This is a genomic window from Streptosporangium nondiastaticum (assembly GCF_003011965.1).
Lineage (GTDB): Bacteria > Actinomycetota > Actinomycetes > Streptomycetales > Streptomycetaceae > Streptomyces > Streptomyces nondiastaticus.
On the sequence record NZ_PXWG01000039.1, the window covers coordinates 1 to 52,443 of the forward strand.

The 52,443-nt window shown below is 72.7% G+C and carries 47 protein-coding genes, 1 tRNA gene and 1 other RNA gene; 16 read left to right on the top strand and 33 right to left on the bottom strand.

Going from position 1 to position 52,443, the window contains the following annotated elements; genetic code table 11:
• On the bottom strand, positions 1-221 hold a 221-nt coding region (locus tag B7P34_RS39725), incomplete at its 3' end, for a DUF2510 domain-containing protein (RefSeq protein ID WP_146166835.1).
• Positions 222-562: 341 nt separating this feature from the next.
• Here B7P34_RS39725 and B7P34_RS16615 point away from each other — a divergent pair.
• Positions 563-973 (top strand): SsgA family sporulation/cell division regulator, encoded by a 411-nt coding sequence (locus B7P34_RS16615; RefSeq protein WP_106677289.1) that lies wholly within the window; start codon positions 563-565, stop codon positions 971-973.
• A gap of 39 nt (positions 974-1,012) precedes the next feature.
• Here the strand turns inward: B7P34_RS16615 and B7P34_RS16620 are convergent, their stop codons facing one another.
• Positions 1,013-2,386 carry an FAD-binding oxidoreductase gene (locus B7P34_RS16620; protein WP_106677291.1) on the bottom strand — a complete coding sequence of 458 codons (1,374 nt, stop codon included), beginning with the start codon at positions 2,384-2,386 and terminating at the stop codon, positions 1,013-1,015.
• A gap of 84 nt (positions 2,387-2,470) precedes the next feature.
• Complete coding sequence (gene hppD / locus B7P34_RS16625) at positions 2,471-3,613, bottom strand: 4-hydroxyphenylpyruvate dioxygenase (RefSeq protein WP_106677293.1); 1,143 nt, start codon at positions 3,611-3,613, stop codon at positions 2,471-2,473.
• 121 nt (positions 3,614-3,734) lie between these two features.
• On the opposite strand from hppD, the gene B7P34_RS16630 reads away from it, so the two are divergent.
• The 5 genes from B7P34_RS16630 to B7P34_RS16650 are packed head-to-tail and all read left to right on the top strand — an operon-like array spanning position 3,735 to position 8,001.
• The gene (locus tag B7P34_RS16630; protein ID WP_106677295.1) at positions 3,735-4,220 is read left to right on the top strand and encodes an Lrp/AsnC family transcriptional regulator; all 486 of its coding nucleotides are present in this window, start codon (positions 3,735-3,737) and stop codon (positions 4,218-4,220) included.
• Positions 4,221-4,256: 36 nt separating this feature from the next.
• On the top strand, positions 4,257-4,904 hold the full coding sequence (locus tag B7P34_RS16635) for an ABC transporter permease (RefSeq protein WP_106677297.1): 648 nt from the start codon (positions 4,257-4,259) through the stop codon (positions 4,902-4,904).
• Positions 4,897-6,168: a betaine/proline/choline family ABC transporter ATP-binding protein gene (locus tag B7P34_RS16640; protein ID WP_106677299.1), complete on the top strand. Its 1,272-nt coding sequence runs from the start codon at positions 4,897-4,899 to the stop codon at positions 6,166-6,168. Before B7P34_RS16635 ends, B7P34_RS16640 begins: the two co-directional genes overlap by 8 nt.
• The gene (locus tag B7P34_RS16645) at positions 6,165-7,016 is read left to right on the top strand and encodes an ABC transporter permease (RefSeq protein WP_106677301.1); all 852 of its coding nucleotides are present in this window, start codon (positions 6,165-6,167) and stop codon (positions 7,014-7,016) included. Before B7P34_RS16640 ends, B7P34_RS16645 begins: the two co-directional genes overlap by 4 nt.
• A 1-nt stretch (position 7,017) precedes the next feature.
• The gene (locus B7P34_RS16650) at positions 7,018-8,001 is read left to right on the top strand and encodes a glycine betaine ABC transporter substrate-binding protein (protein WP_106677303.1); all 984 of its coding nucleotides are present in this window, start codon (positions 7,018-7,020) and stop codon (positions 7,999-8,001) included.
• A gap of 20 nt (positions 8,002-8,021) precedes the next feature.
• On the opposite strand, the gene B7P34_RS16655 is transcribed toward B7P34_RS16650, so the two are convergent.
• From B7P34_RS16655 to B7P34_RS16685, 7 genes are all read right to left on the bottom strand, one after another.
• Positions 8,022-8,864, bottom strand: coding sequence for a hypothetical protein (locus B7P34_RS16655; protein ID WP_106677312.1), 843 nt, complete (start codon positions 8,862-8,864; stop codon positions 8,022-8,024).
• A gap of 92 nt (positions 8,865-8,956) precedes the next feature.
• Entirely contained in the window at positions 8,957-9,598 is a 642-nt protein-coding gene (locus tag B7P34_RS16660; RefSeq protein WP_106677314.1) for an IclR family transcriptional regulator, read from the bottom strand.
• A 303-nt stretch (positions 9,599-9,901) separates the two neighbouring features.
• A complete protein-coding gene (locus B7P34_RS16665; protein ID WP_106677316.1) occupies positions 9,902-11,692 on the bottom strand; it encodes a DEAD/DEAH box helicase in 1,791 nt (596 codons plus the stop codon).
• A gap of 70 nt (positions 11,693-11,762) precedes the next feature.
• On the bottom strand, positions 11,763-13,235 hold the full coding sequence (locus B7P34_RS16670) for an MFS transporter (protein WP_106677318.1): 1,473 nt from the start codon (positions 13,233-13,235) through the stop codon (positions 11,763-11,765).
• 272 nt (positions 13,236-13,507) lie between these two features.
• Positions 13,508-14,593, bottom strand: a complete 1,086-nt coding sequence (locus B7P34_RS16675) for a YeiH family protein (protein WP_106677320.1) — start codon at positions 14,591-14,593, stop codon at positions 13,508-13,510.
• Positions 14,593-15,147 carry a cysteine dioxygenase family protein gene (locus B7P34_RS16680; RefSeq protein ID WP_106677322.1) on the bottom strand — a complete coding sequence of 185 codons (555 nt, stop codon included), beginning with the start codon at positions 15,145-15,147 and terminating at the stop codon, positions 14,593-14,595. The genes B7P34_RS16675 and B7P34_RS16680 overlap by 1 nt, the downstream gene beginning before the upstream one ends.
• 110 nt (positions 15,148-15,257) lie before the next feature.
• Positions 15,258-16,163 (bottom strand): LysR family transcriptional regulator, encoded by a 906-nt coding sequence (locus tag B7P34_RS16685; RefSeq protein WP_030369419.1) that lies wholly within the window; start codon positions 16,161-16,163, stop codon positions 15,258-15,260.
• A gap of 100 nt (positions 16,164-16,263) precedes the next feature.
• Between B7P34_RS16685 and B7P34_RS16690 the strand changes: the two genes are divergently transcribed.
• The 7 genes from B7P34_RS16690 (at position 16,264) to B7P34_RS16720 (ending at position 21,073) form a co-directional block, all read left to right on the top strand.
• Positions 16,264-17,133, top strand: coding sequence for an alpha/beta fold hydrolase (locus tag B7P34_RS16690; protein ID WP_223267918.1), 870 nt, complete (start codon positions 16,264-16,266; stop codon positions 17,131-17,133).
• A gap of 88 nt (positions 17,134-17,221) precedes the next feature.
• Positions 17,222-17,293, top strand: a tRNA-Cys gene (locus B7P34_RS16695).
• 86 nt (positions 17,294-17,379) lie between these two features.
• Positions 17,380-18,126, top strand: coding sequence for a hypothetical protein (locus tag B7P34_RS16700; RefSeq protein WP_106677326.1), 747 nt, complete (start codon positions 17,380-17,382; stop codon positions 18,124-18,126).
• Between the two features lie 132 nt (positions 18,127-18,258).
• The gene (locus B7P34_RS16705) at positions 18,259-18,747 is read left to right on the top strand and encodes a hypothetical protein (RefSeq protein WP_223267919.1); all 489 of its coding nucleotides are present in this window, start codon (positions 18,259-18,261) and stop codon (positions 18,745-18,747) included.
• An 18-nt stretch (positions 18,748-18,765) separates the two neighbouring features.
• A complete protein-coding gene (locus B7P34_RS16710; RefSeq protein ID WP_106677328.1) occupies positions 18,766-20,055 on the top strand; it encodes a hypothetical protein in 1,290 nt (429 codons plus the stop codon).
• 29 nt (positions 20,056-20,084) lie between these two features.
• Positions 20,085-20,582, top strand: a complete 498-nt coding sequence (locus tag B7P34_RS16715; protein WP_106677330.1) for a hypothetical protein — start codon at positions 20,085-20,087, stop codon at positions 20,580-20,582.
• A 2-nt stretch (positions 20,583-20,584) separates the two neighbouring features.
• On the top strand, positions 20,585-21,073 hold the full coding sequence (locus B7P34_RS16720) for a hypothetical protein (protein ID WP_106677372.1): 489 nt from the start codon (positions 20,585-20,587) through the stop codon (positions 21,071-21,073).
• Between the two features lie 5 nt (positions 21,074-21,078).
• Here B7P34_RS16720 and mycP read toward each other — a convergent pair whose 3' ends face one another.
• The 12 genes from mycP to B7P34_RS16780 form a co-directional block, all read right to left on the bottom strand.
• A complete protein-coding gene (gene mycP / locus B7P34_RS16725) occupies positions 21,079-22,257 on the bottom strand; it encodes a type VII secretion-associated serine protease mycosin (protein ID WP_106677332.1) in 1,179 nt (392 codons plus the stop codon).
• Positions 22,258-22,270: 13 nt separating this feature from the next.
• Complete coding sequence (locus B7P34_RS36765; RefSeq protein WP_146166836.1) at positions 22,271-23,869, bottom strand: hypothetical protein; 1,599 nt, start codon at positions 23,867-23,869, stop codon at positions 22,271-22,273.
• Between the two features lie 24 nt (positions 23,870-23,893).
• Positions 23,894-24,373: a hypothetical protein gene (locus tag B7P34_RS16735; protein WP_106677336.1), complete on the bottom strand. Its 480-nt coding sequence runs from the start codon at positions 24,371-24,373 to the stop codon at positions 23,894-23,896.
• 109 nt (positions 24,374-24,482) lie between these two features.
• Entirely contained in the window at positions 24,483-26,822 is a 2,340-nt protein-coding gene (locus B7P34_RS16740; protein WP_223267920.1) for a xanthine dehydrogenase family protein molybdopterin-binding subunit, read from the bottom strand.
• Between the two features lie 23 nt (positions 26,823-26,845).
• Positions 26,846-29,119, bottom strand: a complete 2,274-nt coding sequence (locus tag B7P34_RS39730) for a 2Fe-2S iron-sulfur cluster-binding protein (protein ID WP_106677338.1) — start codon at positions 29,117-29,119, stop codon at positions 26,846-26,848.
• Positions 29,116-30,012, bottom strand: a complete 897-nt coding sequence (locus tag B7P34_RS16750) for an FAD binding domain-containing protein (RefSeq protein WP_106677340.1) — start codon at positions 30,010-30,012, stop codon at positions 29,116-29,118. The genes B7P34_RS39730 and B7P34_RS16750 overlap by 4 nt, the downstream gene beginning before the upstream one ends.
• Before the next feature lie 298 nt (positions 30,013-30,310).
• Positions 30,311-31,957, bottom strand: a complete 1,647-nt coding sequence (locus tag B7P34_RS16755) for a beta-N-acetylhexosaminidase (RefSeq protein ID WP_106677342.1) — start codon at positions 31,955-31,957, stop codon at positions 30,311-30,313.
• Positions 31,958-31,960: 3 nt separating this feature from the next.
• Complete coding sequence (locus B7P34_RS16760; protein ID WP_106677344.1) at positions 31,961-32,824, bottom strand: carbohydrate ABC transporter permease; 864 nt, start codon at positions 32,822-32,824, stop codon at positions 31,961-31,963.
• Positions 32,821-33,720, bottom strand: a complete 900-nt coding sequence (locus B7P34_RS16765) for a carbohydrate ABC transporter permease (protein WP_106677346.1) — start codon at positions 33,718-33,720, stop codon at positions 32,821-32,823. The genes B7P34_RS16760 and B7P34_RS16765 overlap by 4 nt, the downstream gene beginning before the upstream one ends.
• Positions 33,721-33,737: 17 nt before the next feature.
• Positions 33,738-35,054 carry an extracellular solute-binding protein gene (locus B7P34_RS16770; protein ID WP_106677348.1) on the bottom strand — a complete coding sequence of 439 codons (1,317 nt, stop codon included), beginning with the start codon at positions 35,052-35,054 and terminating at the stop codon, positions 33,738-33,740.
• Between the two features lie 256 nt (positions 35,055-35,310).
• Complete coding sequence (locus tag B7P34_RS16775) at positions 35,311-35,604, bottom strand: DUF3039 domain-containing protein (protein ID WP_078660579.1); 294 nt, start codon at positions 35,602-35,604, stop codon at positions 35,311-35,313.
• Between the two features lie 132 nt (positions 35,605-35,736).
• Entirely contained in the window at positions 35,737-36,333 is a 597-nt protein-coding gene (locus B7P34_RS16780) for a YqgE/AlgH family protein (protein WP_106677349.1), read from the bottom strand.
• 229 nt (positions 36,334-36,562) lie between these two features.
• Here B7P34_RS16780 and murA point away from each other — a divergent pair, with 229 nt between their 5' ends.
• Positions 36,563-37,903 carry a UDP-N-acetylglucosamine 1-carboxyvinyltransferase gene (gene murA, locus B7P34_RS16785; RefSeq protein WP_106677351.1) on the top strand — a complete coding sequence of 447 codons (1,341 nt, stop codon included), beginning with the start codon at positions 36,563-36,565 and terminating at the stop codon, positions 37,901-37,903.
• A 236-nt stretch (positions 37,904-38,139) separates the two neighbouring features.
• On the opposite strand, the gene B7P34_RS16790 is transcribed toward murA, so the two are convergent.
• The 5 genes from B7P34_RS16790 to B7P34_RS16815 all read right to left on the bottom strand — a co-directional run bounded on the left by B7P34_RS16790 (position 38,140) and on the right by B7P34_RS16815 (position 44,363).
• Complete coding sequence (locus B7P34_RS16790) at positions 38,140-38,421, bottom strand: HU family DNA-binding protein (RefSeq protein ID WP_004951951.1); 282 nt, start codon at positions 38,419-38,421, stop codon at positions 38,140-38,142.
• A 273-nt stretch (positions 38,422-38,694) separates the two neighbouring features.
• A complete protein-coding gene (locus B7P34_RS16800; protein ID WP_106677353.1) occupies positions 38,695-40,128 on the bottom strand; it encodes an NAD-dependent malic enzyme in 1,434 nt (477 codons plus the stop codon).
• A 351-nt stretch (positions 40,129-40,479) separates the two neighbouring features.
• The gene (locus tag B7P34_RS16805; RefSeq protein ID WP_223267921.1) at positions 40,480-42,930 is read right to left on the bottom strand and encodes a HelD family protein; all 2,451 of its coding nucleotides are present in this window, start codon (positions 42,928-42,930) and stop codon (positions 40,480-40,482) included.
• Positions 42,931-43,047: 117 nt separating this feature from the next.
• On the bottom strand, positions 43,048-43,845 hold the full coding sequence (locus B7P34_RS16810; RefSeq protein ID WP_106677355.1) for a zf-HC2 domain-containing protein: 798 nt from the start codon (positions 43,843-43,845) through the stop codon (positions 43,048-43,050).
• The gene (locus B7P34_RS16815) at positions 43,842-44,363 is read right to left on the bottom strand and encodes a sigma-70 family RNA polymerase sigma factor (RefSeq protein WP_223267922.1); all 522 of its coding nucleotides are present in this window, start codon (positions 44,361-44,363) and stop codon (positions 43,842-43,844) included. Before B7P34_RS16815 ends, B7P34_RS16810 begins: the two co-directional genes overlap by 4 nt.
• A gap of 326 nt (positions 44,364-44,689) precedes the next feature.
• On the opposite strand from B7P34_RS16815, the gene B7P34_RS16820 reads away from it, so the two are divergent.
• Positions 44,690-45,748 (top strand): CHRD domain-containing protein, encoded by a 1,059-nt coding sequence (locus B7P34_RS16820; RefSeq protein ID WP_223267923.1) that lies wholly within the window; start codon positions 44,690-44,692, stop codon positions 45,746-45,748.
• A gap of 68 nt (positions 45,749-45,816) precedes the next feature.
• Here B7P34_RS16820 and B7P34_RS16825 read toward each other — a convergent pair whose 3' ends face one another.
• Positions 45,817-46,410 (bottom strand): CGNR zinc finger domain-containing protein, encoded by a 594-nt coding sequence (locus B7P34_RS16825; RefSeq protein ID WP_106677359.1) that lies wholly within the window; start codon positions 46,408-46,410, stop codon positions 45,817-45,819.
• Between the two features lie 362 nt (positions 46,411-46,772).
• Positions 46,773-47,732 carry a LysR family transcriptional regulator gene (locus B7P34_RS16830; RefSeq protein ID WP_106677361.1) on the bottom strand — a complete coding sequence of 320 codons (960 nt, stop codon included), beginning with the start codon at positions 47,730-47,732 and terminating at the stop codon, positions 46,773-46,775.
• A 107-nt stretch (positions 47,733-47,839) separates the two neighbouring features.
• On the opposite strand from B7P34_RS16830, the gene B7P34_RS16835 reads away from it, so the two are divergent.
• Complete coding sequence (locus tag B7P34_RS16835) at positions 47,840-49,054, top strand: MFS transporter (RefSeq protein ID WP_106677363.1); 1,215 nt, start codon at positions 47,840-47,842, stop codon at positions 49,052-49,054.
• On the opposite strand, the gene B7P34_RS16840 is transcribed toward B7P34_RS16835, so the two are convergent.
• The 4 genes from B7P34_RS16840 to B7P34_RS16855 form a co-directional block, all read right to left on the bottom strand.
• Positions 49,005-50,276, bottom strand: a complete 1,272-nt coding sequence (locus B7P34_RS16840; protein ID WP_146166837.1) for a hypothetical protein — start codon at positions 50,274-50,276, stop codon at positions 49,005-49,007. The two genes, B7P34_RS16835 and B7P34_RS16840, sit on opposite strands and share 50 nt — an antisense overlap.
• A 134-nt stretch (positions 50,277-50,410) precedes the next feature.
• Positions 50,411-50,780, bottom strand: a transfer-messenger RNA (tmRNA) gene (gene ssrA, locus B7P34_RS16845).
• A gap of 88 nt (positions 50,781-50,868) precedes the next feature.
• Positions 50,869-51,381, bottom strand: a complete 513-nt coding sequence (gene smpB / locus B7P34_RS16850; protein ID WP_106677366.1) for an SsrA-binding protein SmpB — start codon at positions 51,379-51,381, stop codon at positions 50,869-50,871.
• A gap of 18 nt (positions 51,382-51,399) precedes the next feature.
• Positions 51,400-52,443: S41 family peptidase (locus B7P34_RS16855; RefSeq protein WP_106677368.1), on the bottom strand; the 1,044-nt coding region annotated here is incomplete at its 5' end.

Sequence of the window (52,443 nt, forward strand, 5' to 3'; positions counted from 1 at the left end):
CGCGGGACCGGCGGCACGGGCGAAGCGAGCGCGGGCGCCGCGGGCTTGGCGAGACCGGCGGGCGGCGCGGGCATCGGCTCGCCCTCGGCGGGCGCCGGCCGGCTCGTGCCGGGCACCCAGGCGGTGCCGCTCCAGTAACGGATATAGCCAGGAATGGAAGGGTCCGGATAAAACCCTTCCACGGGGCTGTTGTCGGCGGATCCTGAGGAAGGGGCGCTCATGGTCTCCGATGTCCCGTATCTGCTCGGCCGTACTGCGGTGTCGGTGCTCGGTGGGGCGGGCGACGACAAGCAGTCTGCCGCACTCGAGCGACGTGGGGCGCGCTGCTCCCCTGCCTCATGACCTCTATGCACAAAAGGCAACCGGGCGCGCTGCACACAGGTCTACCAGACGGCTCTCCACTCTGCGGCCGTCCCGCGGGCGGGACCACTCACACGTGCGACCGGCGCACCGGTTCGGCGAAGTCGCGTAATGGTGTGGGGGTCGTTGCGCTCTCTGTCGGTGCGGGTCCGTTCGCGAGGGGCCACGGACCGAGAGAAGCAGAGCAGAGAGGGCGCACTTCATGCACACCGTGGTGGAAAGAGAGCTGGAGATCGACCTGGTGCTGTCGCCCGAGCGCAGCATCCCCGTGCCGTCGCGGCTGAGCTACCGGACGGCCGACCCGTACGCGGTGCACATCGCCTTCCACGTCACCTCGGAGGCCCCGGTGCACTGGACGTTCGCGCGCGAGCTGCTGGTCGAGGGGGTGTTCCGGCCGTGCGGCAGCGGGGACGTGCGGGTGTGGCCGACGCGGACGGACGGGCGCAGCGTGGTGTGCATGGCGCTGTCCTCGCCGGACGGCGCCGCGCTGCTGGAGGCCCCGGCGCCGGCGGTGTCGGCGTGGCTGGAGCGGACGCTGCGGGTGGTGGCGCCGGGGTCGGAGCGGGAGCGGCTGGAGCTGGACGCGGCGCTGAAGGAGATTCTCGGCGCGTGACGCGCCGGTGCGGGTGCCGGCACCGGCGCGTCAAGTGCCTTACGCGTCCAGCACTTTGCCCGGGTTCAGGATATTGAGGGGGTCGAAGGCCCTTTTGATCCCCCGCTGGATCTCCAGGCCCACGGGGCCCAGCTCCCTCGCGAGCCACTCCTTCTTCAGGACGCCCACGCCGTGCTCGCCGGTGATCGTGCCGCCCAGCTCCAGCCCGAGGGCCATGATCGCGTCGAAGGACTCGCGGGCGCGGCGCGCCTCGTCGGCGTCGGCGGGGTCGAAGCAGACGACGGGGTGGGTGTTGCCGTCGCCGGCGTGGGCGCAGACGCCGATGGTGAGCCCGTACTTGCGGGCGATCTCCGCGGTGCCCTCCAGCATGTCGGCGAGGCGGGAGCGGGGCACGCAGACGTCGTCGATCATGGTGGCGGGCCGGAGTGCCTCCAGGGCGGTGAGGGAGAGCCGGCGGGCCTGCAGGAGCAGGTCGGACTCGGCGGCGTCCTCGGCGGGGACGACCTGGTCGGCGCCGGCGGCCGTGCACAGCTCGGCGACGGCGGCGAGGTCCGCGGCCGGGTCGGGGGTGTCGAAGGCGGCGAGGAGGAGGGCTTCGGTGCTCTCCGGGAGGCCCATCCTCGCCATGGCGTTGACGGCGCGGACGGTCGTGCGGTCCATGAGCTCCAGCAGCGAGGGGGCGTGGCCGCGGGCCATGATCTGCCGGACGGCCTCGCCGGCCGCGGCGACGGACGGGAACTCGGCGGCGAGCGCGAGCTGTTGGGGCGGGGCGGGCCGCAGCGCGAGGACGGCCCGGACGACGATCCCGAGGCTGCCCTCGGAGCCGGTGAACAGGCGGGTGAGGTCGTAGCCCGCGACGCCCTTGGCGGTGCGGCGGCCCGTCTTCAGCAGCCGGCCGTCGGCGAGGACCACGTCGAGGCCGAGGACGTACTCGGCGGTGACGCCGTACTTCACGCAGCACAGGCCGCCCGAGGCGGTGCCGATGTTGCCGCCGATGGTGCACTGCTCCCAGCTGGACGGGTCGGGCGGGTAGTAGAGGCCCTGTTCGGCGACGGCGCGGGAGAGGACGGCGTTGACGACGCCCGGTTCGACGACGGCGACGCGGTCGACGGGGTCGATCTCCAGGATGCGGTCCATCTTGACGAGGGAGAGCACGATGCAGCCGTCGGCGGCGTTGGCCGCGCCGGACAGGCCCGTGCGGGCGCCCTGCGGGACGACGGGGACCCGCAGGGCGGTGGCGGTGCGCATGACGTGCTGCACCTGCTCCACGGTGCGGGGGAGCGTGACGACGGCGGGGGCGCCTGCGGTGCAGAAGCTCGCCATGTCGTTGGCGTAGCTCCGGGTGACGTCCGGGTCGGTGAGGATCGCCTCGGCGGGTAGGCCTTCGCGCAGGTGCTCGATCAGTTCGCCCATGCGGGGGTCCTTCCCCTACCCGCCCCTTCCCGAACCGGGGCTCCGCCCCGGACCCCGGTCCTCAAACGCCGGACGGCTTATTTTTTAGAGATTGCCCCGCTTCTCCTGCTCCCGCTCGATGGCCTCGAAGAGCGCCTTGAAGTTGCCCTTGCCGAAGCCCATCGACCCGTGCCGCTCGATCATCTCGAAGAAGACGGTGGGCCGGTCCTGCACCGGCTTGGTGAAGATCTGGAGCAGGTAGCCGTCCTCGTCGCGGTCGGCGAGGATCTTCAGTTCGCGCAGGGTGTCGACGGGGACGCGGGTCTCGCCGACCCACTCCCCCAGCGTGTCGTAGTACGAGTCGGGGGTGTCGAGGAACTGCACGCCGGCCGCCCGCATGGCGCGCACGGTCGCGACGATGTCGTTCGTCGCGAGGGCGATGTGCTGGACGCCGGGGCCGTTGTAGAACTCCAGGTACTCGTCGATCTGCGACTTCTTCTTGGCGATGGCCGGCTCGTTGAGCGGGAACTTCACCTTGCGGGTGCCGTCCGCGACGACCTTCGACATGAGGGCGGAGTACTCGGTGGCGATGTCGTCGCCGACGAACTCCTTCATGTTCGTGAAGTGCATGACGTTGTTGTAGAACGCCACCCACTCGTTCATCTTGCCGAGCTCGACGTTGCCCACGCAGTGGTCGATCGCCTGGAAGCGGCGGTCGCCGGGCTCGACGAGCGGCTTGGCGGCGACGTAGCCGGGCAGGTACGGGCCGGTGTAGGCGGACCGCTCCACGAGCGTGTGGCGGGTCTGACCGTACGTGGCGATGGCGGCGAGGACGACGGTGCCGTGCTCGTCCGTGACCTCGTGCGGGGCCTCCAGGCCGGTCGCGCCGTGCTCGACGGCGTAGGCGTAGGCGGCGCGGGCGTCCGGCACCTCGATGGCGAGGTCGACGACGCCGTCGCCGTGCTCGGTGACGTGCTCGGCGAGGAAGCGGCCGTGGTCGGTGGCGGCCTTGATGACCGTGGTGAGGACGAAGCGCGCGCCGCCGGACTCCAGGACGTAGGAGGCGGTCTCGCGGCTGCCGTTCTCCGGGCCGCGGTAGGCGACGAGCTTCATGCCGAAGGCGGTGGAGTAGTAGTGGGCGGCCTGCTTGGCGTTGCCGACGGCGAAGACGACCGCGTCCATCCCCTTGACCGGGAACGGGTCCGCCTGCCGTGCGGTGTGCGGGGTGTGATCGGTGGTCTGTGTCATGGCCGCAGCGTCCCGCCGATCCACAAGGTGCGCAATAGTTTGCGTATCTACTGGGCATATTGCAGAGCGAACCGCCGGTAACACCGGACGTTCTGTACATGCTGACCACTGGGAGGACCGTGTGGCGATCGATCGTTTGGACGGGCGGCTGATCGAGCTGCTGGCCGAGGAGCCGCGGATCGGCGTCCTGGAGGCCTCGCGCCGGCTGGGCGTGGCGCGCGGGACCGTCCAGGCGCGGCTGGACCGGCTGCAGGCGCAGGGCGTCATCCGCGGCTTCGGCCCGGACGTGGACCCCGCGGCGCTGGGCTATCCGGTGACGGCCTTCGCGACGCTGGAGATCAAGCAGGGGCAGGGCGGCGACGTGCGGTCGCACCTGGCGACCGTGCCCGAGGTGCTGGAGCTGCACACCACGACCGGGCGCGGCGACATGCTCTGCCGCCTGGTCGCACGCTCGAACGCCGACCTCCAGCGTGTGATCGACCGCGTTGTGGGTTTTGATGGCATCGTGCGGGCCTCCACGGCGATCGTCATGGAGAACGCCGTGCCGCTGCGGATCATCCCGCTGGTGCAGCAGGCGTCGCAGGACCAGGACCCGCACCGGCCCTGACCGTGGCGGCGCCCAGGCGCGGAGGGAGGCGAGCGGGTGAGCTTCTGGCAGTACGTGGCCGGCCGCCGCGCCCAGCTGCTGGCGGACGCCTGGCAGCACGCGAGCGCCGTCTTCCAGTGCATGGTCGTCGCCACCCTCCTGGGCGTGGTGATCGGCGTGCTCACGTACCGCCGGGAGTGGGCCGGGAACCTGGCGGTGACCACGACGGCCACGCTGCTGACCATCCCCTCCCTCGCCCTGCTCGGCCTGCTCGTCCCGCTCACCGGCCTGGGCGTCGCGCCGACGGTCACGGCGCTCGTGCTCTACGGGCTGCTGCCGATCGTCCGCAACGCGGTCGTGGGGCTGCGGGGCGTGGACCCCTCGCTCGTGGACGCCGCGAAGGGGATCGGGATGTCCCGGGCGGCCCGGCTCCTGCGCGTCGAGCTGCCGCTGGCCTGGCCGCCGATCCTCACCGGGATCCGGGTGGCCACCCAGATGCTGATGGGCATCGCGGCCGTCGCCGCGTACGCCTCCGGGCCCGGCCTCGGCAACGAGATCTTCCGCGGCGTCTCGTCGCTGGGCAGCGCCAACGCCCTCAACCAGGTGCTCGCCGGAACGCTCGGGATCATCGTGCTCGCCCTGCTGTTCGACGCGGCGTACGTGCTGATCGGGCGGCTGACGATCCCGGGCGGGATCCGTGGCTGAGTCCGCGCAGCGCCCTCCGGAGGACCGGGCGCGGACCTCCGGCGCCACCATCCACCTGGAGAACCTCACCAAGCGCTACCCCGGCAACCCGGCCCCCGCCGTGGACTGCGTGACCATGGACATCAAGGCCGGGGAGCTGGTGGTCTTCGTCGGCCCGTCCGGCTGCGGCAAGACCACCACCATGAAGATGATCAACCGGCTGATCGAGCCGACGTCGGGCCGGATCCGCATCGACGGCGAGGACGTCACCGGCATCGACCCGGTCCGGCTGCGCCGCAAGATCGGCTACGCGATCCAGGCGTCCGGGCTCTTCCCCCACATGACCGTCGCGCAGAACATCTCCCTCGTCCCGCGCATGACCGGCTGGTCCAAGCGGCGGATCGCCGAGCGGGTGGAGGAGATGCTGGACCTGGTGGGGCTCGACCCCGGCGAGTTCCACGGCCGCTATCCGCGCCAGCTCTCCGGCGGGCAGCAGCAGCGCGTCGGCGTGGCCCGCGCCCTGGCCGCCGACCCGCCGGTGCTGCTGATGGACGAGCCGTTCGGCGCGGTCGACCCGATCACCCGTGACCACCTCCAGGACGAGCTGATCCGGCTGCAGCACGAGCTGCACAAGACGATCGTCTTCGTCACCCACGACTTCGACGAGGCGATCAAGCTCGGCGACCGGATCGCGGTGCTCCGCGAGCGCTCGCACATCGCCCAGTTCGACACCCCGGAAGCCATCCTCACCAACCCCGCCGACGACTTCGTCTCCGGCTTCGTGGGCGCGGGCGCGGCCCTCAAACGGCTCAACCTCACGCGCGTGCGGGACGTGGGCGTCGTCGACTTCCCCACCGCCACCATCGACGACCCCCTGCAGACGATCTTCGACCGGCTGCGCGCGGGCACCACCAACGAGGTGCTGCTGCTGGACCGGCACCACCGCCCGTACAAGTGGCTGCGGCGCGGCGACCTGATGCGGGCCAAGGGCTCCCTCGTGCGCGCCGGCACCCTCGTGCACGACACCGTCACCCGCGACGCGACGCTGCGCGACGCGCTGGAGGCCGTCCTCATCGACAACGCGGGCCGGGTGCCGGTCACCGGGCGGCGCGGCCGGTACGAGGGCGTCGTCGACATGGAGACGCTGATGAACTCCGTGCACGAACTCCTGGAGGAGGACCGGCTGGACGCCGTCGAGCACCAGCACCTGCTGGAGGAGCAGCGGGCCCAGCAGGTGCTGGAGGAGCAGGAGGGCACGACGGACGCGCCGGAGGAGCTGGCGTGAGGGAGCGGCTGGAGACCAGGGACACCGTCGGGCAGCCGGAGGCCGCGGAGGCCGGCGCCCCGCCGGGCAAGGACGCCCCCGAAGGGCCTCCCCCGCGGGCGGCGGCCCCGCCCCGCCGCGTCACCTGGCAGAAGCTCACCATCCTGCCCGCCTTCCTGCTGGCCCTGCTGCTGGCGACCTGGCTGTGGTTCCGCGGCGCCGACCTCGACTCCATCGCCCGGAACTCCATCGCCGACGGCAACGTCTGGCTGCGCCTGCGGCAGCACGTCGTCCTCACCGTCGTCTCCACCTTCTTCGTCCTGGTCATCGCCATCCCGCTGGGCATCCTGCTCACCCGCCGCCGGCTGCGCCCCGCCGCGCCCGCCGTCATCGCCGTCGCGAACGTCGGCCAGGCCACGCCCGCGATCGGCCTGCTGGCGCTCCTGGTGATCTGGCTGGGCATCGGGATGCAGGCCGCGCTCGTCGGCATGGTCGTCTACGCGGTGCTGCCCGTGCTCGCCAACACGATCGCGGGACTGCGGGCCATCGACCCGACGCTGGTGGAGGCCGCGCGCGGCATCGGCATGTCCGCCCTGGGCGTGCTGCGCCGGGTCGAACTGCCCCTGGCCGTGCCGCTGATCCTCGCGGGCGTGCGGACGGCCCTCGTCCTCAACGTGGGGACGGCGACGCTCGCCTACTTCGGCGGGGGCGGCGGGCTCGGCGACCTGATCGCGTCGGGCATCACCAACCAGCGGATGCCGGTGCTGGTGCTGGGGTCGGTCCTGACCGTGGCGCTCGCCCTGCTCGTGGACTGGATGGCGTCCCTGGCCGAGCTGCTGCTGCGGCCGCGCGGGCTGGGGGCGTCCTGACATGGGCGGCCGGAGAGCGCACCGGGCGGCGCCGGCCCTGGCGCTGGCGCTGCTGGCCGCCACGTCCGCCGGCTGCGGCCTGACCAGCGGCTCCCCGCTGGCCGAAAGCGTCCGGCCCGGCTCGGTCGGCCAGGGCCTGCCGCTCAAGGGCGCCTCCCTGACCGTCACCTCGAAGAGCTTCAGCGAGAACATCGTGCTCGGCCAGATCATGGGCCTCGCCTTCAAGGCCGCCGGCGCGAGCGTGCTGGACCGCACCAACATCCAGGGCTCGATCGGGGCGCGCGAGGCCGTCCGGTCCGGCGGCGCGGACGCCATGTACGAGTACACGGGCACCGCCTGGATCACCTACCTCGGCCACGACGAGCCGATCCCCGACCCGCAGCGGCAGTGGCGGGCCGTCCGCGACGCCGACGCCCGCAACGGCCTCACCTGGCTCGCGCCCGCCGCGCTCGACAACACGTACGCCCTGGCCATGAACCGCGCCGGCGCCCGCGCGTACGGCACCCGCACGCTCTCCGAGGTGGCCGCCCTGTCGAGGCGCGACCCGGGGGCCGTGACCCTGTGCGTCGAGACGGAGTTCGCGGCGCGCGACGACGGGCTGCAGGGCATGGCGAAGGCGTACGGCATGAACGTGCCCGCCTCCCGCGTCCAGAAGATGGACGGCGGCATCATCTACACCCAGGTCTCCGGCGGGCGCTCCTGCACCTTCGGCGAGGTGTTCACCACCGACGGCCGCATCGCGGCCATGCACCTCGTCGTCATGCGCGACGACCGGCGCTTCTTCCCCAACTACAACGCGGCACCCGAGATCAACAGCGCCACCCTGCGCCGGTATCCGGCGATCAAGGACGTCCTGGACCCCATCACGGCACGGCTCGACAACGACGTGGCCCGGGAGCTCAACGCCGAGGTGGACGTGGCGGGGAAGGACCCGCGGGAGGTCGCGGAGGAGTGGCTGGTGAGGGAAGGGTTCATCACCCGCTGAGCGCTCGGCGGGCGGGGAAATCAGCAGGTGGGGACGTTGTTCTCGTCGCCGGACGCGAGGGCCCGCAGCGACTTGACCGCGTCCTGCAGCTTCTCCACCGGGACCAGCTGCAGCCCCTTGGGCAGGTTGGCCTTGGCCGCCGAGCACTCGGCCTTCGGGACGAGGAAGACCGTCGCGCCGTCGCGCCGGGCCGCCTGCGTCTTCAGCGGGACGCCGCCGACCTCGCCGACGGTCCCGTCGGCGTCGATGGTGCCCGTGCCGGAGATGACGCGCCCGCCCGTGAGCTCGCCGCCGCGGCCGTCGCCGTCGACCTTGTCGATGATGCCGAGGGTGAAGAGCAGCCCCGCGCTCGGCCCGCCCACGTCGCCGAGACTGAGGCCGATCTTCAGCTCGCCGGGCGAGCGGTGCAGGTAGCGGCGGGCGGCGTCGGTGGCCGAGTCCTGCGACTTCTTCATCTCCGCCTGGTTGTGCGCGTCGACCTCCTCGTCGGAGTCGCCCACGGGGTAGACGGCGTCGTGCGGCATGACGGCCCGGTCCGTACGGGACCAGCCGCTGATCACGTCGCCGAGGTCCACGTCGACGCGCGGGCCCGTCACCACGATCGTGGTCATGCGCAGCTGGCCGGTGGTCTTCCGCGCGGAGGCACCCTCGATCTCGATCACCTGCTTGCCCTCGTGGGAGCCGAGCACGTCCACCGTGGAGCCGGGCTGCGCCACCGAGAACGGCAGCGGCACGAAGGGCACGGAGGCGAGCAGGGCGACGACGGGCACGGCGCAGACGGCGAGGATCCGGGCGCGGCGGGACCGGGCGGGCCGCCCGGCAGGAGCGGGCGCGGCCGGAGCAGGCGTGGTCGGAGCGGGCATGCAGCGAATCTAGTTCACCGGCGTCCCTTCCGTGACATGCGCCCTCGCCGGGCGAGGCGCGGCGAGGGCGTACGGCGTGCAGCACGCCGGGGTCACCTCAGGGCGTCCGCAACCTCCTTCGCCGCTTCCATCACGCGCGGGCCCACACGCTCGGGAATCGTGTCCGTGAGCATCACCACTCCCACGCTGCCCTCGATCCCCAGGACGCCGAGCAGCGGCGCCGCCGCGCCGCTCGCGCCGGCCTCCAGCTCGCCGTGGGTGAGGGCGTAGCCGGGGCTGTCGGCCTCGCCGCGGCGGGCGGCGAGTATGGCGCGGCCGGCCGCCCCCCGGTCCAGGGGATGGCGGAAGCCCGCGCGGTAGGCCACGTGGTAGTCCGTCCACGTCGGCTCGACGACGGCCACCGCGAGCGCCTCGGTGCCGTCGACGAGCGTGAGGTGGGCGGTGGCCCCGATGTCCTCGGCCAGGGAGCGCAGGGCGGGCAGGGCCGCCTCGCGCACCAGCGGGTGCACCTGGCGGCCGAGCCGCAGCACCCCGAGGCCCACCCGGGCGCGGCCGCCGATGTCCCGGCGGACCAGTGCGTGCTGCTCCAGTGTGGCGAGCAGTCGGTAGACGACCGTCCGGTTGACCCCGAGCCGGGTGGACAGCTCGGTGACGGTCAGGCCGTGGTCGGTGTCGGCGAGCAGTTTGAGGACGCGCAGTCCCCGGTCGAGCGTCTGCGAGGTCTCCGCTGTCACGACGCCCCTCCTCCGATGTATGGCGGCTCTCGTCGGGTGGGGTGCGCCGCCGGTCCGCAGCCGGCAGCGCGCGAGGAGAGGCCGCCGGCGGCTTGTCGCTTCTTGCAGCTCTTCTGTACCGGCTGCGCTCCGCGGCGGCGCTGCCACGGGGCGTGTGCGTGACCGGCACCGTAGCGCCGCCGGTCCGCTCAGCGGAAGAGTCTGCCCGCGATCCGGTCAGGCCAGGGCCGAATTACGGATATCGGGGCCGGCGTCCCATCATGCGGACGCCGGCCCCGGCGCCGAAGGGGCGGGGCGGGGGCCCTACTTCATGCGCGTGGCCCACTCCCGCACCTTGCGGATGCGCTCGTTGAGCTGGCCGGCCGTGGCCTCCGCGCTCGGCGGGCCGCCGCAGACGCGGCGGAGTTCGGTGTGGACGACGCCGTGGGGCTTGCCGCTCTGGTGGACGTAGGCGCCGACCAGGGTGTTGAGCTGCTTGCGGAGCTCCAGGAGCTCCTTGTGGGTGACCACCGGGCGCCGCTCGGCGGGCAGTTCGAGGAGGTCCGCCTCGGCGTCCGGCCGCTTGCGGCTGTGCGCGATCTGGCGCGCCTGCCGCTTCTGCAGCAGCAGCTGCACCTGCTCGGGCTCCAGCAGGCCGGGGATGCCGAGGTAGTCCTGCTCCTCCTCGCTGCCCGCGTGCGCCTGCATGCCGAACTCGGCGTTGTTGTAGAGCACCCGGTCGAAGACCGCGTCCGATTCCAGGGCCTCGAAGGAGAGTTGGTCGTCGGTGCCGGTGTCCTCGTCCTGCTGGCGCTCCGCCTCGGCGAGGAGCTTCTCCTCCTCCGCGTACGGGTCCTCCTCGCCGTCGCCCTTCTTCGGCTTGTCGAGGACGTGGTCGCGCTCGACCTCCATCTCGTTGGCGAAGGTCAGCAGGTCGGGGACGGTCGGCAGGAAGACGGACGCCGTCTCGCCGCGGCGCCGGGAGCGCACGAAGCGGCCGACGGCCTGGGCGAAGAACAGCGGCGTGGAGATCGTCGTCGCGTAGACGCCGACCGCGAGCCGGGGCACGTCGACGCCCTCGGACACCATGCGGACGGCGACCATCCAGCGGTCGTCGCCGTGCGAGAAGTCGTCGATGCGCTGGGACGCGCCGCTGTCGTCGGACAGCACGAGCGTGGCGCCCTCGCCGGTGATCTCGCGGATCAGCTTGGCGTAGGCGCGGGCGGACTCCTGGTCGGACGCGATCACGAGGGCGCCCGCGTCCGGGATGGACTTGCGCACCTCGGTCAGCCGGCGGTCGGCCGCGCGCAGCACGTTCGGCATCCACTCGCCGCGCGGGTCGAGCGCGGTGCGCCAGGCCTGGGAGACGGCGTCCTTGGTCATGGGCTCGCCGAGGCGGGCCGCGATCTCGTCGCCCGCCTTGGTGCGCCAGCGCATGTTGCCGCTGTAGGAGAGGAAGATGACCGGGCGGACGACGCCGTCGCCGAGGGCGTTGCCGTATCCGTACGTGTAGTCGGCGGAGGAGCGGCGGATGCCGTCGTTGCCCTCCTCGTACGTCACGAACGGGATCGGGTTCGTGTCCGAGCGGAAGGGCGTGCCGGTCAGGGCGAGCCGGCGGGTGGCGGGCTCGAAGGCCTCCAGGCACGCCTCGCCCCAGGACTTGGAGTCGCCGGCGTGGTGGATCTCGTCGAGGATGACGAGGGTCTTGCGCTGCTCGCAGCGGTTCCGGTGCAGCATCGGGCGCACGCCCACGCCGGCGTAGGTCACGGCGACGCCGTGGTACTCGCGGCCGAGGGGGCCGGCGCTGTACTCCGGGTCGAGCTTGATGCCTATCCGGGCGGCCGCTTCCGCCCACTGCTTCTTCAGGTGCTCGGTCGGGGCGACGACGGTCACCTGCTGGACGACGTGGTGGTGCAGCAGCCAGGAGGCCAGGGTGAGGGCGAAGGTCGTCTTGCCGGCGCCGGGGGTGGCGACGGCGAGGAAGTCGCGCGGCTGCTCCTGGACGTACTTCTCCATGGCGCCCTGCTGCCAGGCGCGGAGCTTGTTGGCGGTACCCCAAGGGGCCCGGCCGGGGAAAGCAGGGGAGAGATGGTGGTTCGTGGTGGTGGTAGTCACGGTCTCCGTCGGCTGGGTCGGCGGTCGGCAACCGCGTCAGCCTACCGGGGCCGGGGTTCACGCTCCGGGGTTACGCCCCGGGGTCACCCGAGGGTGGGACCGAGGTCACACCGCGGCCGGCGGCCTCCCGCGGCGCGAGCCGGGTGGCCACGTACGCGCCCACCAGCGCGAACGCCGCCGCGGCCGCGAAGACCGCCGCGAAGGCGTGCGGCGGGGCGGCGGAACCGGCCGCGGCCGTGGTCACCGAGCCCCCGCCGGACGAGACGAAGAGCACTCCGGCCAGCCCGACCAGGAGGATGCTGCCGAGCGCGTCCGACGTCTGCAGGGAGGCCGCGTTCGTGCCCTCCTCGCCCGGCCGGGACAGCTTCAGCAGGAGCACCGCGCCGCTGGAGATCGTCAGGCCCATGCCGTAGCCGCCGAACACCCAGGACGCCCCGGCCACCCACACCGGCACCCCGTGCACCAGCACCGTCGCCATCAGCACGACGGCGAGCGCCACCAGCCCCATGCCGAGGCTCATCAGCCGCTCGCGGTACGGCTCGGCCCGGCGGCGGCTCTGGGTGTACGAACCGAGCGCCCACGACAGCCCGCCGCCCGTGAGGGAGAAGCCCGCGAGCGTCGCGGACAGGCCGCGCTCCGTGACCAGCATCAGCGGGATGAAGCTCTCCGCGGCCACGAACGAGCCCTGCGCGATGCCGCGCAGCAGCACCACCGAGGGCAGCCCGCGGCGGGCCCGGAAGGTGCCGGCCGGCAGCAGGCGCCGGATGCAGGGCACCAGCAGGGCGAGCCCGGCGGCGGCCGGCAGCAGCGCCCATGGCGTGAGGTCCTGCCCCGCGTACTGCAGCAGCCCCGCGCCCGCCGCGACGGCCAGCGCCAGCAGGATCCGGCGCCGGTCGGCCGTCCCGGCCGGCGGGCCCGGCGGCAGGGCGCGCAGCGCCGGGAGCATCACCACGAGGGGCAGCAGGACCAGCACCGGGATGGCCAGGAACACCCAGCGCCAGCCGAGCTGCTCCGTGACCGCGCCCGCCACCAGCGGGCCGACGATCACCGGCACCACCCAGGCCGCCGAGAACGAGGCCATGACCGAGGCGCGCAGCCGCTCCGGATACGCCCGGCCGACCACCACGTACAGCGCGACGATCACCAGCCCGCCACCGATGCCCTGCACTCCGCGCCCCGCGACGAACATCCACATGCTCCGCGCCGTGCCGGCGACGACGAGTCCGGTGCCGAAGGCCGCGATGCCGGCGAAGAGGGGGGCGAGGGGCCCGGAGCGGTCGCACCACTCCCCCGACAGCGTCATCGCGAAGAGGCTCGCGGTGAAGAAGGCGGAGAAGGCGAAGGCGTAGAGGCCGATGCCGTCGAGGGCGCGGGCGGCGACGGGCATCGCCGTGTTGACCGCGCTCGCCTCGAAGGCGATCAGGGAGACGACCGAGATGATGCCCAGGGTGAGCGCCCGGTGACGGCGCCCGAGTATGCCGTCGCCCGCGTCGTCCTGCGGTGCGGCGGCCTGGGCCGGGGTCATGGATTCGGCGGCGGTCATACCGCGAGCGTACGGAGGGGGCGGGGTCCGGGCACGTGGCGCGAGGAGGAGATGGGGTGGGACTTGGGTCCTAAACACATCGGGGTGGCTGGAATGGGCCCGCCCCCCGCCGCGGCGGCGCGCAACCACCGTGGGGAGGGGCCGGCGGGATCCCGGCGGCCGGGGCTGTGCGGGCGGGCGCCCCGGGGCCGTACGTACGGGCGCTGGGGACCGTACGTAATGGGCGGCCGGGACCGTACGGTACGGGCGCCTGGGACCGTATGCGTACCCGGTCAAGCCGTCAGCAGGACACCCCCGTACGACGCCCCCGCGATCACGACCCACGAGCACAGCCCCAGCGCGGCGACCCGCCCGCCGGTGCGGACCAGCGACGGCAGGTGGACGGCGCTGCCGAGCCCGAAGAGGGCGGCGGCGAGGAGGAGCTCCTGGGCGTGGGCAGCGAGGTCCAGCCCGGCGGCCGGGACCCACCCGGTGGTGCGGACGGCGACCATGGCGAGGAAGCCGAGCACGAAGAGCGGGACGAGCGGGGGCCGCTTCCCGGCCGGCTCGGCGGACGCCTGCGCGGACGCCCCCGCAGACGACTGCGCGGACGCCTGCCGCCGCTTGCGTACGGACACGGCCACCGCCGCGACGAGCGGCGCCAGCAGCGCCACGCGCATCAGCTTGACGAGGACGGCGTCGGTGAGCGCCACGGGCCCGGCGGTCTGGGCCGTGGCCACGACCTGGCCGACGTCGTGGACGCCGGCACCGACCCAGCGGCCGAACTGGGCGTCGTCGAGCCCCAGCGGGTGGTGCAGGAGCGGCAGGACGGCGATGGCGAGGGTGCCGCAGAGGGTGACCAGGGCGACGGAGGTCGCCACGTCCTCCTCGTCGCTGCCGGAGACCTCGCTGACCGCGCCGATCGCCGAGGCGCCGCAGATCGAGTAGCCGGTGGCGATGAGGAGCGGCTGGTCGCCGCGGAGGCCGAGCCGGCGCCCGAGCCAGAGCGTGCCGGCGAAGGTGGCCGCCACGACGGCGACGACCATGGCGACGGTGGCCCAGCCGAGGCCGAGGACGTCGTCGAGGCCGAGCTTGAGCCCGAGCAGGACGACGCCGATCCGCATCAGCCGCTTGCCGGCGAGGGTGAGGCCGGGCCGGGCGCCGCCGCGCACCCAGACCCGTACGCCGGGGGCGTGGGCCGCGGCGATGCCGAGGACGACGGCGGCGGTGAGCATGGGGACGGCGGGGACGAGCAGGTGCACGACCCAGGCCGCGGCCACGCCGCCGGCGGCGGTGGCGAGGCCGGGGAGGGGGCCGGGGGCGGGCCGCGGCGGTGTGCTCGTGCGGACGCGGTCGGTACGGGGGGTGAGGAGTGCCATCAGATTTCGTCGGTCGGGAGGTCGTAGACGCGCCGGACGCTGGAGCCCAGGCGGGAGATGTCGGCGCCGTAGATGTGGAGGGAGATCGCCTTGGCCGTACAGGCGTTGCGGACGCGGTGGATGTCGCCGGGCGGCGCGAAGCCGCACACGTCGCCCTGGTGGTTGACGACGTCCTCGGTGGCGACGAGGCGGGCGGTGGTGCCGTCGGGCACGAGGCGGTAGCGGCGCTCGCTCTCGGTGCCCTCGTGGACGCCGGTGACGCACCACGAGACGTGGTCGTGGATGGCGGTCCGCTGGCCGGGCAGCCACACGAGGGCGACGACGGAGAAGCTGCCGTCGTGCTCGGCGTGCAGGATGTGCTGCCGGTAGCGGTCGGGGTCGCCCTCCTGCTGTTCGGCGGTGAGCAGGTCGTCGGCGCCGAGGTGGGCGGCGAGCCGCTCGCCGACGAGGTAGGCCGTCGTGTCGGGCGGCAGGCCACGGCCTACGGCTTCCCTGACGTCGTCGACGAGTTGGGCGAGGCGCGCGGTCGTCGGGGCTGCGGTGGGAGTGGTCATGAGTGCAGGGTCGAGGCGGTCGGTCCGGCGGGTCCAACGACAGTCTGTTGACCGGAACCCAACGAGCGCTTATGGATCGGCTGACCGGTTTGCGGCCGGCCGCCGGCCGGTCAGCAGCCGACGCGCCGGGCGGCGACCGCCTTGAGCTCGTCCAGGACGAGCGCGGTCGCCGGGATCCGCAGGTGGTCGCGCAGCACGTACGCCGAGACCTGGCGGCGCGAGGCCGGGTCGAGGGCGCGCCCGGTGATCCGGTCGTGGCGCATGAAGGACAGGACGAGGCCGGGCATCATCGCGATGCCGAGGCCCTCGGCGACCAGCGACTGGACGACGAGGTTGTCGTCGGTGGTGAAGGCTATGTCGGGCGCGAAGCCGACCTCGGCGCACTCGTGGAGGAAGTTGGTGCGGCAGCGCAGGCAGCCGGCGATCCAGCGCTCCCCGGCCAGGTCGGCGAGTTTGACGGCGCGGCGGCGGGCGAGGGGGTGCCCTATGGGCATCAGGACGGTGAGCTGGTCCTCCATGAGCGGTATCTCCACCAGCTCCTCGGGGACCTGTTCGTGCAGGCCGGGGTAGGTGAAGGCGAGGGTGATGTCGCACTCGCCGCGCACGAGGCGGCGGATCGAGTCGGGCGGCTCGCCCTCCAGGAGCTCGACGCGGATGCCGGGGTGGTCGGCGGCGAGCCGGGCGAGCGCCTCGGGTATCAGCGTGGCGCTGGCGCTGGGGAAGGCGCAGACCCTGACGCGTCCGGCGCGCAGGCGCGTCAGCGAACTCATCTGCTGCTGGGCGGCGGTGAGACTGTCGAGGATGGTCTCCGCGTGCCGGGCGAGCGCCTCGCCGGCCTCGGTGAGCCGCATGCGGCGGCCGACGCGGGTGAACAGCGGGGTGCCGACGGAGCGTTCCAGCGCCTTCATCTGCTGGGTGATCGCGGGCTGGGTGTAGCCGAGCACGCGGGCGGCCGCGGAGTACGAACCGGCCGTGACCACCGCGTGGAACGTCTTGATGTGCCGCGAGTCGAACACGCGGGAATCATAAGCGGAATTTGGGATAGCGGGGAGAGAGGTGAGGGGTAGCTTCTGGATTACCGGACGGAAGGGATAAGGCAGGCTTATGCCGCATTACGTGTCGTACGACGGAGTGGAACTGAGCTACCGGATGCTGGAGGGGCCGGAGAGCGCAGGTCCTCCCCTGGTGTGCCTGGCGGGCGGCCCGGGGCGGGACGCCGCGTACCTGGGCACCCTGGGCGGCCTGGACGCCCACCGCACCCTGATCATCCCGGACAGCCGCGGCACGGGCGCCTCCCCGCCCTCCCCCGAGCCGTGGGGGTACGCGTTCCCGGCGCTCGCCGAGGACCTGGAGTCCCTCCGCGCGCACCTGGGCCTTGCGTCCTTCGCCCTGCTCGCCCACGACGCGGCCTGCGCGACGGCCCAGGCCTACGCGGCGCAGCACGGCGACCGCCTCACCCGGCTGGTGCTGGTCACCCCCGGCTCGCGGCTCCAGGGCGAACTGCCCGACGACGCCGAGGAGATCTTCGAGTCCCGCGCGGCGGAGGACTGGTGGACGGACGCGTACGTGGCCCTCCACACCCTCCCCACGGCCGCCGACATGGCCGAGGTCCGCAGCCTCCTGCTGCGCGCCGCCCCCATGGGCTACGGCCGCTGGGAAGCCCCCCAGCGCGCCCACGCCGCCACCGAACCCGACCAGCTCGGCCCGGTCCCCCGCGCCGGCTTCTGGCAGGGCGTCGACGACCCGGCCCGCCACGCCCTCCTCGCCCGCCTCCCCGAGGTCGGCTGCCCGGTCCTGGTCATCAGGGGCGACCGGGACGCGCTGGCGGGAATGCGCGCGGGGGAGCTGGTGGCGGCGTCCTTCCGCACGGCGGCGGTCCGCACGCTGCACGGCGTGGGGCACTACCCGTGGGTGGACGAGCCGGACCTCTTCCGGCCGGTGGTGGAGTCCTTCCTGGAACGGGGTTACGACCCGGAGGCGGTGTGAACGCACGATGGCAGTCGCATTGCGGCGGGGGCCGGACCGTTGAACGCCGTGGTGCGCAGCCATAGTGTCCACACCAGGAGCACAACTTGGCCGTGTGCCCGAGTGGTTGAGGGACTCGCCTGCAAAGCGAGTTACGCCGGTTCGATTCCGGTCACGGCCTCTACGCGGATCTGAGTACGCCTACTCAAACCGGATTGAGTGAGCGTGCGCTCCCGCGGAAGGCACACCCCGAGGTGTGATCACCTCATGAAGACAAAGCCGACGCCGGAAGCCCTCCCCGGCCTCCCCGGCCCCACGCCCGAGCGACCCAACGGCGTCGGCATGGCGGCACTGGTGCTGGCCGTCCTGGCAGTACTGGCCGCCGGCACCGTCTGGGGCATTCCACTGGCCGTCCCGCTCGGTCTGGCCGCGACGGTCTGCGGCGCGATCGGCTGGAGAAGGGTGAAGCAGGACAGAGCCGATGAACGCGCCCCGGCGCTCATCGGCCTCTCCCTGGGAGCCACGGCCACGGCTGTCTGCCTGGGCCTGACGATCTGGTTCGTCGACGGCCTGTCCCACCTCGACGAAAGGCCGGAGGACCTGGTCTCCAGGGGCGGCAAGTACGAGACGCCCCTGGACCCCGGCGGAACGGCCCGCTACCGGGACGGCATCCGGGTGACGGTCAGCAAGGCCCGCCGCGTCCCGAACCGCCCCGGTGACGCCGCCCTGGCGAAGGGCGAGGTGACCTACGAGTTCACGGTCACGTACGTCAACGATCAGGGGAAGTCCGTCAGCCTGGCGTCGAGCGGCATCAGAAGCGAACAGAAATTCAAGCCGGACGGCCTCACCTCCACCGGCCCCACGAGCCCGGAATTCCCGAAGGAACTCGCGCCCCACCAGAAGGTGGCGGTGAAAATGCACACCACCGCCCCACCGGACGCAACCGCCTTGGACTTCAGCTGCACCCCGACGGACTACCGGGCCGAAGCCCACTGGCTACTGCCACTCCGCTGACTCCACTGACTCCGATGCCTCCGATGCCTCCGTAGCCCGCTCAACGGAATCTGTAAGGTACACGCCAGGTGCCTGTGCTGCGCCGACCGGCGCCGGACGGGTAGAGGCGCGCGCATAGGGGGGGGGAAGCCTATGAGTTCCGGGAGTTCTGGCGAACAGCAGTCAGCGCAGCAGCCGCAGCCGCAGCCGCAGCCGAACCAAGCGACAGCCGGCGGGGTGGGCGGCGGCCAGGGGATGGCGAGCTCCGCCGGCGACAAGCAGCGGGCGGCGTCGTACATAGAGCAGCATCTGCTGCCGGACACCAGGGCTGCCGGCCGCATCGGCGAAGGCGGCGGCCCGGTTCAGCCACCACTGGTCGCGGGGGCCGCACGGTCGAGCCTGCTGAAGCCGGACACGGGGTTGAAAGGGCTGTCCGCTTGGGCCGCGGACAAAGGGCTGTCGGAGGCGATGGCGGTCTGGCAGGGACAGACGAACGGCCTGTTGAACCGGCTGAACCGCGAGCTGGACGCGCTGCGCGGCACGAACACCCTCTTCCGAGGTCAGGACGTCGCCATCGGGGAGCAATTCGGCTCGACGAGAGGGACGCAGAGCCCGTCCCGCAGCCGAATAAACGAATGGTGACGGGTGGGGAGGGGGAGCATGCCGCTGAGTTATGAAGACGTGACGACAGCCGACTTGGCGCCACTGCTGGGCGCATCCGAGATGTGGCAGAAGATGGGAGAGCGCTTCGGCGAGCTCAAGGGCCATTACGAAGCACACGTCCAACGTGCCCTGGCCAATGGCAACTGGCAGGGGCTGGCCCTAGCCGCACATCAGAGCAGCGCTGCGTTCACCGCCTCCGAGTACGCCGCGGCCAAGGCAGAAGCACTGGCCGTCGCGAGCCTGCTGAAGCAAGCGCATACCGAGCTCTCCCGGCTGCAGAAAGCAGTGAAGGACCTGGTCGCCGACGCCAAGGCGAAGGACTACAAGGTCGACGACTCGGGCAAGGCCGTATACGTCGGCTTCGACAAGCTGTCCGCACAGGAGAAGCAGGCCCTCCAGCACGACCCGGACTATCCCCGGGCGGTGGCCGACGCCCAGCAGAAGGCACAGGAATGGACCGACAGCATCGCGAAGGCGGTCCAGGCCGTTGATGAGGCCGACCAGAGCATCCGCCGGGCGCTGACACGCGCGGCGGGCTTCGGCGGATTCAACGCGGACGCCGAGGGCGACTTGACCAAGGCGGGAGTGCCGGAGGCCCGCGCTACGACAACCGACGGGTGGAAAGTCACGGCGACCGGGCCCGCTGCCGGTTCCTCTGCGACCGGCAGCCCCTCATACGGCAAGGAGAGCAGGTTCAAGGCATACGGCGACCTGGGCCACGTGACCGCGCAGAGATCGCTCACCGACGGGCCTGCGGATGTGTCGGTGACCGCCGACGCCTATGCGGGGTCAAGGGCAACAGCGAACTACGGCTTCAGCGACAAGGGCGTCAGCGCCGCCGCCGAGATGTCCTGGGGAGGGCGGGGCATGATCGAAGTACGCGAAGACAGCGGACATATCCCCCTCTATCTGCGAGCTGACGGATTCGTCGGTGAAGAGGCCGGAGTCAGCGCCAAGGCGACCAAGAAGGAGGGCAGCGTAGGCGCGAAGGCATTCGGGGGAGCGAAGGGTGGCGTGGCCGGTGGCTTCGAGTTCGCCGGCATCGGCATCGGCGGAACGGCCGAGGGGTGGGCCGGCTCCGGCGCGGAGGGCAAGCTCGGCTACCAGAAGGACGACAAGACCGGCAAGTGGAAGATCGGCGGCAAAGCAGGTGTCGCGGCGCCGCTCGGCGGCGCCTTGGGAGTCGAGATCACCGTCGATCCGGACAAGTTCGGCAAAACCGTCGGCCATGCGGCTGAGGCGATCGGTGCCGGCTCCATCAAGAACGCCGTCAGCAACTGGTTCTGATGCGTTCCCCTGTGAAAGGAGGCCGTGAAATGGCCGCAACACTGCCGGTGCCGATCGAATTCCACCTGCCTGAGGGCTGGCTCCCAGTCGATCCGGACACGATCGGGGCCACTGGCGTGGCCTTTGCTGCGGTGCATCCGCAGCCGGACGGCGGGTTCACTGCCAACATCACCATCGATGGTGAGTACCGGCCGGACGCGGCGGCACTGGCCCAGATCGCCGACGAATCGGTACGGCGCTTGGGAGAGTTCGCCGAGTCAGTGACAGTGACCGCTCGGCACGAGGTCGGCTCCCCGGATGCACCCGCCCTGACTCAGCGGCTGACCTTCGCAGCGGAGGCTGGTGCCGCACGCCGCGACCTTGTCCAGTCCCAGGTGTACTTGTCCGTACTGGACGTCGCGGACCCCCGCCGACGGGCGGTGGTCCGGCTGGCCCTGACGGCCACCGCGCTCCAGCACGGCACCGTTCTTGCCGAATTCCAGGACTTCGTACGCACAGTGGGCCTGAGCGCCGGGGCGGAGGCTTAGTGATGGGCCGGCTCCAGGACAAATGGCTCGGCACCAGATACCCCGACAACGACGTCGTACCGCTTTCCGCCGCGGAGGTCCGGAACGCGCTCCTCACCATCAACGGCCCTCGCGTGCCGTTCCGCATACGCGATGCCGGCCCCACGGAGAACGCCGACGTGGTGGCGGAGTGGTGGTTCCGGACGACCGGTCTCGACGACGACATGCCCCGCCGGCAAGAGGAGCACAGACTCAGGATCCGGATGCGCCTGGACCCGTCAGGGCGTGAGGTGCGGTTCATCCAGGAGAAATGGTCTTCCGCCGGTGGCGGGCCGCACATGCAGCACGCGTACCGTCGTGGGCGATCATTCACGGTGGAGTGGAAATACGAGCGGGGGCCCGACGGCCGTCGACGCAAAGTCACGACGTTGGACACGCGCGACGTGAAAAGGGCTCTGCAGAAGGCGACTCTCAGCTCAGGGTGGATCTGGCGCGGAGTGTCCCAGCTGTAACCGGTCTATGGGCGTTTGCGGCGGCGGTTAAGGACAATGGGAGTGGCGATCGCCGCCCCCACCACGACTGCGGCTCCGGCGCCGAGAGCGATCCATTTGGTGGGGGTGCCGCCGCCGTTGTTCGCCGAAGCGTCGGTACCGGAATGCTTCGAAAGGTTGTCGGCGGTGTCCTGACCGTCACCACTCTTCGGACTCTGCGCAGGCGCCGGCCCCGGAAGGGGGTTCACGTCAGCCGGGCCCGGGTCGCCCGGATCCTTGAGGGCGATGCGGGGGCGGACGGCGCCGTAGCCGACGTAGTCGTTGCGCTTTTCGGCTGTGCCGGTGCCGCCGGCGGTGTTGATGAGGACGCGGGTGACTTGGTTGGCGGTCCAGGTGGGGTGGACGGACCAGATCAGGGCGGCGGAGGCGGAGGCGAGGGCCGTGGCATCGCTGGTGCCATTGCCTCGGCAGAGTTCAGTACCGCCCGCGCAGGCCGCGTACATATCTGTGCCTGGTGCAGACAAATCCACCTGGGGGCCGTGCTGCGACCAACTCGCTGCGGCACCTTCCTGATCAACGCCAGCTACGCCGATGACGCCCGGGTATGCGGCGGGGTACTCCACCACGTTGCCCTTGTCACCCGAGTTACCAGCCGCAGCGAAGATCATCTTTCCCTTGCTCAAGGCATAGGAGATGGCCTTCTCCTCTTCCTCATCGCCTGGGCCACCCAGCGAAATATTGATGATCTTTGCATCAGACTCCGCCGCGTAGTGGAGTGCGTCGACCATCGACTTCGTGCCATCCAAAGCGGTCCCTTTCTGCCTCACTCGGATAGGAAGGATCTTCGCCCCAGGAGCCAGGCCGTAGGAGCCTGTAACCCGTCCTCTCTTTCCCGTTCCGGCAATGAGGGCCGCCATCTTGCTGCCGTGGCCTTCGGTATCCGTGCGTGCGTCGTCCGGCTGCCCTGAGAAGTTCTTCCCTTCGAGTACCTGGCCTTGAAGGTCGGGCAGGCTCGCATCGACTCCGGTGTCGATCACAGCCACTGCGATCCCGGCGCCGGTACTCGTCTCCCACATCTCCTCTGCGTGCATCACATCCAGATGCCACTGGCGGGAGCGGACGGTGTCGGCGTGAGCTGGCGAGGCCGCCACCCCAGTCACGATTAGCGTGACGAGCAAAGAAGCAACGACACGAGTACTGCGCATGTGGATGGGCCCTCTACTCAATCACCGGTGGCACAACGCGCTTGTTGTCCTGGTTCCAGGTCTCCTCATCTTCGACCAGGTAGTCGGGGCGTCGACCGCCAGACCGCCCCTCCGGAGCGGCGCCACCTGCCCCTGTCGCAGGCATGAAGCCGCCCATCATCCCGGGCCGACCAGAGGCGTTGTTGCGGTTCTCCCCCGTGCCCGCGCCACGGACCAGACCAGTGCCGCCCGGAGTGAAGGCTGCACTGCCACCTCCAGGACGGCCTCCGACAATTCCACCCGGCTCCGTTGCTCTGGCTCTGCCTGCTCCGGTTCCTGGGCTACTGGCTGCAGGCCCGGGCACACCGCCGAAACCCGTACCGGGGACCATGGGCGGTCGGGTCTGCCCCTGCCGCGGGGAGGGTTCCGTACCGAATACCGGAACCCGTCCCGGGTTCTGGGTCGGCACAGACGATCCACGCGGCGTGCGGCGGCCACCGACGATGCCATCGCGCGGCACGTTCGGCAGCCGAATGTCCGGACGGCGGCTGGTACCAGGCCCGGCCTCTGGAGCCGGAATCCTGGGGGTCGGCCGCCCGCTCCGATCAGGAATTGGCCTTCCCGGGCGGCGGTCCGTATCGGGACGCCCTTCAGACCCAGGCCAGTTGGGTACAGGGATATGCGGCACGGGAATCTGCGTCTTCCCGGCATCCGGCGGTGTGACCAGATGCCGTTCCGGCTGCGGAACTGTCACACGCGGGGGTGCGTCAACGCCGCCGGAGAGATCGAGTTCCGGCCGCCGAACCAGCCGTTCCGCAGGTCCGGACGGCGTCGAGACGCCGCCAGAACCGCTACCAGCTGAAGCAGCGCCCACGTAGCCCGCAGGCGAGACCCTAGCCGTTGAACCCGTCGACGGCGCTCCGGCACCGTCGACAGGGAAGTCGACATACTCACTCGGATCGCTTGGCGACTTCTTGGCCGGCATCACCTTTTCCGGCATAGGCCGAAAATTAGGTCTGGGCGCCCGCAAGATCTGCGTCGCCGACTGATCGTACGACTCCGCCAGCGCCTTCATCAGCCCAGCTGCTGCCTTGTGGTTGTCATCGAGTCGCTTCTGGGCGTCGTACGCCTCCTTCTGCGTAGGGCCGCCACTCACCAGGTTGTTGCCGCCGAGAGGCTCCAGGCCGGGCATGGGGACCTTGCCCAGCGCCAGCGGATGGTTCTTCAGCCAGGCGTCGACCGTGGCCTTGTCCTGCGGCGAGTACTTCGGCATACGTCGCGCGCTGCCCAGGTCCGTGGACGCGAAGTGCATCCACTTGTCGACCTCCTTGGCGTAATCGCTGAGCCGGAGCGTCTCATTGGCCATGGAGTTGCCCCACCTGCGGAAGGCTTCGCCGGCCTCGCCCGACCAGACGACACCCTCGATATGTTTCTTGAGGTCGTCGCCGAGCTCCTTGATGGCCTGGGCCGCGCCCTTGAGGGTGAGGGCGACCGAGGAGACGCGGTGCTGGTCGGCGTTCTCGACCATGGCCTGGAGCTTCTCGTGCGGGATGGCGTAGAAGTTCTGGACAGGCGTGCACATCGGCAACTGTCGCGGGTCCTTGTCACTTCTGGGCAAGGCTTGGTCGGTCACGGGTGCTGTGCTTCCTTCCCTCGTCTAGAAGTGGGTGGGCCTGCCTGATCCGTTGTTGCTGCCATCGGCGGGCAGTTCCGTACGGGGCCCCGTCCTCGACGTGTGCGGCTGCGCCGGCCCGGCATCCGGGTCGAGCTTCGGGTCGTACTGGCGCCGCATCCGCTCATGGATCGCCCAAAGCTTCTCCCGCTCCTCCGCGTCCGCGTTGGCGTAGCCTCCATGGGCTTCCAGCATGGCGTCGCCGAGTGCCTTGATCTGGTCGTTGAGGAGCTGAGAGAGCGTCACCAGGTCGGAGTGAACGGAGTAGTAGACGCCGTAGAGCGCCTCCGCAGCGCTGAATCCCTGGCCCAGGTGGGCCTGCGTCAACCCCGTGTCGGCCATCTTGCTCGGCGCCCCGTCGGATTCGTCGAGCGTCCTCAGCAGCTCATCCACTCGGCCCTTGAACTTCTTCAGCGAGGCCAGTTCGGCTGCGAAGCCCCCCTGGGGCGATGCCTGCTCAGTCACGTGCGCCTCTTCACTGCCTTCCCCACCCCGCGGCCGCCCGTCAACCCTCGGCCGTCACATGTGACTTCACGCTACACACTACTGCCAGGCAGTGACATTCACATAAGGATCAGGAGTTGACGGCCGCCGCCACCGCCGCCTGCGGGCGGATCGGCAGGCGGTTGACCGGGCGGCCCGTTGCCGCTCGTACCGCTGCTGCCACCGCCGCCGGGGACGTCACGACCGGCACCGCGCTGATCGCCTTGGCGCCGAACGGGGCGACCACGTCCCGTTCCTCGACCAGCTTCACGATGTGGATGTCGGGGATGTCCAGGGACGTGGGCAGGGCGTAGCCGGTGAGGTCCGGGCGGCGGACCATTCCGCCCGCGGTGCGGAGGTTCTCCGTCAGGGCTGCGCCCACGCCCTGGGTCACTCCCGCTTCGATGCGGGACCTCGCCTGCGCCGGGTTGAGGACCCGGCCCACGTCCTGGGCCACCGCCATTTCGACGACTCGGACGGATCCCAGTTCCACGTCCACGTCCACGACCGCGCGCACCGCGCAGAAGGCGATGCCCACGAAGGCGTCGCCCTGCCCGTACTCGTCGAGCGGCTCGGTCGGGTGGGGGCGGCACTGGGCCGTGGCCCAGAGTTCCTTGCCGTCCAGGGCCTCGGCGACCGTCGTGCTCAGGACGCCGTCGTACGAGGTGATCTTTCCGTCGGCGATCGTCAGCAGCTCCGCGGACATGCCGAACTGTGCGGCCAGCGGCTGCAGCAGTTGCGTCCGCACCATCCGGGCCGCCCGCTCGACCGCGCCGCCCGAGACCCACGTGTGGCGGCTGTGCGCGCCGGGGCCGGAGGGGGGCTGGTCGGTGTCGACGGGGGCGACGTAGACCTCGTCCAGGCCCAGGACTTCCTGGACGATCTGGCGGGCGAGGGTCGAGAAGCCCTGGCCGGTCTCCACGGCCGCGCAGATGACCGTCGCCGTCGGGCCGGTCACCTTGACCGTCGCCGTCGAGACCTCGTCGGCGCCCTCCGCGCCGAGCATGTGCACCATGCCCAGGCCGTAGCCGACGCCGCGCCGCACCGCGCCGGGCTCGCCCGCGCCGTCGGGGCCGCCGGGCAGCATCCACTCCTCCTCGGGGTCGTCGGAGGGGAGGGCGGGCAGCGGGTAGTCGCGGACGGCGCGCAGGAGTTCGGCGACGGGCGCGGGGCAGGTGACGGTCTGGCCGGTGGGCAGCAGGTCGCCCGTGGCCATCACGTTGCGCAGGCGCAGCTCCGCCGGGTCGAGGCCCAGGCGGGCCGCGAGCTTGTCCATCTGGCCCTCGTACGCGGCGCACACCTGCATGGCGCCCTCGCCGCGCACGTGGCCGGACGGCGGGTTGTTCGTACGGACGGCCCAGCCCTCGACGAAGGCGTGCGGGACCACGTACGGGCCGCAGGCGAAGGCCACGGCTGCGGCCAGGGCGTCGGACGAGGAGTCGGCGTAGGCGCCCGCGTCCAGCAGGATCTGCGCCTCGACCTTCACCAGCTTGCCGTCGGCGTCCGCGTGGTGGCGGTAGCGCAGCAGGGTGGGGTGGCGGTGCGGGTGGCCGAGGAAGGACTCCTCGCGGGTGGCGACGAGCTTGACGGGGTGGCCGGTGCGCAGCGCGAGCAGGCCGAGCGGCAGCTGCATGCCGGGGTCCTCGCGGTCGCCCGTCGCGCCGGGCACGCCGGTGACGACGATCTTCACGCGCTCCGGTGCCAGGCCGAAGCAGGCGGCGGCGAGGTCGCGGTCGGCGTGCGGGTCCGTGGACGCGGTGTAGATCTCGACGCCGCCGTCGGGGCGGGGCACGGCCAGGCCGGCCTCGGCGCCGATGGGCGCGGGGTCCTGGCGGCCGATCCGGTACAGCCCCTCGACGATCACCTCGCCGACGACCTCCGGGTCGCCGAAGCGCAGCGGGATGTGGCGGATCAGATTGCCGTCGGGGTGCAGCGGCTCGGCGGAGAACGCCTGCTCGGGGTCGGTGACCGGCTCCAGCACCTCGTACTCGACGGCGATGGCCGCCGCGGCCAGCCGCGCCGTGTCGGGGTGGTCGGCGGCGACGGCGGCGATCGGCTCGCCATGGTGGCGCACGATGTCGGACGCGAAGACCGGCCGGTCGGCGACCTTGCGGCCGTGGGCGGCGTCGCCCGGCACGTCCGCGTGCGTGACGACGGCGCGGACGCCCGGCATGCGGGCGGCCTCGGAGGTGTCGATCGACAGGATGCGGGCGTGCGGGTGCGGGGAGCGCAGGAGCGCGGCCCACAGCAGGCCCTCCGCCCACAGGTCGGCCGCGTACGGGTAGATGCCCTGGGCCTTGGCCTCCGCGTCGGCCGGGGGGAGGGAGGCGCCGATGCCGTGCGTCGGTTCGGCGGGGCCGCCGGGCGAGGCGAGCGTGGGGACGGTGATGGCCGTGGCGCCGCCGTCGGTCATGCCGGTCGTTCCCGTCATGCCGCCCATTCCGCCGCTTCCCGTCATGCCGTCGCCCTTCCGCTGCCCCCGCCGTGCGGGCCCGCCTGGTGCGGGATGCGGGCCTGGTCCGCATCCGGCTGCACAGCCTCGTACGGCTGCTGCGCGTCCTGAAGCCCGTGCGCCGGCCCCTGCGCCACGCCATGCTCCAGGCCCTGCTCAAGTCCCTGATCAAGTCCCTGCTGGAGCTCCTGCTCGTGAGCCGCGGCCGCCTCGCGCTCGCCGACGACCTGGCGGACCGCGTCGAGCACGCCCCGGTAGCCCGAGCAGCGGCAGAGGTTGCCGCAGATGGCCTGGCGGGTCTCCAGCTCGGTCGGGGCGTGGTTGCCCTCCAGCAGGTCGTGCATGGTCATCGCCATGCCCGGCACGCAGAAGCCGCACTGCACGGCGCCGCACTCGGCGAGCGCCCGCTGCACGTCGGACGGCCGCCCGTCGACGGCGAGGCCCTCGACCGTACGGATCTCCGAGCCGGCGGTGGTCGCGGCCGGGACCAGGCAGGAGGCCACCAGGCGGCCGTCGACCTGGACCGAGCAGGCCCCGCACTCGCCCTGCGAGCACCCGTCCTTGGCCCCGGCCAGGCCGAGGCGCTCGCGCAGCACGTACAGCAGCGACTCGCCGATCCAGGCGTCGGTCACGGGCCGGTCGGTGCCGTTGACGCGCAGGACGTACGAGGCGCAGGGGTGCTCGGTGTGGGGGGCGAGGGGGTGGGCCCCGAGGGGGTCCTGGCCGAGCGGGTCGTGTCCGAGGGGGGCGTACGCGGGCGGCGCGGGCTCCTCATGGGCGGGCCCGCCGTCCGCCGTCGCGGCCACGGCACCGGCAGCAGCGCCGGCACCGGCGGCAGCTGCGGCACCGGCCGCCTCCGGCCCGCTCTGCTGCGGTACGAACGGCTCCGGCATCGTGGGCTGCTGGGCGGGCTCGTCCGGCTGAGTCGGCTGCTCCGCCTCCGCGGACTGCCCCGGCTCGTGGGAGAGCGTGGGCAGGCCGGGCTGCTCGGCCGGCTCCACCGGTTCGGCAGCCTGCTCGGTCATCCCGGTGGGCCCGGGCTGCTCAGCCATCCCGGTGTGCCCGGGCTGCTCGCCGTGCCCGGAATGCTCGCCGTGGCCGAACGACTCCGCGTGCATCGCCTGATGCGGCAGCGTCGTCCGGGCAGGCTGCTGCTCCGGCTCACCGGCCGGATGCTCCGGCTGCTCCGGCTGCTCCGACGGCAACGAGGGCGCCGAGTACTCAGGGTGCTCCAGGTGCTCCGGCTGCCCCGGGTGTACCGGCTGCTCCGGCTCCTCCGCAGCGTCAGCCGCCCCGGCCGCCGTGGCTGCCGCAGCCGCCGTCTCCGCCGCGGCCGTCTCCGCACCGCCCGGATTATCGCCCGTACCGGTGACATCCGTGACGTACTGCGGCACGGTGAACGCGCCCGTCACGTCCACGGCCGGCGGCTCGCCGGAAGCGGAATTCTCGGCGACCGGACTCGCAAAGCCGTCCAGCGCGTACTCACCGGACGTGTCGGCCGCGTCCGCAGCCTCCTCGGGAACAACCGGAACCGACCACTGGCCGGTGCCGCCCGGAATGGGCGTACCGGCGGCAGGCGTGGCCGCGGCCAGCGACTGGCGCCAGGAGTCGTCCACGGGCTGCGCGGACCACGGAGCGGGGGCCGCGGCCGGAGCCGCGCCCGCGGGCTCCTGCGCCGGGCCGCCCCGGACCAGGTACTCACCGGACTCGTCGACGGGGTCGTCGCCCGCGGCCGGAACGGACCACTGGCCGGTCGAACCCGTCGAGGCGTCGCCCGGCATCGGCCACTCCGCGGTGGCCTGCGGATCGGCCTCGTGAGTTCCGTGCGCGCCGTGCGATCCGTGCGCGCTATGCGTTCCGTGCGCGTCATGCGATCCGTGCACGTCATGCGCACCATGCACGTCGTGCGCACCGTGCGCCTCATGCACGCCATGCGCATCGTGCGCACCGCCGTCGTGACCCGTATGCGCCTCGCCCTGAGGCACATGCGCCCCGTACGGCGCCTGCGCCCCCTGCGGCACCCCCCACTGCCCGTGCGCCCCCGCGGCCGCCGGAGCCTGCTGCCACGAGTCCGCGGACGGCGGGACGTATCCGCCCGAACCGGCCGCGGCCAGCGGGTCCCAGGCGCCCGTGCCGGACATGGCCGCGCCCGGGTGGGCGAGGAGCTCCGGGGGCAGCTGCAGGAACGTGGTGCCCTCGTCGTACTCCCCGCCGCGCGGGATCGGCTCCCAGCCGGCCGGGCCGGCGGCGTGGGCCTGTCGCTGTTCGTCACTCACGCGAGTGCCCTCCCCAGTGCTCGGCGGGCCAGAGTCGCCACCGTACGACGCAGGTGCAGCGCGGCGGGCGGCAGGGTGCCCGGCTCCCCGCCGTCGGGAGCGGGCGCGGGGTCCGGGATGCACGCCGCGGCGACGTACTCGCCGAAGGCGGCGCACGCCTCGGGGGCGAGCGTGCGCTCGCCGTCCCAGTCGATGAGCGAGGCGACCCAGCGCTCGGCGTCGAGGGGGCGCAGCGGCATGGGCGCGACGGCGCCCACCGCGCAGCGCACGCCCCGCCGGGCGGGGTCGAGGACGACGGCCACGGACGCGCTGGCCCGGCCGGGGCCGGTGCGTCCGGTGGCCTTGAGGAAGGTCTGCGGGGCGTGCAGCAGCGGCACGCGGACGTAGCCGATGAGCTCGCCGGGGCCGAGCATCTCGTAGCCGGCGAGGAGGTGGCCGACGGGGATCTCGCGGCGGCCGCCGCCGGGCCCGGCGATGACGAGGGAGGCTTCGAGGGCGGCGAGGACGGGCAGGGCGTCGCCGGTCGGGGCGGCGGAGGCGATGTTGCCCCCGAGCGTGCCGGCGTTGCGGATCTGGGGCGGGCCGGCGGCGCGCGCGGCGGCCGCGAGCGCCGGGATGAGGGCCGCGAAGTCGGGGCGGCCCATCCGGGCGTGGGTGAGGCCGGCGCCGAGCAGGGCGTGGCCGTCCTGGTACTGCCAGCCGCGGATCTCGCTGATGCGGCCGAGGCCGACGAGCCCGGCGGGCCGCAGCAGCCCGGAGTTGACGGCGGCCATCAGATCGGTGCCACCCGCGACGGGCACGGCCGCGGGCATGGCGGCCAGCGCCGCCACGGCCTCGTCGAGCGAGCCCGGCAGCGTCACCGTGTGCGCCGCCTGCGGTGCGTGCGTGGTCAACCCAGCTGCCCCTTCCCCGGTGGTCCCGGCTGTCCGGCCTGATCCCGCCGTACGATCCCGCCGTACGGTACGTCCTCACGGCCCGGACGTGGCAACTCTGGCACATCTTCGGACTCCGCCGTCGCGAGGGTCCACGAACCGCCGATCCGTCCCCGGCAATGCGAATGGTCCGATTTTCGGGAGTGTCCCCGTTGTGTACGGATTGCCATTGTCAGGGGGCCTTTTTACGACTTACGGCAGTGTGTGAAGGACCACCGTGCCAGCCGCCCGCCGCCGGGACGCGCAGCTTGGCCGTGGCTCACACGATCGGGGGCGCGCCCTCGATCGGGCGTCCGAGGACGCCGGGGCGGCGCTGCCAGGGCCTGGGGCCGCCCGGGGGCCGGTAGTCCACGCCGAGGGCGTCGAGCCGGGCGTAATGGGCGGTCATACGGCGTTCGAACGCCGGGTAGTCGCGCTCGGCGGGGGCGGGCAGGTGCGACCAGACGGTCTCGGCGAAGGCGGCGAGGCGCGGAAAGGCCTGGTAGTCGAGGCGCTGCTGGTTCTCCGTCACCTCGCTCCACAGGTTGGCCTGGGCGCCCAGGACGCGCGCGGCGGCCTCGCCGAGCCCCGGCGGCACGGGCTCGAAGCGGTAGACGTCCTCCAGGGTGCGGACGTAGCCGATGGGTACGGGCTCGTCGGTACCGGCCGCCTGCCGGTGGTCCAGGTACACCTGCTGTTCGGGGCACATGACGACGTCGTGCCCGGCGCGCGCGGCGGCGATCCCGCCCGCGTAGCCCCGCCAGGAGGAGACGGTGGCGCCCTCCGCCAGGCCCCCTTCGAGGATCTCGTCCCAGCCGACGAGGCGCCGGCCGCGCTCGGCCAGCCAGCGGTCGAAGTGCCGGACGAACCAGCTCTGCAGCTCGTCCTCACCGGCCAGCCCCAGCTCCCGGATCCGGGCCTGCGCGGCCGGGGACGCCTTCCACTGGTCCTTGGGGCACTCGTCGCCGCCGATGTGCACGAAGGGCGACGGGAAGAGGGCGAGGACCTCCGTCAGCACGCCCTCGTAGAAGGCGAGGACGGCATCGGACGGGGCGAGGACGTTCGGGCTGACGCCCCACGTGTCCCACACCGTCAGGGCGGCGGTGTCGACGACGTCCGAGTTGCCGAGCTCCGGATACGCGGCGACGGCGGCCTGCGAGTGGCCCGGGATGTCGATTTCCGGGACGACGGTGATGTGCCGCTCGGCGGCGTAGGCGACGATCTCGCGGATGTCGTCCTGCGTGTAGTAGCCCCCGTGCGGCCGCTCGTCCCACAGCGGCGACGCCCGGTGCCCGAGCTTGGTGCGGGAGCGCCAGGCGCCCGCCTCCGTGAGCCGCGGGTGGCGCAGGATCTCGATCCGCCAGCCCTGGTCGTCCGTCAGGTGCAGGTGCAGGACGTTGAGCTTGTGCGCGGCGAGCAGGTCCAGGTACCGCAGCACGCCGTCCTTGGGCAGGAAGTGGCGGGCGACGTCGAGGAGGACGCCGCGCCACCGGAACCGCGGCGCGTCCTCGACGGCGCATGCGGGCACGGCCCACTCGCGCTTTCCCGTGACCGGCGCCCGCCGGAAGGCCTCCGGGCCGAGCAGCTGACGGAGGGTCTGCGCCCCCCAGAAGACTCCGGCCGCGCTGCCGCCGCCGATCCTCAGGACACGGCCGTCCACGGCGATGCGGTAGCCCTCGGGGCCGAGCTCCCGCCCGACGGCCGGGTCGACGCTCAGCACGACGCGGCCGCCACCGTCCTCGCCCGGTGCGAGCGGCACGCCCGGTGCGAGCGGCAGCCCCGTCGCGGCGCCGACGGTGGCGCGCAGCCAGCGGGCGACGCCCTCGGTGCCGGGCCGCGCCTCCAGCAGGGTCTCCTCGCCGAGGACGTACGGCCCGGCGGCCGGCACGTCACGGACCGATGCCGGCCCGGGGATCAGATCGGTCATGTGTCAGTCCTTCACCGCTCCGCCGAGGCCCGACACGAGCCTCCGCTGGACGAGTACGAAGAAGACGAGCACCGGCACGGTCATGACGGTGGACGCCGCCATGATGCCGCCCCAGTCGTTGCCCTCGTCCTTGAAGAAGACGAGGAGCGCCATGGGGAGGGTGGAGTTCTCGGTGGCGCTGACGATGAAGGACTTCGCGAAGAGGAAGTCGTTCCACGTCGAGATGAACGAGAAGACGCTCGTGGCGACGAGCCCGGGGAAGACCAGCGGGAAGAGAATCCGCCACAGGAAGCGGGCCCGGGTCGCGCCGTCGAGGTACGCGGCCTCCTCCAGCGTCTCCGGCACCGCCCGGACGAACCCGCGCAGCATCCAGACGGCGAAGGGCAGCGAGAAGGCGATGTGCGGCAGGATCAGCGAGCCGAGCGTGTTGAGGCCGATGCCGGGCACGTACGCGCCGGCGTCGCGCAGGAGGAAGAACAGCGGGATGGTGAGCGCCTCGACCGGCACCATCTGGGCGACGAGGAACATCACGAGCAGGGTCGTCCGGAACCGGAAGCGGAAGCGGGTGACGGCGGTCGCGGCGAGGAAGGCCACGACCGCGGAGACGACGACCACGGTGCCCGCGACGAGCAGGCTGTTGAGGAAGTAGCGCGCGAAGTCCTGCTGCCCGAAGACGCGACGGAAGGCGTCCAGGGAGGGCGCGGACGTCCAGGGGCGGGGGCGGTCGCCCAGCACCTCCCCCTCCGGCTTGAGGGCCGAGAGCACCATCCAGTAGAGGGGGAAGGCGACCACGGCCGCCGTCAGCAGCGCCGCCGCCTCCGCGGCGAGCCGGCCGTACCGTCTGCCCGCCCCGTGCCGCCGTCTCATATCTCCTCCCCCTGGCTCCGCAGCAGCCGCAGGTACGCGAGCGTGACGGCCAGCAGGATCAGCAGCATCACCACGCCGATGGCCGAGCCGAGGCTGTACTGCGAGGAGGCGAACGCCTTCTGGTACGCGTAGACGTTCAGGGTCAGGTTCTGCCCGGCGATCCCGCCGCCGTTGGTCATGACGTAGATCTGCGTGAACACCTTGAAGTCCCAGATGACGGACTGGAGGGTGACGACGACCAGGATCGGCCGCAGCATGGGCGCCGTGACCGCGCGCCAGATGCGCCACTGCGAGGCCCCGTCCAGGGCGGCGGCCTCCAGGACCTCGGCCGGGACGGCCCGGATGCCCGCGTAGACGGTCACCATGACGAAGGGGAACGAGCACCAGACGACTTCGAGGAGGACGAGCGCGAAGGCGCTGTAGCGGTCGTACGTCCACGAGTAGCCGTCGAAGCCGCTCATGCCGAGCCGGGTGAGCAGCTTGTCCACAGGCCCGAAGTCGGGGTCGAAGAGGAAGAGCCAGACCGTCGAGCCGGTGACGGCGGGCGTGGCCCAGGCGCCGAGCGCCGCGGTCATCAGCGCGAGGCGGGGCAGGGCGCGGACGCGGGTGAGGAGCACGGCGAGCGCGCAGCCGGTGGCGAGGGTGGCGAGCACGCAGGCCGCCGCGAAGAGGACGGTGGTGAGGAGCACCTCCCGGAACTGGCCGTCGCGGAAGAGCGCCGCGTAGTTGCCGAAGCCCTGGAAGGAGGTCGGCCGGCCGCCGCTGACCTGGGCCTGGGTGTACTCCAGGAAGGAGATGAGCCCGAGCTGATAGACGGGGTAGAGCAGCAGCCCGCCGAGGAGGACGAGGGCGGGGGCGAGGTAGATCCAGGGCGTCCAGCGGCTGTGGGTGCGCATCGTGCCGTCCCCCGCCCTCAGCCCGCGGCCCGGAAGGCGCTGTTCATCTTCTTCGCCGCGGCCGAGGCCGCCGCGTCCACGCTCCTGCGGCCGCTCACGATCTCCTGGAACATGACCGGCAGCACCTGCCCGGCGTCGATGGCGGCCCACGCGGGGGTCACGGGCACGAAGGCCGCGCCCGCGGAAAGCGTCCGCACGAAGGGCTCGACGTAGGGCTGTCTGCGGGCCGCCTCGCGGCGCACGTCCGTGTAGGTGGGCAGGAAGCCCATGGCGTCGAAGAGCTCGGACTGGGTGCGCTTGCCGGTGAGGGTCCGCATCAGCTCGACGGCGAGCGTGCGGTGGGAACTGCTCTTGAGGACCCCGATGTTGTTCCCGCCCGCGAACGCGGGGGCGATGCTGCCCTCCTCGGCGCCGGGCAGCGGGACGACCGCGTACCGGCCCGCGGCCTTGCCGTTCTCGACGGCCCGGTGGCTGAAGTCCCCGCCGATGGCCATGGCCGCCCTGCCGGAGGCGAACGCCTCGACGGTGGCGTTGCCGCCCAGTTGCGCGCATTTGGCGGGCGGGCAGTTGTGCTCGCCGAAGAGGCCGGTGTACGCCGTGATGCCCCGTTTCGCCGCCTCGCTGTCGACGGCCGCGGTGTACTTCCTGCCCTTCTTCTCCGCTAACGCACCGCCGTTGGCCCACAGGAAGGGCAGGGCGCCGTACGTGTACGAGCCGCCGACCGCGAGCCCGTAGAGGTCCGGCCGCTCCCGGTGGATGCGGCGGGCGGTCTCCGCGAGCTCGGCCTGGGTGCGCGGCGGGCGCAGGCCGAGCTCGCGGAAGACGTCCGTGCGGTAGTAGAGGGCGCGGACGCCGACGAACAGCGGGGCGCCGTAGACCTTCCCGTCGACGGTGACGGAGCGGCGGGCGGCGGGATCGGTGTCCCGCGCCTCGGGCCAGGCGGCGAAGTCGGCGGTGACGTCGGCCAGTCCGCCGTCCCGGACGTAGCCGGCGGTGTCGGTGTTGCCGTACTCGATGACGTCGGGGGCGCTGCGGGGGTCGTTGAAGGCGGCCTTGATCCGCTGGGCGCGCGTCTCGACGGGGATGTAGGTGACGTCGACGCGGGCGCCGCGGTGCTCCCGGGCGAAGGCGGCGACGGCCTTGCCGACCACGGCGGCCTTGGGCCCGTTGTCGACCTCCCGGAAGAGCCAGACCCGCAGGAGCCCCGTCCGCTCGTCGCCGCCGGCGGCACCGGTGGAGGTGGAGGGGGCGCAGCCGGTCAGGGCGGCGGCCGTCGCCAGGGCGGCCGCCGTGAGCAGAGCCACCACACCGGACGGGCGGCCGGACGGTGTCATGAGGGTCCCTCCCGCGTGGCGTTGCAACATACGCAATGGGCGTTTCGCTCAGCACAACTGGCAGGAGACTAGGGGTGTGCCATGGCCCCGACAAGAGGTCTCCACCACTCTGTGATCGGCGAAAGCGCTCCGTGCAACGGCTCGCGCAAACGGGGCGTGCGACGCGCCCTGTAACGCACGCGGCCCCCGGGACGCGCCGGAGCGCGTCCCGGGGGCCGGGAAGGTTGTGTGGCCTGCGGAGAGGAGGCCGCGGGGGCTACTTCTTGTCGCCGCCCTTGCCGCCCTTGTCCTTGTCCCCGCCGGCGCCCATGCCGTCGAAGATCTCCTTGCACATCGGACAGACCGGGTACTTCTTCGGGTCGCGCCCGGGGACCCAGACCTTGCCGCACAGGGCGACGACCGGGGAACCGGAGAGCGCGCTCTCCATGATCTTGTCCTTCTGGACGTAGTGGGCGTAGCGCTCGTGGTCGCCGTCGCCGTGCGACACCTGCGGCGTCGGCTCTACGAGGGTGCCGGTCCCTGCCCCGCGCTCGGGCTCAAGAGTGCTCATGGTCTCCAAGGGTACTGGGGCGCACCGCCGAGTTCCGATCCCCGGTCCCGTCGTTTCGCAAGCGGGTCGCGCCCCTCCGCGGGGCGGGTCCCCCGGCCGGCGCCGCGGGGCCGCTCCGGGGAGGCCTCCGGGTCAGTTCAGGCTGGGGTCGTCCGGATACGTGGCCACCATCGCCAGCTCGTTGCGCTGGCGCCGCAGCACCGCGCGCCACAGCTGCGAGGGGTCCGGCGAGGAGACGTCGCCCGGCTCGGACTCCACCACGTACCACGCGCCCTCGACGAGCTCGTCCTCCAGCTGGCCCGGGCCCCAGCCGGCATAGCCGGCGAAGATGCGCAGCGAGCCGAGGGCGGCCGCGAGCAGCTCCGGCGGGGCCTCCAGGTCGACGAGGCCGATCGCGCCGTGGACGCGGCGCCAGCCGAGCGGGCCGTCGCCGGCGACGGCGGCGGAGCCCGTCGCGCCGTGCCCCTCCCCCGGCACCACGGCCACGCCCAGCGCCGAGTCCAGCGAGACGGGGCCGCCCTGGAAGACCACGCCCGGCTCCCCGGCCAGCGCGGCCCAGGACTCCAGGATGTCGGCCACCCCGACGGGGGTCGGGCGGTTCAGGATCACGCCGAGGGAACCCTCCTCATCGTGATCGAGCAGCAGCACCACCGCGCGGTCGAAATTCGGGTCAGCGAGCGCCGGTGTCGCGACAAGCAGCCGTCCTGTGAGCGAGGACACCTCGGACATGGGCACATGATCCCGCATTTCGGGCCCGCGCGGGGGGTGGACGCCCACTCCGGCAAGAAAGGGGCGGCCCGTGGCGCGCCGCCGATAACCGGTAGCGACCATTCCATTAACGGAGCGTGTTGTTGCAAAGCCATGACGTGCCCGGAGGCCCCTCAGGCATGCAGGAGGGCCCCCTCGTCGCATTACCCTTTCTTCTTGCCCCCTGCCCAACTCCAGGAACGCGAGATCCATGACCGGCCCTGACGATGTCCTGCTTGTCCACGGCGGTACCCCGCTCGAGGGCGAGATCCGTGTCCGCGGCGCGAAGAACCTCGTGCCCAAGGCCATGGTCGCCGCCCTGCTCGGGCACGGCCCCAGCCGGCTGCGCAACGTCCCCGACATCCGCGACGTGCGCGTCGTGCGCGGACTGCTGCAGCTGCACGGCGTGACCGTCCGCCCCGGCGACGAGCCCGGCGAGCTGGTCCTCGACCCCACCTACGTGGAGAGCGCCAACGTCGCGGACATCGACGCGCACGCCGGCTCCTCGCGCATCCCGATCCTGCTGTGCGGCCCGCTGCTGCACCGCCTCGGCCACGCCTTCATCCCGGGCCTGGGCGGCTGCGACATCGGCGGCCGGCCGATCGACTTCCACTTCGAGGTGCTCCGCCAGTTCGGCGCGACCATCGAGAAGCGCGAGGGCGGCCAGTACCTGGAGGCCCCGCAGCGGCTGCGCGGCTGCAAGATCCGCCTGCCCTACCCCTCGGTCGGCGCGACCGAGCAGGTCCTGCTCACCGCCGTGCTGGCGGAGGGCGTCACGGAGCTGTCCAACGCCGCCGTGGAGCCGGAGATCGAGGACCTCATCTGCGTGCTGCAGAAGATGGGCGCGATCATCGCCATGGACACCGACCGGACCATCCGGATCACCGGTGTCGACAAGCTCGGCGGCTACAACCACCGCGCGCTCTCGGACCGCCTGGAGGCGGCCTCCTGGGCGTCCGCGGCGCTGGCCACCAAGGGCAACATCTACGTGCGCGGCGCGCAGCAGCGCTCGATGATGACCTTCCTCAACACCTACCGCAAGGTCGGCGGCGCCTTCGAGATCGACGACGAGGGCATCCGCTTCTGGCACCCGGGCGGCTCGCTCAACGCCATCGCGCTGGAGACGGACGTCCACCCCGGCTTCCAGACCGACTGGCAGCAGCCGCTGGTCGTGGCGCTGACGCAGGCGGCGGGCCTGTCCATCGTCCACGAGACGGTGTACGAGTCGCGCCTCGGCTTCACCTCGGCGCTGAACCAGATGGGTGCTCACATCCAGCTGTACCGCGAGTGCCTGGGCGGTTCCGCCTGCCGCTTCGGCCAGCGGAACTTCCTGCACTCGGCGGTCGTCTCCGGCCCGACGAAGCTGCAGGGCTCCGACATGGTCGTCCCGGACCTCCGCGGCGGCTTCTCGTACCTGATCGCGGCCCTGGCGGCCGAGGGCACCTCGCGGGTCCACGGCATCGACCTGATCAACCGCGGCTACGAGAACTTCATGCAGAAGCTGAAGGACCTGGGCGCGAACGTGGAGATGCCGGGCGGCACCGCCGCCTGAGGCTTCGGCGCCGGCGTCGGGATGCCCGGCGGCACCGCCGCCTGAGCGTCCCCCATCTGACGGATCGTAAGCGTCTGTACGGGCCATCCAAGGCCCGTACAGACGCTTTCGTGCATCCGGGTGGCTCCGGGCCCCGTACGGGCCTCCGAGGGGCCGTACGGGGCCCGGAAAGCCCAAAGGGCGGGCACCCCGGCCGGGGTGCCCGCCCTCTCAGCGCTGAGCGCAGCGCTAAAGGCTTACTTGCCCTTGGCGGCTTCCTTGAGCTTGGAGCCCGCGGAGACCTTCACGCTGTAACCGGCAGCGATCTGGATCGGCTCACCCGTCTGCGGGTTGCGAGCGGTCCGAGCGGCACGGTGGGTGCGCTCGAAGGTCAGGAAGCCGGGGATGGTGACCTTCTCGTCGCCCTTGGCGACGACCTCGCCGACGGTCTCGGCGAGCGCGGCCAGAACGGCGTCGGCGTCCTTGCGGGTCACCTCGGCGCGGTCGGCCAGCGCGGCCACCAGCTCACTGCGGTTCATGTTGTACTCCCGTGTTCTTCTTGCCAATGAGGCGTGAGATCGAAGCCGATGCTGCCAGGGCCCTCGGACAGTCCCCGGACCCGGGTCCGTTGCCAGACCCTCGCGCCCGGTTACGCATCCTGCCCCCACCAGTGGCGGGAAAGCCAATCCGGCACCCTGGAGAGTCACACGGAAAGCGGCACAGCCTCGGATACAGCCGCATTTCTGCGGCCTGATTTCTGCCCGACACCTTAGGGGCAGGTCGCGGGCCCGAAGGCCCGCGACGCGCCGTCATCAGACGGTCGTGGTGCCCGTCACAGCCGCACCGGCGGCTTTCGCGGCCTCGCGCACGGCGCCCGCGACCGTCCCCGCGACCTTCTCGTTGAAGACGCTGGGGATGATGTAGTTCGCGTTGAGCTCGTCCTCGGTGACGACGTCGGCGAGGGCGCCGGCGGCCGCGAGCATCATCTCGGTGTTGACCGTGCGGGACTGCGCGTCGAGCAGGCCGCGGAAGACGCCGGGGAAGACCAGCACGTTGTTGATCTGGTTCGGGAAGTCCGAACGGCCCGTGGCCACCACCGCGGCCGTCTGCCGGGCAACCGCCGGGTCGACCTCCGGGTCGGGGTTGGCCAGCGCGAACACGATCGCACCCTCCGCCATCGCCGCCACATCGTCACCGTCGAGGACATTGGGAGCCGAGACACCGATGAAGACGTCCGCGCCCCGCACGGCCTCCTTCAGCGTCCCCGTGATGCCCTCCGGGTTGGTGTTGTCCGCGATCCACCGCAGCGCCGTCTCCGGCCCCGCATCGACCAGATCCGCACGCCCCGCATGAACGACACCATGAATGTCCGCGACCACGGCGTGCTTGACACCGGCCGCCAGCAGCAGCTTCAGGATCGCCGTACCCGCCGCACCCGCACCCGACATGACGACCCGTACGTCACCGATCGCCTTGCCCACCACCCGCAGCGCGTTCGTCAGCGCCGCCAGCACCACGATCGCCGTGCCGTGCTGGTCGTCGTGGAAGACCGGGATGTCCAGCGCCTCCCGCAGCCGCGCCTCGATCTCGAAACAGCGCGGCGCGGAGATGTCCTCCAGGTTGATGCCCGCGAACCCCGGCGCAATCGCCTTGACGATCTCCACGATCGCGTCGGAGTCCTGCGTGTCCAGGCAGATCGGCCACGCATCGATACCCGCGAACCGCTTGAAGAGAGCCGCCTTGCCCTCCATCACCGGCAGCGCCGCCTTCGGGCCGATGTTGCCCAGACCCAGCACCGCCGACCCGTCCGTGACCACCGCAACGCTGTTGCGCTTGATCGTCAGACGCCGCGCGTCCTCCGGGTTCTCCGCGATCGCCATGCAGACGCGGGCGACGCCGGGCGTGTAGATCATGGAGAGGTCGTCACGGTTGCGGATGGGGTGCTTCGACGCCATCTCGATCTTGCCACCGAGGTGCATCAGGAACGTACGGTCCGAGACCTTGCCCAGCACCACGCCCTCGATGCTGCGCAGCTGCTCGACGATCTCCTCGGCGTGGGCGGTGGAGGTCGCGGCGATGGTGACGTCGATCCGGAGCTTCTCGTGGCCGGAGGCGGTGACGTCGAGGCCGGTCACGGATCCGCCGGAGGACTCCACGGCCGTGGTGAGCTGGCTGACCGACGTCCCGCTCGCGGGGACCTCCAGCCGGACCGTCATCGAGTACGAGACGCTTGGCGCCGTTGCCATGGCCGACTTCCTCTGCTTTCCCTGGTTTCGCTGATGCGCGGCTCGATCGTCCCACCTACCCGCGAGTAGGGGGTAACCAGGTCCGGGTTCCGGAAATAAAGTTCCGCAAAAGCCGACGGGCGCCCTTCCCGGAGGAAGGGCGCCCGTCAGAACGCTTGTGACACCGACCCGCCATGCTCGCCTCGCGGCAAGTGGTCGCTCGTAGCGACGAAGGTTGGGCCCGGGGGCTTGGATCGAGCCGGTGCCGCACCCAGGCTAACAAACCGTCCCCGGAAGTCATTCCGCCCCGGCGAATTCACTCCTGGGGACTCCCCCGGCGGCCCCCCGGGGAGTCCTCGTGGACGGTTGCCCTCAGTCCCGCAGCAGATCCGGCACGCCGTCGGCGTCCGGGTCGTCGCGCTCGCCGGAGAGCACCGTCAGGCGCTGCGTGGCGCGGGTCAGCGCCACGTACAGCACGCGCAGGCCCGCCGGGGACTCGTCGGCGATCTCGGCCGGGGAGACGACGATCGTCGCGTCGTACTCCAGGCCCTTCGCCTCCAGGCTGCCCAGCACCACGACCCGGTCGCCGAGCCCGGCCACCCAGCCGCGGGCCTCGGCGCGCCGGCCCATGGGCACGACCACGCCGACCGTGCCCTCGACGTCCGCCAGCAGGTGCTCCGCCTCGGCCCGCACGGCCGGGCCGAGGGCGGCGCCCGCGACGGCGAAGCGCGGCACGACGCCCGTGGAGCGGACGGCCGCCGGGGACTCCATGCCCGGCATCGCGAGCGCCAGCACCTTGGCCGCGAGCTCGGCGATCTCCGCGGGGTTGCGGTAGTTCACGGTGAGCCGGAAGCGGGTGCGGCGGCGGGCGCCGAGCGCTTCGTCGCGGGCGGCGGCGGCCTCGTCCGGGTCGGACCACGAGGACTGCGCCGGGTCGCCGACGATCGTCCAGGTGGCCGTGCGGCCGCGGCGGCCGACCATCCGCCACTGCATGGGCGTCAGGTCCTGCGCCTCGTCGACGATGACGTGCGCGTAGTCGCGGCGCTCCTCGGCCAGGCGCTCGGCGCGCTCGCGGCGCGACTCCGAGCGCTGCGGCATCAGCTCCTCCAGCCCGGTCAGCGCGTCGAGCGGGTCGTACTCGCGCGGCTTCTTCGGGCGGGCCGGGGCGCCGAGGAGCGTCTCCAGCTCGTCCAGCAGGGCCACGTCGTGCACGGACAGCGGGCCGCGGCCGGCGGCGTCCAGGCGGCGCAGCGAGCGGGCCAGCAGCCGGGTCTCGCGCGGGTTGAGCACCCGGCGCGAGAAGCGGGCGAGGCGCTTCTCGTCGGCCATGCACGCCAGCACCTGACGCGGTGTCAACTCCGGCCACCAGGCGTCGAGGAAGGCGAGGAAGTCGTCCTCGGTGGTGATGTCCTCGTCGAAGGCGGAGCGGGCCTCGGCGGCGAGCTCGGGGTCGGTGTAGCGCTTGGGGCCGCCGGCCCTGGACCACAGGGCGTCGAGGATCAGCCGGCGGGCGCGCGGGCGCAGCAGGTTGACGGGCGCGGTGCCGCCGAGGGCGGTGTTGCGGATGCGCTTGAGTTCCTCGGCGCCGAGCTCGATGCGGGCGCCGAAGGCGACGACGCGCAGGCGGTCGGGCGGGCCGCCGCGGCGCCCGCCCCCGTTGCCGTGGCCGCCGGCGTTCCCCTCGGCGAGGGCGCCGTCCAGCGACAGCTGGCCGTCCTCGCCCGCCGGGGCCGCGGAGGGGCGTACCGGAGCGGTACCCGGGCCGGTGCCCTCCAGCGCGCCGCGGACCGCCTTGCGGAGCACCTTGAGCATCCGCGAGGAGCCCTTGATGCGCGCCACGGCCGGCTCGTCGTACGTGTCGGCCTCGGCGCCGTCGACCAGCGAGCCGACGGCGCGGATGGCGACCTGCCCCTCCTCGCCGAGGGAGGGCAGCACGCCCTCGGTGTAGGCGACGAGGAGCGGGGTCGGGGAGACGACGAGGATGCCGCCCGCGTAGCGGCGGCGGTCCTGGTAGAGGAGGTAGGCGGCGCGGTGCAGGGCCACGGCGGTCTTGCCGGTGCCGGGCCCGCCCTCGACCTCGGTCACCGACGCGGCGGGCGCGCGGATGACCATGTCCTGCTCGGCCTGGATGGAGGAGACGATGTCGCGCATCGTGTGGCTGCGGGCCTGGCCGAGCGCGGCCATCAGCGCGCCGTCGCCGACGATCGGCAGGGCGCTCCCGCCGAGCGTGGCGGTCAGCTCCGGGCGCAGCAGGTCGTCCTCGACGCCGAGGACGCGGCGGCCCTTGGAGCGGATCACGCGGCGGCGGACGACGCGGCCGGGCGCCACGGGCGTGGCCCGGTAGAAGGGCGCGGCGGCGGGCGCCCGCCAGTCGATGACGAGCGGGGAGTAGTCGGCGTCGAGGACGCCGATGCGGCCGATGTGCAGGGTCTCGGCGATCTCGGCCCGGTCGCCGCGGACGGCGTCGTCGGCGGGCTCGACGGAGGTGTAGGCGCCGTCGGGGCCCTTCTTGCCGTCCTTGCCGAGCAGCAGGTCGATGCGGCCGAAGAGGAAGTCCTCGAACTCGCTGTTGAGCCGGTTGAGGTGCACCCCGGCCCGGAAGACCTGGGCGTCCCGCTCGGCGAGCGCGCCGGGCGTGCCGACCTGCCCGCGCTTGGCGGCGTCGTCCATGAGGAACTCGGCCTCGTGGATCTTCTCCTCCAGGCGCCGGTACACCCGGTCCAGATGCTGTTGTTCCGTACCGATCTCGCGGTCGCGGACCCCGTCGGGCTCGCTCTGCGGTCCGGTCGCCACCTGCGCGTGCGTGGCGTTCTGCGCGGCCACCCAAGCCCCCTTCTGCTGTGCCTAGGGCAGCCGTCAACCGTACGCGAACACAGGCGCTGAGCGCACCTGTCAGGACATGGTTGTTTTTATTCGGGATTCGGGCTGAATGGGTTTTGGTCACACCTTGACGGTGGCGAGGAGTTTGCCGTCGAGGGTGCGCACCTCGAACCGGGAGATGTCGTTCCGGTTGAGTGCGGCGCCGCCGTGCGTGTACAGCGGCTCCTTGCTCCATTTGTCGCCCTTGTCGCCCTTGTCGGTCGCGGCGGCCGCGGCGGCCGCGTCCGTCCCGTCCAGGCCGTATCCGCCCGGCGGGACCGCCCACGTCGTCACCACCTGCCGCTCCCCGTTCTTCCCCACGGCCACGAGATCGCAGGTCAGCGGGCCTCTGACGTGGGCGAGCCGGAGCGCCACGTGGGTGCCCCAGGGCTTCTGCTGCAGCGAGACCGTCGCGTCGACCTTCGTCGCCGGATCCACCGCGCCGATCTTCTCGCCGTCCTCGTACATCTGCTTCGCCGCGCTCACGCCGCTGTGGTCCGGCGCCTCCTCGGAGAAGACCGCCGCGCCCACCAGCGGGCCCGCGACGATCAGCGCGGCGGCGGCCGCGACCAGGCACAGGCGGCGGACGCGCTGCGCGCGGCGCCCGGCCGCGACCCGGCCCAGCAGCCGGTCGAGCAGCGCCGGATCCGGGCGGGGCGCGAGGGCCTCCGGGGCGGGCGCCGCCTCCTTCAGCTCGGCGAGCAGCGGCGTCAGGCCCATCAGGCCGTCGAGCTCGGCCGCGCACTCCGGGCACCCGGCGAGGTGCTCCTCGAACCGGGCCGCGTCCGCCTCGTCGAGGACGCCCAGCGCATAGGCGCCCACGGCGGTGTGCCGCTCGTGCCGCTCGTCCTGCCCGTGGTCAGGTGCCGGCCGGTTCATGCCGTCACTCCTCGTTCTTCGAGCGAGAGCTTCATGGAGCGCAGTGCGTAGAAGACGCGGGACCGCACGGTCCCCGCCGGCACGCCCAGCACCTCGGCCGCCTCGCTCACGGTACGTCCCCTGAAATAGGTCTCTATCAGCGCCTCCCGGTGCGCCTCCGTCAGGTCGCCCAGCGCGTCGGAGATCGTCATCAGGCGCAGCGCCCGGTCGATCTCGTCCGCCGCCGGGAGCAGCTCCAGCGGGCCCGGATCGACCTCCCGCGGGCGCGCCTGCCGGCTGCGGTGGTTGTCGATGACGATGCGCCGGGCGACGGTCACCAGCCAGGGCCGTACGGAGCCGGGGGCCCCGCGCAGCCGGTCGGCGTTGCGCCAGGCGCGCAGCAGCGTCTCCTGGACGACGTCCTCCGCCCGCTGGCGGTCCCCGTCCACCAGGCGCAGCACGAAGGCGAGGAGCGGGCCCGCGTGCTCTTCGTAGAGCGCCCGCATCAGTTCCTCGTCGGGGCTCGTCCTGTCAGCCACGGCGGCATCCTTGCGCAAGCCTTCTCCCTGGTCGATAGCGCGCGTCGGTGATCCGGCCGGTACCCGTCAGTAGCCGCAGCCGCCGGTTCCGCCCACGCCCTGGCCCTCATGAGTACGGGCCGGGCGTCCGGCCTGTTCAGCACGTGGCGAAGAAATCCGGGGGCATCCCCGCCCCACGGATCGAATGGCGCCTTCGTTCAGCCGCGGGCCCGTGACACAGGCCTCATTTCCCCGCTGAACGGGGGCCGGTGCCGGGCCCGTACGACAGCCCGGAAGACCGGTGCAGGGGGCACCGGCTCCGTACGGGGAGGACGGGGAGGTTCGCCATGAACCGCATCGGCATGAATCGCATCGGCACGAACCGCACCGGGATGAACCGCACCGGCAAGCGCCGGACGATCGTGGCCACCGCCACCGCGGCGGCCGTCGCCGCGGGGGTGGGCATCGCCTTCGCAGTGGTGCCGGGCGGGGAGGACGGCGCGGCGGCGGCCCCCGCGGCGGCGCACTCCGGGCACGGGGGCGGGGACGGCGGCCCGCTCGGGCCGGTCAGCAGCCCCAACCGCGAGGGCGCCGCCTTCTTCGCCGCCGCCCTCAACGGCGCGAACGAGGTCCCCGCGGCGGACGGCAAGGCCACCGGCGACAAGGACGGGCAGGCCGTCGCCTTCCTGCGCGTCCAGGGCGACGACGTGTCCTTCGCCTTCTCCTTCCGCGGCATCGCCGCACCCACCGCGGCCCACCTCCACCAGGGGGAACGCGGCAAGAACGGCGACGTGCGGATCCCGTTCTTCGCGCAGCAGCTGCCCGACGGACGGACCAGCGCCACCGGCACGGTGAAGGTCACCGACCAAAAGCTCCTGGACGCCCTCGCGTCCGGGCCCGGCGGCTTCTACCTCAACCTGCACACCGGCGAGTTCCCCGGCGGGGCGGTGCGGGGGCAGGTGCACCGGCTGAGCGCGCCGCTCGACATGAACGGCGCCGTGAACGCCGTCCAGGCGTCCGTCGTCGAAGGCCGCCAGATCTACGCGTGCCGCAAGCAGGACGGCGGCGGGTTCGCCTTCGTCCAGGACAACGTCGCCGCCACGCTCAGCGGGAACATCGCCCACTCCTTCGTACGGCCCGGCGGCGACCCGCAGTGGGTCGCGCCCGACCGGTCCGCCGTCACCGGCAAGGTCGTCACCAAGACCCCCAACGGGGACGGGAACATCCCCGAACTCGACCTGCGCGCGGCCCGGTCCGGCGCGGGAACGGGCGTCCTCGCCACCACCACGGAGATCCTGCGGCTCAACACGCGGGGCGGCGTCGCCCCGGCCGGGCCCTGCGACCCGCAGCGGCAGCCGGCGGCGGCCGTGCCGTACCGGGCGGACTACGTCTTCATCGGGCGCTGACCAGGGATCGGACGCTGACCGGAGGCGGGGGCCGTCAGGCTGACGGCCCGCTGCCCGCGCCGCCGCCGTCAGCGGGTGCCGACCGCGCGGCGGCGGTGCCGGGCCACGCGCGCGCGGTTCCCGCAGACCTCGCTGGAACACCAGCGACGCCGGCGGCCGCGGGACGTGTCCAGATAGACCAGGGAACACGACTCCCCCTCGCAGCGGCGCAACTGGCCGCGCGCGGCGGGGTCGGTGAGCAACTCCACCGCGTCGCGCGCGATCTGCCCGAGCAGGGCGCCGCAGTCGGGCGCCCCGACGAGGCTCCGCGACAGGACCCCGTCGGCGCCCCGGTCCGCCTTCAGCGCGGGCGGGGCCGTGGCGGCGAGGGCGTTCACCCGCTCCAGGTCGGGGCCGGCGGCGCGGCCGTCGACCTCGGCGTGGACGACGCGGTGCAGGAGGTCGCGGGCCGCGCGGAAACGGCCGAGCCAGGTCACGTCCACGGCCGCCAGGGGGGTGCCGGGCGGGACGGCTCCCGAGCCGAGGAGCCAGTCGCGCAGGCGCTCGGGGCTGTCGAGCCGCTCGACCGGCTCCTCGCCGGGCCGGCCGCCGTCGGCCGTGGCCGCCAGATCCAGACAGAGCCGCCCGGCGTCGAACCTCAACCCGCCCGAAGCCGCCGCCACCCCACCAGAGTGCCTCGCGAGCGCCGGGGTGTTAACCCCACGCCCCGCCGCGCACGGCGGCCGCCGCGTCGGGGGCTCCGCGAAATCCCCCCGCCGCAACGGCGATCAACCACCACGGTGCAGACCGGCGGTGCCCGGCCCACCGCCGGTACGGCACCGCCGACCACCACCATCGGGGTCGCTCGCCACCGCGGCGGAGGCAAATACAGGCACCCCCGCACGAGCCACCGCCGCGGCGGAAGACAGCCGGCGCCCGCTCCCATCACTGCCGCCACCGGCACCATCCCCCGCCGCCGCGGAGGCAAGTGCGTACCCTCGCGCACAAGCCCGCGCGCCGCGCGCTACGTGCTACGCGCTACGCGCTACGCGCGCATCACCGCCTCATCCCCCGGCGGGAGCCACGCCCCCGCCGGCCGGGTCAGCCAAGAGCCGTCCGCCGCCAAAGACGCCGCCGCTGTCCGCAAGGACGTCAGCGCCGGGTGGCGCAGGCCGCGGCGCCAGACCATCGAGACCGGGGAGAGCGGCACGGGGTCGACGAGAGGCCGCAGGACCATCCCCGGGACGTCGATGAACTCCACGCTCGCCAGGACCGACCACCCCCGCCGCCGCACCACCCGCACGAACTCGCCCTCGCCCTCGATCTCCGGGAAGGGCGCCGCGATCCCGATGCCCCGCCCCTCGAAGAGCCGCTCGGCGAGGTCCGTCCACTCGGCGGTGGCCGGGTTGCCCGCGGCGGCGTAGAGCGTCTCTCCCGCGAGGGAGTCCAGCGGCACCTCCGGCAGGGCGGCCAGCCGGTGTTCCCCGGGCAGGAGCACGGCCATCGGCTCGTACCGTACGGGGCAGTGCTCCAGCCGCTCCCGCACCGCCGGGCCGAGGCCGGCCACGCGCCCGAAGGAGACGTCCAGGCGCCCCGCGAGGATCTCGCCGGCCGCACCGGTGAGCCCGCTGTGGAAGCGGGCCACCAGCTCGTGCTCCGGCGCCGCACCGCGCGCGGCGGTCAGCACCCGCCAGCCCGTGCCGACCGTGGCCGCGCAGTCCACGATCAGCGGCCGTTCCTCCTGCGCCCAGGCCGCGTCGAGTTCCTCGTGCGCGGCGAGCACCCGCCGCGCGTACGGCAGGAGCCGTTCGCCCTCGGCGGTGAGCGTGACCTGGCGCGTCGTCCGCGTGAACAGCACGCTGCCCAGCCGCTGTTCGAGCCGTCGGACGTCCCGGCTCAGCGCCTGCTGGGCGGTGAACAGCCGGGCCGCGGCCCGGGTGAAGTGCAGTTCCTCGGCGACCACGGTGAACGCCCGCAGCAGGCGCGGTTCTATGTCGTACGGCACGGGCCGTAGTCAACAACAGATGTGCGTGAACGGCGACAACAGATGTGCGTGAATGGCGACCGATCGGGTGTTGGACCGCGGCCCGGGGCCGCAACGAGGCTTCTCCCATGCCCCCGCACAACCCCCTCGCCCCGTACGCCCGTCTCTTCGCCGTCCCCGGCGCCCGCGCCTTCACCGCCTGGAACCTCCTCGCCCGCCTCCCCATGGGCATGTTCGGCGTCAGCGCCGTCCTGATGATCTCCGCCGCCCGCGGCTCGTACGCGCTCGCCGGCGCCGTCACCGCGACCGGTCTCGCCGCGACGGCGGTCGTCGGCCCGCTGACGGCCCGGCTCGTGGACCGCCACGGGCAGGCCCGCGTCACCGTCCCCGCGGCCGGACTGGCCGCGCTGGGCTCCCTGGCCCTGGTCGTGTGCGTGCGCGCGGACGCCCCCGCCTGGACCCTGTTCGCCTGCTACGCGGCGACCGCGACCACCCCCAACACCGGCGGCATGTCCCGCGCCCGCTGGTCGCACCTCCTGCGCGCCGACCCGGCCGCCCTGCACACCGCCAACTCCTTCGAGCAGGCCGCGGACGAGGCGTGCTTCATGCTCGGGCCGGTCCTCGCGACGTTCCTGTGCACGTCCTTCTTCCCGGAGGCGGGCACGCTGACCGCCGCGCTGATGTTCCTCACCGGCGCCGTGCTCTTCGCGGCCCAGAAGCGCACCGAACCCCCCATAGCCACCGGCTCCGTACGCCCGCGCTCGCCGCTCCGCGGAAACCCCGGCCTGACCGCGGTCCTGGCCGCCTTCCTCTGCACGGGCGCGCTGTTCGGCTCGCTGGAGGTCGTGACGATCGGCTTCGCCGACGCCGAGGGCCACCGCCCCGCCGCGGGAGCCGTCCTGGCCCTGCAGGCCGCGGGCTCCTGCGCGGCGGGCCTGCTCTACGGGCTGACGCGCCCGTCGGCCCCCGCGGCCGCCCGCTTCCCCCGCTGCCTGGCGGCGATGGCCGCCCTCGCGCTGCTGCCGCTCGCGGCGACGACCGCGGGCGGCGGCCTCCCCGCCCTCGCCGTCGCGCTGCTCCTGGCGGGCATGGCCACGGCGCCCACCATGGTCACGGGCATGAACCTCGTCCAGGGCCTGACCCCGCCCGGCAGCCTCAACGAGGGCATGACCCTGGCCGTGACCGGCCTCCTCGCCGGCATCGCGGCCGGCTCCGCGGCCGGCGGCTACGCCGTGGAGCACGCGGGGGCCGCGGGCTACGCCGTGCCGGCCGCCGCCGCGGCGACCGCGCTGCTCACGGCGACGGCGGGCCGCCGGGCCCTCGCCGCGCGGCCCGCCGCCTGAGGAGCGTCCCGAGGCCCGCGGCCGCCAGCACCCCGCCGGTCGTCCCGCCCGCCACGTAGGCCACGGTCATCCCGGAGCTCCCGCCGGCCCCCGAGGTTCCGGAGGCTTCTGAGGTTCTGGAGGACCCTGAGGACCCGGAGGTTCCGGAGGCCCCTGAGGCCCCGGGCGTCGCGGTGGCGGCCGTGACCTCCAGGTGCGCCACTTTCGTGACCCGCCCGTGGTGGCTGGCCACCGTGACCGCGTACGTCCCGGGCGCGAGCCCCTGCCGGATCCGGGCGGGCGCGAAGTACCGCGGGTCGTCCCCGTCGCCCGCCTTGCTGTCGTCGCGCCGCAGCCGCACCGGCCGCTCGAACGCCGGCGACGTGGCCGTCAGCCGCTCCTCCTCGCCCGGGTCGGGCGACCTGTCGCGCCACAGGACGTTGACGGTGCCGCCGGCGGGGACCCGGTGCCCGCGGGCGCGGGCGTCCTCCGGCCCGGACGTCGCCGAGGTGCCGAAGAATGCGGGCCCGCGCGCACGGCCGACGTAGTCGCGGTCGCCGGGCCGCGCCGCCCGCACCGTCAGCGGCTTCTCGTCGACGACGCGCCCGCCCGGCCCGTACAGCGTGACCTTGTACGTGCCGTCGCGGACGCCCTGCGGCAGCTCGGCCGCCCCGGAGAACAGCCGCGGATTGTTCCAGTCCGTGCTCGCCGGGTCGTGCGCGAGGCGCACCTCCTTGCGGAAGGCGGGCGAGCGCACGGTGAAGGACTGCCCGGTCTCGCCGGGGTACAGGTCGTCGTACGCCATCCACAGCCGCTCCCCCTGCCGCAGCACGTCGCCGGGCGTGGCCGCCGTGAAGCTCGGCCGCCGCGACTGCTTCACCTCGACGCGGTCCTTCGCGACGACCCGGCCGCCGGCCCGCACGGTGAGCGGGTACGTGCCCGGCCGGGTGGTCATCGCGATGGCCGGACGGCCGTGGTGGGCGTGCGCGCGGGGCGCGAGCCGTACGGCGTGCGGGAAGACGGGCGAGGAGACGGTGACGTCGCCCCCCTCGCGCACGCCCTGCACCTCTATGTCGACGAGCTCGCCGGGGCGGTTGTCGAAGGCGCTGTTGAGCAGCACGTGTACGGGGCCGCCGTCACCTACGCGGCTGCTGTCGCCGGCGAACGCCGGAGCGGCGCCTCCTGCGCACCACAGGGCTCCCGTGACCAGCACTGCGGCCACTGCCGTACGCGTCCGGTTCACCGGGCCACCACCCCCTCGCCATGGAGCGTCACCAGGAAAGAGGGCCGGGGAAGCCGATCGGTTGCGCGGGCCCGGCATGACAAAAGCCCCTGGCCTGCGTTTCCGCAGATCAGGGGCTTTTGCCCACATGGGATGAGTGGAGATGGCGGGAATCGAACCCGCGTCCAACGGTGCAGAATCAGGGCTTCTCCGAGCGCAGTCCGCTGCGATTTTCTCGGCCCCGGAGATCACGCGGACAAGTCTCCGACGGGCTCAGTCACTGTTTGATTTCCCACCCACCCCCGTGACCGGGGTCAGTGGTTTAGTTCCCTAGCTGATGCCAGGATCCGGGTCGGGAACAGCCCCGGGCTGACACTTCGCAAGTCGCTACTTAGGCAGCGAGGGCGAAGGAATCGCGCTTGGTGTTGGCGATTATTGGTTGCGACATATGGTTTACGAGATCATTGCCGCTTCCTCGGCTCGCTTCCCCTGCTTCGACATCCGCTGTCGAAACCGATCATCCCCATGTTGATTTTTCAATCTGCGCAACCCAGGGTCCCCCCTGCGCTGCTGCCTCCATCGTACGTGAACCACGTACGACCGTGCCAGCGTATTACCGCTGCTGGGCCCGCGCGGCGGACGCCCGCTGCCGGCGGCGCGCCGCGGCGATCGCCCGGTTCGACTCGCGGGTGTCCTGCTTCTCGCGCAGGGTCTGCCGCTTGTCGTACTCCTTCTTGCCCTTGGCCAGGGCGATCTCGACCTTGGCCCGGCCCTCCTTGAAGTAGATGGCGAGGGGCACGATGGTGTGTCCCGTCTCCTGCGACTTGGAGTCGAGCTTGTCGATCTCGGCCCGGTGCAGCAGCAGCTTGCGCTTGCGGCGCGCGCTGTGGTTGGTCCACGTGCCCTGGGTGTACTCGGGGATGTGGGCGTTGTGCAGCCACGCCTCGCCGCCGTCGATCTGCACGAAGCCGTCGACCAGCGAGGAGCGCCCCTGCCGCAGCGACTTGACCTCCGTGCCGGTGAGGACCATGCCGCACTCGTACGTGGTCAGGATGTGGTAGTCGTAGCGCGCCTTCTTGTTCTGCGCGACGAGCTTGCGCCCCGTCTCTTTCTTGTCCTTAGCCATAGCGCCGCCATTCTCGCACTAGGACCCGCCCCCGAGGCCACTCAATACTGTGCGGGCCCGCTCCTCGGCGTCGCCGCGGACCAGCAGGTCGGGGGCGATGCCCCGGCCGTCGACGACGCGCCCCGCCGGGGTGCGGTAGTGGCCGACGGTGAGCTCGGCGACGGAGCCGTCCGCGAGGCGGCTCGGCATCTGCACGGAGCCCTTGCCGAAGGTCCGCGAGCCGACGACGACCGCCCGGCCGCGGTCCTGCAGGGCGCCGGCCAGGAGCTCGGCGGCGCTCATCGTGCCGCCGTCGACGAGGACCACGAGCGGCAGGGCGGTGGCTCCGCCGGTGCGGGCCTCCAGGGCGCGCTGGCTGCCGTGCACGTCGTAGGTGGCGACGAGCCCGCCGTCGAGGAAGGCGGAGGCGGCCGTGACCGCCTCGTCGACCAGGCCGCCGGAGTTCCCCCGCAGGTCGAGGAGGATGCCCTCGCCCGGCAGGGCCTCCGCGGCGGCGGCGCGCACCTGCTCGCCGGAGCCCCGCGTGAACGAGCCGACCTTGATCCGTACGGCCGCGGCCCCCGCGGCGCCGGCCCCGGCGAGGCGCTCGGCCGTCACGCTCTCGGTGGTCAGCCGTTCCCGGTACAGGGTGCGCTCCCAGCTGCTGCCGGCGCGCTCGATCCCGATCCGTACGGGCGTGCCCGGGCCCGGCCAGGCGGTGGTGTCGCCGCGGAGGCGGGCGACGACCTCGGTGACGGGGCGGCCGTCGACGGGCGTGCCGTCGATGCTGCGCAGCAGGTCGCCGGAGCGGAGGCCGGCCCGGTCGGCGGGGCTGCCGGGGCGGACGCTGTCGATCTCGGTGCGGCCGCCGGCGGCCCGCCGCGCGGAGAGGCCGACCCCGATGTAGGAGCCGTTCAGGGCGCGCTCCAGGCCCTCGTACTCGCGGGCGCTGTAGACGGCGCTCCAGCGGTCGCCGCTGCGGCCGACGACCTCGGCCGCGGCCTCCGCGGCGGACTTGCCGTCCTCGACGGCCCGCGCCGCGGCGGCCTCGACCTCCGTGCGGTCGACGGGGGCGCCGGCGCC

Excerpts from the sequence above, each read along its gene's own strand:
- B7P34_RS16710 (WP_106677328.1), top strand. The coding sequence starts at position 18,766 with ATGCCGCTGAGTTATGAAGACGTGACGACAGCCGACTTGGCGCCACTG.
- murA (WP_106677351.1), top strand. The coding sequence starts at position 36,563 with ATGACCGGCCCTGACGATGTCCTGCTTGTCCACGGCGGTACCCCGCTC.
- B7P34_RS16755 (WP_106677342.1), bottom strand. The coding sequence starts at position 31,957 with ATGACCGATCTGATCCCCGGGCCGGCATCGGTCCGTGACGTGCCGGCC.
- B7P34_RS16790 (WP_004951951.1), bottom strand. The coding sequence starts at position 38,421 with ATGAACCGCAGTGAGCTGGTGGCCGCGCTGGCCGACCGCGCCGAGGTG.
- B7P34_RS16810 (WP_106677355.1), bottom strand. The coding sequence starts at position 43,845 with ATGAACCGGCCGGCACCTGACCACGGGCAGGACGAGCGGCACGAGCGG.
- B7P34_RS16615 (WP_106677289.1), top strand. The coding sequence starts at position 563 with ATGCACACCGTGGTGGAAAGAGAGCTGGAGATCGACCTGGTGCTGTCG.
- B7P34_RS16770 (WP_106677348.1), bottom strand. The coding sequence starts at position 35,054 with ATGACACCGTCCGGCCGCCCGTCCGGTGTGGTGGCTCTGCTCACGGCG.
- B7P34_RS16705 (WP_223267919.1), top strand. The coding sequence starts at position 18,259 with ATGAGTTCCGGGAGTTCTGGCGAACAGCAGTCAGCGCAGCAGCCGCAG.
- smpB (WP_106677366.1), bottom strand. The coding sequence starts at position 51,381 with ATGGCTAAGGACAAGAAAGAGACGGGGCGCAAGCTCGTCGCGCAGAAC.
- B7P34_RS16820 (WP_223267923.1), top strand. The coding sequence starts at position 44,690 with ATGAACCGCATCGGCATGAATCGCATCGGCACGAACCGCACCGGGATG.
- B7P34_RS16775 (WP_078660579.1), bottom strand. The coding sequence starts at position 35,604 with ATGAGCACTCTTGAGCCCGAGCGCGGGGCAGGGACCGGCACCCTCGTA.
- B7P34_RS16675 (WP_106677320.1), bottom strand. The coding sequence starts at position 14,593 with ATGGCACTCCTCACCCCCCGTACCGACCGCGTCCGCACGAGCACACCG.
- mycP (WP_106677332.1), bottom strand. The coding sequence starts at position 22,257 with ATGCGCAGTACTCGTGTCGTTGCTTCTTTGCTCGTCACGCTAATCGTG.
- hppD (WP_106677293.1), bottom strand. The coding sequence starts at position 3,613 with ATGACACAGACCACCGATCACACCCCGCACACCGCACGGCAGGCGGAC.
- B7P34_RS16780 (WP_106677349.1), bottom strand. The coding sequence starts at position 36,333 with ATGTCCGAGGTGTCCTCGCTCACAGGACGGCTGCTTGTCGCGACACCG.
- B7P34_RS16620 (WP_106677291.1), bottom strand. The coding sequence starts at position 2,386 with ATGGGCGAACTGATCGAGCACCTGCGCGAAGGCCTACCCGCCGAGGCG.
- B7P34_RS16835 (WP_106677363.1), top strand. The coding sequence starts at position 47,840 with ATGCCCCCGCACAACCCCCTCGCCCCGTACGCCCGTCTCTTCGCCGTC.
- B7P34_RS16715 (WP_106677330.1), top strand. The coding sequence starts at position 20,085 with ATGGCCGCAACACTGCCGGTGCCGATCGAATTCCACCTGCCTGAGGGC.
- B7P34_RS16800 (WP_106677353.1), bottom strand. The coding sequence starts at position 40,128 with ATGGCAACGGCGCCAAGCGTCTCGTACTCGATGACGGTCCGGCTGGAG.
- B7P34_RS16650 (WP_106677303.1), top strand. The coding sequence starts at position 7,018 with ATGGGCGGCCGGAGAGCGCACCGGGCGGCGCCGGCCCTGGCGCTGGCG.
- B7P34_RS16680 (WP_106677322.1), bottom strand. The coding sequence starts at position 15,147 with ATGACCACTCCCACCGCAGCCCCGACGACCGCGCGCCTCGCCCAACTC.
- B7P34_RS16655 (WP_106677312.1), bottom strand. The coding sequence starts at position 8,864 with ATGCCCGCTCCGACCACGCCTGCTCCGGCCGCGCCCGCTCCTGCCGGG.
- B7P34_RS16670 (WP_106677318.1), bottom strand. The coding sequence starts at position 13,235 with ATGACCGCCGCCGAATCCATGACCCCGGCCCAGGCCGCCGCACCGCAG.
- B7P34_RS16740 (WP_223267920.1), bottom strand. The coding sequence starts at position 26,822 with ATGACGGGAACGACCGGCATGACCGACGGCGGCGCCACGGCCATCACC.
- B7P34_RS16765 (WP_106677346.1), bottom strand. The coding sequence starts at position 33,720 with ATGCGCACCCACAGCCGCTGGACGCCCTGGATCTACCTCGCCCCCGCC.
- B7P34_RS16700 (WP_106677326.1), top strand. The coding sequence starts at position 17,380 with ATGAAGACAAAGCCGACGCCGGAAGCCCTCCCCGGCCTCCCCGGCCCC.
- B7P34_RS16720 (WP_106677372.1), top strand. The coding sequence starts at position 20,585 with ATGGGCCGGCTCCAGGACAAATGGCTCGGCACCAGATACCCCGACAAC.
- B7P34_RS16760 (WP_106677344.1), bottom strand. The coding sequence starts at position 32,824 with ATGAGACGGCGGCACGGGGCGGGCAGACGGTACGGCCGGCTCGCCGCG.